General features: G+C 70.0%; 37 protein-coding genes (1 of these 37 cut by a window edge). 25 read left to right on the forward strand and 12 right to left on the reverse strand.

The annotated features are described in order from the left end of the window. The 3 genes in view from NR792_RS06855 to NR792_RS06865 are tightly spaced (at most 57 nt apart) and all read left to right on the forward strand, a layout consistent with a single transcriptional unit that may run on beyond the window. On the forward strand, positions 1 to 85 hold the 3' portion of the coding sequence (locus NR792_RS06855) for a DNA polymerase Y family protein (RefSeq protein ID WP_375759258.1). It extends 1460 nt beyond the left edge of the window; only the last 85 of its 1545 coding nucleotides appear in the window; its start codon lies off the left edge, out of view; the stop codon is at positions 83 to 85. A 57-nt stretch (positions 86 to 142) separates the two neighbouring features. After that, positions 143 to 676: a hypothetical protein gene (locus tag NR792_RS06860; RefSeq protein ID WP_375759259.1), complete on the forward strand. Its 534-nt coding sequence runs from the start codon at positions 143 to 145 to the stop codon at positions 674 to 676. 34 nt (positions 677 to 710) lie between these two features. Next, the gene (locus NR792_RS06865; RefSeq protein WP_375759260.1) at positions 711 to 1691 is read left to right on the forward strand and encodes an NAD-dependent epimerase/dehydratase family protein; all 981 of its coding nucleotides are present in this window, start codon (positions 711 to 713) and stop codon (positions 1689 to 1691) included. Positions 1692 to 1737: 46 nt separating this feature from the next. Here NR792_RS06865 and NR792_RS06870 read toward each other — a convergent pair whose 3' ends face one another. The 6 genes from NR792_RS06870 to NR792_RS06895 form a co-directional block, all read right to left on the reverse strand. Beyond that, positions 1738 to 5877: a CARDB domain-containing protein gene (locus NR792_RS06870; protein ID WP_375759261.1), complete on the reverse strand. Its 4140-nt coding sequence runs from the start codon at positions 5875 to 5877 to the stop codon at positions 1738 to 1740. A gap of 223 nt (positions 5878 to 6100) precedes the next feature. Next, positions 6101 to 9793, reverse strand: a complete 3693-nt coding sequence (locus NR792_RS06875; protein ID WP_375759262.1) for a CARDB domain-containing protein — start codon at positions 9791 to 9793, stop codon at positions 6101 to 6103. Positions 9794 to 10032: 239 nt separating this feature from the next. Next, positions 10033 to 12921 carry a CARDB domain-containing protein gene (locus tag NR792_RS06880; RefSeq protein WP_375759263.1) on the reverse strand — a complete coding sequence of 963 codons (2889 nt, stop codon included), beginning with the start codon at positions 12919 to 12921 and terminating at the stop codon, positions 10033 to 10035. 160 nt (positions 12922 to 13081) lie between these two features. Next, positions 13082 to 14587 (reverse strand): ATP-binding cassette domain-containing protein, encoded by a 1506-nt coding sequence (locus NR792_RS06885; RefSeq protein WP_375759264.1) that lies wholly within the window; start codon positions 14585 to 14587, stop codon positions 13082 to 13084. A 281-nt stretch (positions 14588 to 14868) separates the two neighbouring features. Then, positions 14869 to 15957 carry an SPFH domain-containing protein gene (locus NR792_RS06890; RefSeq protein WP_375759265.1) on the reverse strand — a complete coding sequence of 363 codons (1089 nt, stop codon included), beginning with the start codon at positions 15955 to 15957 and terminating at the stop codon, positions 14869 to 14871. After that, a complete protein-coding gene (locus NR792_RS06895; protein ID WP_375759266.1) occupies positions 15948 to 16445 on the reverse strand; it encodes an NfeD family protein in 498 nt (165 codons plus the stop codon). Before NR792_RS06895 ends, NR792_RS06890 begins: the two co-directional genes overlap by 10 nt. A gap of 126 nt (positions 16446 to 16571) precedes the next feature. Here NR792_RS06895 and NR792_RS06900 point away from each other — a divergent pair, with 126 nt between their 5' ends. Beyond that, complete coding sequence (locus NR792_RS06900) at positions 16572 to 17414, forward strand: alpha/beta fold hydrolase (RefSeq protein ID WP_375759267.1); 843 nt, start codon at positions 16572 to 16574, stop codon at positions 17412 to 17414. On the opposite strand, the gene NR792_RS06905 is transcribed toward NR792_RS06900, so the two are convergent. Both NR792_RS06905 and NR792_RS06910 read right to left on the reverse strand, forming a co-directional pair. Next, positions 17411 to 17692: a hypothetical protein gene (locus NR792_RS06905; RefSeq protein ID WP_375759268.1), complete on the reverse strand. Its 282-nt coding sequence runs from the start codon at positions 17690 to 17692 to the stop codon at positions 17411 to 17413. The genes NR792_RS06900 and NR792_RS06905 overlap by 4 nt on opposite strands. Before the next feature lie 159 nt (positions 17693 to 17851). Next, positions 17852 to 18154 (reverse strand): hypothetical protein, encoded by a 303-nt coding sequence (locus NR792_RS06910; protein WP_375759269.1) that lies wholly within the window; start codon positions 18152 to 18154, stop codon positions 17852 to 17854. Between the two features lie 290 nt (positions 18155 to 18444). Between NR792_RS06910 and NR792_RS06915 the strand changes: the two genes are divergently transcribed. Together NR792_RS06915 and NR792_RS06920 are read left to right on the forward strand one after the other, a co-directional pair. After that, the gene (locus tag NR792_RS06915; protein WP_375759270.1) at positions 18445 to 21459 is read left to right on the forward strand and encodes an error-prone DNA polymerase; all 3015 of its coding nucleotides are present in this window, start codon (positions 18445 to 18447) and stop codon (positions 21457 to 21459) included. Positions 21460 to 21620: 161 nt separating this feature from the next. Continuing rightward, entirely contained in the window at positions 21621 to 22379 is a 759-nt protein-coding gene (locus tag NR792_RS06920) for a hypothetical protein (RefSeq protein ID WP_375759271.1), read from the forward strand. A 75-nt stretch (positions 22380 to 22454) separates the two neighbouring features. On the opposite strand, the gene NR792_RS06925 is transcribed toward NR792_RS06920, so the two are convergent. Then, entirely contained in the window at positions 22455 to 23198 is a 744-nt protein-coding gene (locus tag NR792_RS06925) for a phytanoyl-CoA dioxygenase family protein (protein WP_375759272.1), read from the reverse strand. A 50-nt stretch (positions 23199 to 23248) separates the two neighbouring features. Next, positions 23249 to 24910, reverse strand: a complete 1662-nt coding sequence (locus tag NR792_RS06930) for an acyl-CoA dehydrogenase family protein (protein ID WP_375759273.1) — start codon at positions 24908 to 24910, stop codon at positions 23249 to 23251. 67 nt (positions 24911 to 24977) lie between these two features. On the opposite strand from NR792_RS06930, the gene NR792_RS06935 reads away from it, so the two are divergent. Continuing rightward, positions 24978 to 26870: an ATPase gene (locus NR792_RS06935; protein WP_375759274.1), complete on the forward strand. Its 1893-nt coding sequence runs from the start codon at positions 24978 to 24980 to the stop codon at positions 26868 to 26870. Here NR792_RS06935 and NR792_RS06940 read toward each other — a convergent pair. Together NR792_RS06940 and NR792_RS06945 are read right to left on the reverse strand one after the other, a co-directional pair. After that, positions 26810 to 27658: a WbqC family protein gene (locus tag NR792_RS06940; RefSeq protein ID WP_375759275.1), complete on the reverse strand. Its 849-nt coding sequence runs from the start codon at positions 27656 to 27658 to the stop codon at positions 26810 to 26812. The two genes, NR792_RS06935 and NR792_RS06940, sit on opposite strands and share 61 nt — an antisense overlap. A gap of 20 nt (positions 27659 to 27678) precedes the next feature. After that, the gene (locus NR792_RS06945) at positions 27679 to 28476 is read right to left on the reverse strand and encodes a phytanoyl-CoA dioxygenase family protein (protein ID WP_375759276.1); all 798 of its coding nucleotides are present in this window, start codon (positions 28474 to 28476) and stop codon (positions 27679 to 27681) included. A 125-nt stretch (positions 28477 to 28601) separates the two neighbouring features. Here NR792_RS06945 and NR792_RS06950 point away from each other — a divergent pair, with 125 nt between their 5' ends. The 18 genes from NR792_RS06950 (at position 28602) to NR792_RS07035 (ending at position 57662) form a co-directional block, all read left to right on the forward strand. Continuing rightward, entirely contained in the window at positions 28602 to 29564 is a 963-nt protein-coding gene (locus NR792_RS06950) for an alpha/beta fold hydrolase (protein ID WP_375759277.1), read from the forward strand. A 160-nt stretch (positions 29565 to 29724) separates the two neighbouring features. Further along, positions 29725 to 31470: a lamin tail domain-containing protein gene (locus tag NR792_RS06955; RefSeq protein ID WP_375759278.1), complete on the forward strand. Its 1746-nt coding sequence runs from the start codon at positions 29725 to 29727 to the stop codon at positions 31468 to 31470. A gap of 86 nt (positions 31471 to 31556) precedes the next feature. Further along, complete coding sequence (locus NR792_RS06960; RefSeq protein ID WP_375759279.1) at positions 31557 to 32342, forward strand: exodeoxyribonuclease III; 786 nt, start codon at positions 31557 to 31559, stop codon at positions 32340 to 32342. 28 nt (positions 32343 to 32370) lie between these two features. Continuing rightward, complete coding sequence (locus NR792_RS06965; RefSeq protein ID WP_375759280.1) at positions 32371 to 33150, forward strand: lysophospholipid acyltransferase family protein; 780 nt, start codon at positions 32371 to 32373, stop codon at positions 33148 to 33150. Between the two features lie 145 nt (positions 33151 to 33295). Next, entirely contained in the window at positions 33296 to 34864 is a 1569-nt protein-coding gene (locus tag NR792_RS06970) for an RAD55 family ATPase (RefSeq protein WP_375759281.1), read from the forward strand. Positions 34865 to 34866: 2 nt separating this feature from the next. Continuing rightward, the gene (locus NR792_RS06975) at positions 34867 to 35235 is read left to right on the forward strand and encodes a response regulator (protein ID WP_375759282.1); all 369 of its coding nucleotides are present in this window, start codon (positions 34867 to 34869) and stop codon (positions 35233 to 35235) included. Between the two features lie 1680 nt (positions 35236 to 36915). Continuing rightward, positions 36916 to 42234: an RHS repeat-associated core domain-containing protein gene (locus NR792_RS06980; protein WP_375759283.1), complete on the forward strand. Its 5319-nt coding sequence runs from the start codon at positions 36916 to 36918 to the stop codon at positions 42232 to 42234. A gap of 1261 nt (positions 42235 to 43495) precedes the next feature. Next, positions 43496 to 44260, forward strand: a complete 765-nt coding sequence (locus NR792_RS06985; RefSeq protein ID WP_375759284.1) for a hypothetical protein — start codon at positions 43496 to 43498, stop codon at positions 44258 to 44260. Between the two features lie 92 nt (positions 44261 to 44352). Continuing rightward, positions 44353 to 45537: an ROK family transcriptional regulator gene (locus NR792_RS06990; RefSeq protein WP_253895264.1), complete on the forward strand. Its 1185-nt coding sequence runs from the start codon at positions 44353 to 44355 to the stop codon at positions 45535 to 45537. Then, positions 45534 to 46397, forward strand: a complete 864-nt coding sequence (locus NR792_RS06995; protein ID WP_375759285.1) for a family 16 glycosylhydrolase — start codon at positions 45534 to 45536, stop codon at positions 46395 to 46397. Before NR792_RS06990 ends, NR792_RS06995 begins: the two co-directional genes overlap by 4 nt. After that, a complete protein-coding gene (locus NR792_RS07000; RefSeq protein ID WP_375759286.1) occupies positions 46394 to 48037 on the forward strand; it encodes an ABC transporter substrate-binding protein in 1644 nt (547 codons plus the stop codon). Before NR792_RS06995 ends, NR792_RS07000 begins: the two co-directional genes overlap by 4 nt. Before the next feature lie 4 nt (positions 48038 to 48041). Next, the gene (locus NR792_RS07005; RefSeq protein WP_375759287.1) at positions 48042 to 49025 is read left to right on the forward strand and encodes an ABC transporter permease; all 984 of its coding nucleotides are present in this window, start codon (positions 48042 to 48044) and stop codon (positions 49023 to 49025) included. Beyond that, complete coding sequence (locus NR792_RS07010) at positions 49018 to 50784, forward strand: dipeptide/oligopeptide/nickel ABC transporter permease/ATP-binding protein (RefSeq protein WP_375759288.1); 1767 nt, start codon at positions 49018 to 49020, stop codon at positions 50782 to 50784. The genes NR792_RS07005 and NR792_RS07010 overlap by 8 nt, the downstream gene beginning before the upstream one ends. Next, positions 50781 to 51776 carry an ABC transporter ATP-binding protein gene (locus NR792_RS07015; RefSeq protein WP_375759289.1) on the forward strand — a complete coding sequence of 332 codons (996 nt, stop codon included), beginning with the start codon at positions 50781 to 50783 and terminating at the stop codon, positions 51774 to 51776. The genes NR792_RS07010 and NR792_RS07015 overlap by 4 nt, the downstream gene beginning before the upstream one ends. Continuing rightward, a complete protein-coding gene (locus NR792_RS07020; protein WP_375759290.1) occupies positions 51757 to 53127 on the forward strand; it encodes a GH1 family beta-glucosidase in 1371 nt (456 codons plus the stop codon). The genes NR792_RS07015 and NR792_RS07020 overlap by 20 nt, the downstream gene beginning before the upstream one ends. Further along, positions 53124 to 56429, forward strand: coding sequence for a glycoside hydrolase family 2 TIM barrel-domain containing protein (locus tag NR792_RS07025; RefSeq protein WP_375759291.1), 3306 nt, complete (start codon positions 53124 to 53126; stop codon positions 56427 to 56429). Before NR792_RS07020 ends, NR792_RS07025 begins: the two co-directional genes overlap by 4 nt. Positions 56430 to 56442: 13 nt before the next feature. Then, positions 56443 to 56997 (forward strand): hypothetical protein, encoded by a 555-nt coding sequence (locus tag NR792_RS07030; protein WP_375759292.1) that lies wholly within the window; start codon positions 56443 to 56445, stop codon positions 56995 to 56997. Continuing rightward, complete coding sequence (locus NR792_RS07035) at positions 56994 to 57662, forward strand: hypothetical protein (RefSeq protein ID WP_375759293.1); 669 nt, start codon at positions 56994 to 56996, stop codon at positions 57660 to 57662. Before NR792_RS07030 ends, NR792_RS07035 begins: the two co-directional genes overlap by 4 nt. Positions 57663 to 57671 lie beyond the last annotated feature (9 nt).

A 57671-nucleotide genomic window follows, 5' to 3' on the forward strand; every position in this document is an offset into this window, starting at 1 on the left:
CGTGCACTTCGAGGGGCTGGGGCCCGCCTGGGTGTACCGGGACGGGCGGGACGGGGGCTTCTACCTGCAGGGGTTGTTTGATTGACGGGCGGGCGGTGCGGTCGGGGTGGAGGCCCCGCCGCTTGTGGCCTAGCGTGACGGCATGCGCCCCGCACGACTCCTCCCGCTCCTCCTCGTGTCCCTCGTCCTTCCGGCCTGCGCCGCCCGGCAGGTGCGCCCGGAGGGCAGCATCCGCAAGGTGGTGGTGGTGGCGGGCTCGCGCGTGGACGTGCTGCCGACAGGCACGTTCCGCCAGGACATCATCGGTGAGAGCAACCCGCGCACGGTGCTGGCCCGCCAGACGGAGGCGGAGCTGCTCTCGCGCGGCTTCGAGGTCGTGGCCACGCGCCAGTCCGCGGCCCCGGTGCCGCTCACGGACGAGGTGTCGTCCTTCGTCCAGCAGAACAAGGCCGAGGCCGCGGTGGTGGTCATCCTGGACTGGCTGGACGTGTCCGGCGCGACGGTGCTGGGCCGGGTGGACGTGGTGCTGCGGCTGGGCATGGTGGACCCCAACGGCCAGGTCATCTGGACGGACACGTTCCGCTCGCAGCCGGTGGTGAGCGCCTACCAGTCCGCGACGGACTGGAACTCGTTCCTGCGCCGGGCCGTCATCGACGCGGTGAAGGTGGTGCCGTGACGGCCGTCCTCCTTTCGCGCGGGAAGAGGGGGGCATGCGGGTCCTGGTGACGGGCGCGGCGGGCTTCATCGGCGCCCACGTCTGCGAGCGGCTCCTCGCCCGGGGTGACTCGGTGGTGGGCCTGGACGCGCTGGACGCGGCCCCCGGGGACGTGGCGCTGCGGCGCTCCCGCCTCCAGCGGCTGTCCGGCGCGCGCGGCTTCACCTTCCTCTCCGGCGACATCACCGACGCAGCCCGGCTGGGCGAGGCGTTCTCGGCCGCGCGTCCGGAGGGCGTGGTGCACCTGGCCGCGCGCGTGGGCGTGCGGGCTCCGGACGCGGAGGCCCCGGTGTACGCGGACACCAACGTGACGGGCTTCGTGCGGGTGCTGGAGGCCTGCCGCGAGGCGCGCGTCCAGCACCTGGTCTACGCGTCCTCCAGCTCCGTCTACGGCGCGGCCACGCCGGTGCCGTTCCGCGAGGACGCGCCGGTGGATCAGCCGCTCAACCTCTATGGCGCCACCAAGCGCGCCAACGAGCTGATGGCGCACGCGTACAGCCACCTGCACCGGCTGCCCGCCAGCGGCCTGCGCTTCTTCACGGTGTACGGGCCGTGGGGCCGTCCGGACATGGCGCCGCTCTTGTTCCTGCGCGCGCTGGCGAAGGGCGAGTCCCTGCGGCTGCACGGCGACGGGCGGATGCGGCGCGACTTCACCTTCGTGGACGACGTGGCGGAGGCCGTGCTGCGCGTGCTGGACCGGCCGCCTTCGGGAAGCCCGCCGCACCGGCTGCTCAACGTGGGGCACGGCGAGCCGGTGGCGCTGGGGGACTTCGTGGGCCTGCTGGAGCGGCACTGGGGCGCGAAGGCCCGCGTGGCGTCCGTGCCCGCGCAGCCCGCGGAGATGGTCTCCACGTGGGCGGACGCCTCGCGGCTGGAGGCGGAGACGGGCTTCCGGCCGCGCGTGTCCGTGGACGCGGGCGTGGCGCGGCTGGTGGCGTGGTACCGCGATTGGACGGGCGCCGCCCGGGGCTCGTGAAGGCCCCGGCCGACGCCCGCGCGTCCTCAAGTGCCGCGTGGAAGGGCTACTGCAGCACCGCGAGGAAGCCCTCGACGAAGGCGTTGTTGTCCTCGCGCAGCTCCATCACCGTCTGCCGCGAGTCCACCAGCGCGCCCAGGTAGAACAGCCCGGAGCCCGGGGCCGAGGGCGGCGGGTACGCGGAGGTGTAGAGCTGGCGCGTCGTGCACTGCCCCGCGGGCAGCTCGCCCAGGTCCAGGTGGCCCAGGGTCACCTGGGTGGGGGAGGGAGCCGGCGTCGGGCTCGTGAACGCGAGGGTGGGCTGGGTGGAGAGGATGAGCTCCAGCCGGCCGCCGCTCCCCGTCGTGGAGGTGGTGCCCTGGTTGCAGACCGTCAGGGAGGTGGTGAACATCTCGCCTCCACGCACGGCGAACGGCGCGGTGAGCTCCGTGACGACCAGGTCCGGCGCGAACCCCATGCCCATGCGGCCCCGCATGAAGGCGTTGTTGTCCGTGCGCAGCTCGGCGTTGGCGTCCCAGGCACGCACCATGGCCCCCACGAAGAGGGGCGCGTTCGGGTACGGCGTGGGCAGCGGGTAGGCGTAGAGGGTGCCTTCCCGCGTGGCGCAGGCGTTCTCGGGCAGGGACGGAATCTCCACCGTGCCCGCCATCGACACCTCGGAGCTCGGAGGGATGCCCCCGCCGGGGAAGGTCGGCTCCGGCAGGGTGGACGTCGTGGAGAGGAAGAACTCCACGGTCCCGGTGGGGGAGGGCCGCGTGCCCTGGTTGCAGACGGTGACGGGGACCTGCAGGTTCGCGCCGGGCTCGGCGTTCGCGGGCCCGCCCATGGCGGTGATGACGAGGTCCGGCGCGAAGCCCACGCCGACGCGCGGTCCGACGAAGGTGTTGTTGTCCTCGCGCACCTCCCAGATGTTCCAGCGCCGGTCCACGCTGGCGCCCACGTAGTACGTCCGCGGCTGCGGCTCCAGGTTCCCGTGGAAGCTCCCGGTCACCGGCGTGGTGACGCAGGCGTGCGCTCCCAGCGGGGGCAGGGAGAGCTCACCCAGCAGCTCCCCGGGAGCCGGCGGGGGGGCGCCCTGCGCGGGCAGGGACAGGGACGGATGGGTCAGCAGGTGCAGTGACACCTGCACGTCGTTCGGCGTGGCCTGGGCGCCCTGGTTGCAGACGGTGACGGTGGTGGTGAAGGGCTGGCCCGGCAGGATGTTGGCGGGCGGCGTCACCCCGGTGATGACCAGGTCGGGCTCGTGGCCCACGCCCAGGCGTCCGCGCACGAAGAGGTTGTTGTCCTCGCGCAGCTCCACCCGGTTCTGGAACGGATCCACGGCGGCGCTCAGGTACACGGGCTGCCCCGGCTGGGTGTTGGGGGGCATGCCGACGGACACCATCCCCATGGCGTTCACGCACTGCCCGGCCTGGAGCGGCGCGACGTTCAGGAACCCCGCCAGGAACTGGCTGGGACCGGGGAACGGCGTCATCGAGCCCGGCGCGGGCAGGGTCCACGTCTCCTCCGAGGACACGACGAGCGCCACCTCGGTGGAGCTCGCCGGATCGGTGCCCACGTTGCAGACGCGCACGCTGGCGGCGAACGGCTCCCACGGCGCGACGGTGCCGGGGGCCTCCAGCGAGGTGACCACCAGGTCCGCCCCGTTGCCCACGCTCAGGCGGCCCGCCATGCGGGTGTTGTTGTCCCAGCGCAGCTCCTGCGCCATCCCGTCCGGGGTGACGACGGCCCCCAGGTACAGCGGGCGGGACGGGTGCGCGAGGGGCGGCGGGATCGCCGGCCCGACGATCTCCTGCGTGTGGCAGGCGCCCGCGTTCAGCGGCGGCGGGAAGGCCTCGCCCACGAGCGCCTGGCTGCCCCACGAGGGCGGCGGGGCCTGGGGGCCCGGGGCCGACAGGGTCTCATCCGCGCTCACGTAGACGGTCACGCGAGAGGAGCCGGACGTCGGCGCCGTGCCCACGTTGCAGACCTTCACGGTGGTGGTGAAGGAGTCCCCGGGCCGCGCGCTGGCGGGCCCCCGGACCTCGGTGAGGGTGAGGTCCGACCCGTTGCCCAGGCCCACGATGCCCGCGGCGAAGGCGTTGTTGTCCACGCGGGGCTCCAGCCCCTGCAGGTCCACGACCGCGCTCAGGTTCAGGGGCCGCTCGAACGGCGAGGGCATCGCGTCAAGCGGCCGCAGGGCGTTGAACGTGGAGCGCTGGGTCGTGCACTGCCCGGCCCCCAGCAGCGTGGACAGCTCGGCCCGGCCCTGGAAGGCGTAGGCCCGCGGGAGCTCCGTGAACACGGGCGGGGCCGGCGGCGGCCGCGACACCGGGGGCGTCGTCTCCGTGGAGAGGAACAGCGAGACGCCGTACGAGGACGCGGAGGCGGTGCCCTGGTTGCAGACCGTATAGGTCGCCGTGAAGGACTGGCCGTCGCGGAGGTTCGCGGGGGCCTGCACGTCGGTGATCACCAGGTCCGCTTCCAGTCCCGTGCCCACCAGCCCCTGGGTGAACGTGTTGTTGTCCTCGTTCAGCTCCTGGACGTTCCGGAACGCGTCGATGGCCGCGCCCAGGTACAGGGGCTGACCCGGCTGCGCTTCATAGGGCAGCGCGCGGTGGGCGTTCACCTGCACGTTCTGGCACTGGCCGGCGGAGAGATAGGACACGTCCGCCCCGCCCGCCGGAGCCTGGATCTCCGAGGGGATCGACCCGAGCTGCGTCGGGAGCGCCACCGTGTTCACGGTGGAGAGGAACAGCTCCAGGTGCGCGGAGCCCTGCAGGTCGCGGGTGCCCACGTTGCAGACCCGCGCCTCGACGGGGAACGAATAGGACTGCGGGATGTTGGGGGGCGCCTTCAGCGACCGCACCACCAGGTCCGGGCCGGGGCCCATGCGCACGGAGCCCTTCGTGAAGGTGTTGTTGTCCTCACGCAGCTCCTGGACGGACAGCATCCCGTCCACGCGCGCGCCCAGGTACAGCGGCGCGCCCGGCAGGAAGGCCGGGGGCGGGTGCGAGGTGCCGGACACCGGCAGCGTGACGCACCGTCCGGCCACCAGCCCTGGCGCCTGCGCCTGGCCGACGAAGGACTCCGTCTGGGAGCCGGGCCCCTGCGAGGCGGACAGCGTGGCCTCGGTGGACAGCAGCACGTCCGCGCGCACGTCCCAGGCCTCGGTCGTGCCCACGTTGCACACCGTCACGGAGGCGGAGACGGGCATCCCCGGCTCGAAGTTCGAGGGCCCCGTCACGTCGGTGATCACCAGGTCGGCGTCGTGCCCCAGGCCCAGCCGGCCCGCGACGCGCGTGTTGTTGTCCTCGCGCAGCTCGGGGAGCTGCTGCTCCGGGTCGATGATGGCGCCCACGTACAGCGGCTGCCCGGGCTGGGAGGCCGCCGGGGGGACGTAGGCGAACCCCTGCGTCCGGACCGTGAAGCAGCTGCCCGCCTCCAGCGGAGGCACGGGGACGGAGCCCACCGGCTCCTGCGTCGCCACCGGCGAGCCCGGCGTGGGAAGGCTCAGGGTGTCCAGCGTGGAGGTGAAGAGCTTCGCCTCGGAGGAGGGCGAGGACTCCGTGCCCACGTTGCAGACCCGCACGTCGGCGAGGAAGCCCGCGCCCGGCAGGGAGCTCGCGGGCGCACGCACCTCGGAGATCCTGAGGTCCGGGCCGCGGCCCACGCCCATCAGGCCCTTCACGAAGCCGTTGTTGGCCTCATCCAGTTCCTGCACCCGCTGCTGGGTGTCGACGCTGGCGCCCAGGTAGAAGGCGGTGCCGGGCTGCCCCGGGGGCGGCAGCGCGTAGGCGTTCACGGGGCGCGTGACGCACCGGTGGGGATCCAGCGGGCCCACGTCCACCTCGCCCACGGTGATCTGCTGGGTCGTGGGCGGAGGATTGGGGCCGGGCACCTGCTGGGTGGCGGTCGTGGACAGGTACACCTGCACCAGCGTCCCGCCGACGCCGCCCTGGGGATAGGCGCCCGCGGAGCCCTGATTGCAGACCGTCACGGTGGCGGTGAAGGGGCTCCCGTCGCGGACGCTGTCGGGGGCGCGCAGCTCGGTGATGACCAGGTCCGAGCCGTGGTCCAGTGAATGGCTTTGACTCCGGGCGAGGTTCGCGTCGGACGACGCGCCTTCGCTTCCGCAGCCGGTGATGACGAGCGTGCCTGCGATGAGCAGACACGTGTGTCTCCATGACGGCGACAGCCGTGGCATGTGTTCTCCTTGGGGTATGGGTGGTCTACGAGAGGCGCCGGCGGGGCCGGTCCGGCGCAGTGCGGGGCTTTAAACAACGCCTTCGAAGGCGAAAAGCCAGACCCCAAGAATCCTGTCGGAATCCGGGGTCTGGGAAAGGCAAGCGCCGGCCGGGCCAGGCGGGCAGCCCGGCCGGCGAACTCCAGATGAGACGCGCTACCGTGGCGCGGCTACGGCGTGGTGCTTACGGGCGCATCAGGCCGTTGTTGTCCTTGCGCAGCTCCGGGGCGTTCAGCCGCGCGACCGCACCCAGGTAGAGGGGCGCTCCTGGCTGCGCCGCCTGCGGCGGGGTGGCGGTGACGGTGCCCTCCACGGTGGTGCACTCCGCCACGTCCAGCTGCGGGACCTGCAACACGGCCAGCCGCGACAGGGTGTTCGACTCGACGGGGTCCCCCTGGACGGCGGACTCCGGCAGCGTGGCCAGCGTGGAGAGGAGCAGCTCCACCCCATGGGACTGCGCGGGCACCGTGCCCTGGTTGCAGACGGTGACGGGCACCTGCAGCTGCGCCCACGGCTGGACCTGGGCCGGCCCGCCCACGGCGGTGATGACGACGTCCGGAGCCAGCCCCACGCCGATGCGCGGACCGACGAACGTGTTGTTGTCCTCGCGCACCTCCGTCACCTGCTGGAGGCGATCCACGCCGGCGCCCAGGTAGAACGTCTGGGTGCCCACGGGCCCGACGCCAGCGCCGGAGATGAACGCGTTCACCGTCAACGTGACGCAGGCATGCGCCTCCAGGGACGGAAGGGCGATCTCCCCCAGCAGGTTCTCCGGCGGGATGGGCGTGTTCGGGGCCGGCTGCGACAGCGTGGGCTGCGTCAGCAGGTACGCGTTCACCCACGGCCCGCTCGTCGTGGACTGGTTGCCCGGGTTGCAGACGGTGACGCCCAGCTCCAGCGGACCGGGCTGCGCGCTCGCGGGCCCCGTCACCGACGTGATGACCAGGTCCGGCCCGGTGCCAATGCCCAGCCGGCGCCCCGGGGAGACGTTGTTGTCACGGCGCAGGTCCATCTGGCCCTGGAACGGATCCACGACGGCGCTCAGGTACAGCGGCGCGTCCGGGGCCACGCTCCAGGGGCGGTCCGCGCGCAGCGTCACCGGCAGGTCCTGGCACTGGCCGGCCTGGAGCGGCGGCGCGTCCAGCGGGCCCGCGAGGTACTGGTTCGGCGCGGGGAACGAGGCCCCCGGCGAGCCCTGCGGCGGCAGCGTCCAGTCCGCCTCCGGGGACACGACGAACATCACCGGGAGCATGTACGAGCCTTCGGTGCCCGCGTTGCAGAGGCGCGCGGTGGCGGTGAACGGCACCATCGGCGCGACGGTGTCCGGGAACGTCAGCGAGGTGACCACCAGGTCCGGGGCCTGGCCCACGCCCATCAGGCCCGCGACGAACGTGTTGTTGTCCTCACGCAGCTCCGGCAGGGTCGCCATCGGGTCGACGACGGCGCCCAGGAACAGCGGCTGTTGCGGCAGGGCCCGCTGCGGAGGCATCGCCATTCCGGTGAGGCTCTGCGTGATGCAGGCCCCTGTACCCAGCGCCGGCACGCTCAAGGTGCCCACGAGCGACACGGTGCCATCGTTCGACTGCGAGCCGCTCTGCGCGGTGGGCGCCGGCAGGGTGTTGCCCGTGCCCAGGTAGACGGCCACCTGCGAGGACGTGCCGCTCGGCTGCGTGCCCACGTTGCAGACGCGCACGTTGCTGGTGAACGACGCTCCAGGCCGCACGCTGGTGGGGCCCTGCAGCTCGGTGACGACGAGGTCCGGCCCGTTGCCCAGGCCCACGGGGCCCGCGGCGAAGCCGTTGTTGTCCAGGCGCAGGTCCGACGGGTTGTCCACCACCGCGCTCAGGTTCAGCGTGGAGGACAGGGGCAGGGGCCCCAGCTCCATCGGGCGCAGGGCGTTGAACGTCGCGCTCCGCGTGGAGCACTGGCCCGGCGTCAGCGCCGTGTTCGTGATGGAACGGCCCTGGAACGCGTACCCGGGAATGGCGCTGCCGGGCTGCGCGGGGTTCAGCGAGGGCGGCGCCGCGTCCACGGAGAGGTACAGCGCCACCGCGTGGGAGGACACGGGGCTGAGGCCCACGTTGCAGACCGTGTAGCTCGCGGTGAAGGGCTGGCCGTCGCGCAGGTTCGCGGGCGCCTTCACGTCGGTGACGACGAGGTCCGCGTCGAAGCCCAGGCCCACCAGGCCCTGGGTGAAGGTGTTGTTGTCCTCACGCAGCTCCGCGACGCTCCGGTTCGAGTCGATGGTCGCGCCCAGGTACAGGGGCTGGCGCGGCTGCGCCTCCTGGGGCTGGTTGGCGAAGGCCTCCACCGTCACCGCCTTGCACTGGCCGGCGGAGAGGAACGGCACGTCCACGTCCGCCACGGGGACCTGGGTGCGCGAGTTGGACGGCGCGGGCTGTGCCGGGAAGACCACCGCGCGCTCCGTGGAGAGGGACAGCTGCAGGCGGGCGGAGCCGCCCTGGGGCGCCGTGCCCACGTTGCAGACCGTCGCCTCCACGGGGAAGCGCAGCCCCGGCGCGACGTTGGCCGGCGCCTTCAGCGACCGGACCACCAGGTCGGCGCCGTTGCCCAGGCCCACCAGGCCCTTCACGAAGGTGTTGTTGTCCGTCCGCAGCTCCGGGACGAACCGAGGCTGCTCCACGCGCGCGCCCAGGGACAGCGGCGTATTGGGCTGCCAGGAGGTGGGCGCGATCGCGTTGCCCTGCGCGGACAGCGTGACGCACCGTCCGGCGTCCAGCTCCGGCGCGTCGAAGTGGGCGAGGGGGATTTCGGTCGCCGGGTCCGGGGTCTGCGGCGACGGCGTCAGCGAGGGCAGGGTGGACAGGAGCGCATCCGCGCGCACCTCCGGAGCCCGGGCCGTGCCCACGTTGCACACCGTCACGGACACGGGCACCGCGGCGCCCTGCGGGAAGGTGGCGGGGCCCGTCACGTCGGTGACGACCAGGTCGGGGCCGTCACCCACGCCCAGCCGTCCCGCGACGCGCGTGTTGTTGTCCTCGCGCAGCTCCGCGGTGGACGCGGAGGGGTCCACGATGGCGCCCACGTACAGCGGCTGTCCGGGCGGGAGGGGGACGGAGGGCAGCTGGGCGGAGGCCTGCGTGCGGACCAGGACGCACCGGCCCGCGTCGAGCGCCGGCACCTGCGCCTCGCCTACCCGCGCCTGCGTGGGCGGCGTCGTTCCGGGCGCGGGCGCGTCCAGGGTGGCCTGCGAGGAGAGGACGACCGCGGCCTGCGTCGGGGGCGAGGAGGCCGTCCCCGTGTTGCAGACGCGCACGTCCGCGATGAAGGACGCGTCCTGCCGCACGTCCGGCGGCGTCTTCACCTCGGTGACCACGAGGTCGGGAGCCTGGCCCAGGCCCATCAGGCCGCGGACGAAGCCGTTGTTCGTCTCCACCGACTCCGGCACCGACTGCCGGGTGTCGATGCTGGCGCCCAGGTAGTAGGCGCCGGGAAGCGTTCCTCCTGGGGGGGCCATCGGGTACGCGTTGAAGGTGCGCGTGACGCACTGCTGGGCGTCCACCAGCCCCACGTCCAGCTCGCCCACGGTCATCTGCTGCGGCAAGGGAGGTGCTCCGGGCATGGGCACCTCCTGCGTGGAGGTGGTGGACAGGTACAGCTGCAGGAGGTTGGGCCCCTGCTGGGGGTATGCGGGCTGCGCGCCCGTGTTGCAGACCGTCGCGGTGACGGAGAACGGCGCCCCGTCGCGGACGGCGTCGGGCGCGCGCAGCTCGGTGATGATCAGATCCGAGCCCTGCGCCAACGCGCGGCCTTGGCTTTGGACGGAAACCGCGCCGGACGACGCGCCTTCACTTCCGCAGCCGGTAACGACGAGCGTGCCCGCGATGAGCAGACACGCGTGTCTCCATGTCGGCATGAGCCGTGACATGTGCTTCTCCTGATTTGGGTGAGGTTCAACGTCCCCAGGCGCGCTGGCCGCCGGGCCCGGTTCAACGTCGAGGAGACATCCAAAGGAATCCCTCAACGGCGCGAAGCCGGTGAAATTCAAACCCCTCGCGTGGAATCTCCAGACATGAAAGACAATCGCCGGCCGGGTGTGGGTGCATCCCGGCCGGCAATCACAAATCAAGAAAACGGAAATTCCATGCGGGAGGCCTACTGCGCCTGGCTGATGGGCGTGGCCACCATCAGCGCGTTGTTGTCCTCACGGACCTCCAGCAGCGCGTTCGGCGCGTCGACGAGGGCCCCCAGGTAGAGCAGCTGTCCGGTCATGGCCGCCGGGGGCCGGGCCACGAAGCCCTGCACCGGCAGCGTGGTGCACTGGCCCACGGCCAGCGAGGACACCATGACGCCGCCCACGGGGCTCTGGACCTGGGTGTACGGAGGCTGGCCCTGGCCCGGCGTGTAGAGGGACGTCTCCGTGGAGAGGACCAGGTCCAGCGGTACGGAGCCGCCGTACATGGACGCGTTGCCCTCGTTGCAGACCTGTACCTGCGCGGTGAAGTAGCTGTACTGCGGCATGCCCGTGGGCGCCGCCACCGAGCGCACCACCAGGTCCGGGCCATGGGCCACGGCGATCCGCGACGTCACGCGGGTGTTGTTGTCCTCGCGCAGCTCCATCAGCTGGTTGGAGGGATCCACCCGGGCTCCCAGGAAGCGGAGCGTGCCGGGGTCCGCGCTGGGCGCGAGGGTCGCGGGGCCGCTCACGGGCGTCGTCACGCACTGTCCCGGGGCGAGCGGAGGGATGGACGCGCCCCCGACGAGGGACTCCGCATACGGCGGAGGCGGGAACGACGTGGACAGCGTCTCCTCCTGGGACAGGACGCCCACCACCTGCGAGGGCCCCGCTGGCTCGGTCCCCTCGTTGCAGACCGAGACGTTGAGGGTGAGGGGACCGCCGGGGATGGCGCTGTCGGGGCCGGTGACGCCCGTCACCATCAGGTCCGGGCCATGGCCCACGGTGATGGGGCCGGCGACGCGCGGGTTGTTGTCCTCGCGCACCTCCACCTGCTGCTGGTTCACGTCCGCCAGGGCCGCCAGGTACAGCGGCTGCAGCGGCATGGCCTCCGGCGGGGGGACGGCGTACACCGTCTTCGGGTACAGCGCGCAGGCGCCCGGCGGGAGCGACGACACCTCCACCGTGCCCACCTGCACCTGGGACGACGGCGGCGGGGTCTGGGAGGGCGGCACCACCGTGGCCGTGGTGGACAGGAAGAGGCCCACCGTCGACTGCGGCGCGAGCTGGTCGCCTTCGTTGCAGACCTTCACGTCCGTCCAGAACGAGCTGCCGGGCTTGATGCTCGGGGGCGGCTTCAGCGTGTGCACGACGAGGTCCGGGCCGGACCCCAGGCCGATGCGGGACAGGGCGGACACGTTGTTGTCCTCGCGCAGCTCCAGGAGCGACACCCGCGGATCCACGATGGCGCCCACGTACAGCGTCGGGTTCGGCATGGGCGTCCCGGGCGGCACGCCAGCGCCGCCGTTCACCAGGCGGGTGACGCACTCGCGCGGCTCCAGCGGTGGCACCTGGGCCATGCCCATCATCAGGGCGGACATGGACGGCGGGCCCGCCGGGATGCTCAGCGAGGGCTCATTCGTGATGTACACCTCCACGGGCACGTCGGAGGACCGCACCGTGCCCACGTTGCAGACCTTCGCGGACACCGCGAACGGCCCATAGGGAGGCGCGTGGGTGGGGGCCTCCAGCGAGGCGACGATCAGATCGGGCCGCGTCCCCACGCCCACGAGCGTGTCCGCGCGGGTGTTGTTGTCCTCCCGCAGCTCCATCAGCTGGTTCGGCAGGTCCACGATGGCGCCCAGGTACAGGGGCTGCTCCGGGGTGCCCGAGAACGGGCGGTTGGCGGGGCCCTGCGCCGTGCCGGTGGTGCACTGGCCGCTCGCCAGCGGGGGGACGCTGAAGTTCCCCACCGGCGTCTCCGTGATGGGGCGGGGGCCCGGCCCCGGCGCCGCCAGCGAAGGCACCGACGAGAGGAGCACCATCACGTCGGCCTGGATGGAGGCCGCGATGCCCGTGTTGCACACCGTCACCTTCGCCTGGAGCGGGTCTCCCTGCCGCACGCTCGCGGGCCCCGTCACGGCGCGGACGGTCAGGTCCGGCCCGTTGCCCACGCCCACCCGGCCCTGCATGAACGTGTTGTTGTCCTCGCGCAGCTCCGCCACGCTCTTCCCTCCGTCCGCGAGGGCGCCCAGGTACAGCGGCGTGGTCGGCGTCGAGGCGGGAGGCGGCACGCCGTAGCCGTTGACCGGAACCGTGCGGCACTGGCCCACCGCCAGGCTGCTCACGGGCGCGCTGCCCAGCAGGGACTGCGTGGTGGGGGGCGGGCCGGACTGCGGCGGTACCGTCAACCCGTCCACCGTGGAGAGGTACAGCTGCACGGTGCCGCCGGGGCCGGACTCCGTGCCCACGTTGCACACCGTCGCGGAGGCGCTGAAGGTCTGCCCCAGCGCCAGGCTGGGCGGCGCGTCCACCCGGGTGACCACCAGGTCCAGCCGGTTGCCCACGCCCATCAGGCCCTTCACGAAGCCGTTGTTGGTCTCATCCGACTCCGGCACCACCTGCTGCGTGTCGATGCTGGCCCCCAGGTAGTAGGCGCCGCTGCCCGTGAAGCCCCCGGGAGGGGTGACCTGGATGTTCAGCGAACGGGGGAGGCACTGGCCCGGGTACACGGTGCCCACGGTCGTCTGACCCTGGATGAGCTGGCCGGCGGGCTGCGGCCCCGTCCCCGTCCAGGGCACCTGCGTGGGCGTGGTGGACAGGTACACCTGGAGCATCGTGGTGGAGTACACGGGCTGGTCGCCGGTGTTGCAGACCTTCACGGTGACGGGGACGGACTGTCCCGGCTTCGCGCTGCCCGGGGCCTGCAGCTCCGTGATGCGCAGGTCCGGCCCGGGCACGAGCGCGCCGGCCTGCTGCTGGAGCGCGGGCGCTTCCTCCTGCACGGAGCCGTCCGTGCAACCGGTGAGCGCGAGCGCCCCCGTGATGAAGAGACACGAATGCCGCCATGGCGGCGTACGCCGAGACATACGGACTCCTGGGGTGGGGTGAGAAGGAGACGATACAGGCCCGGTGTGACATCCACCGGGCCCGCACCTCTCTTCTAGGAGCGGAACCCTGGCAGGGAAAACATGTATCAGCCCCTCCCCAACAGACTCTGTCTTGAGTCCGCCCCTGGGGCCCGGTGATTCACTCCACCTCCACGCGTCCGTTCGCGACCAGCCACCGCGTGGTGGTGCACGCGCGGGCGAAGGGCGCGTCGTGGGTGACGAGCAGCAGCGCGCCCGGGTAGTCGCGCAGCGCCGCCTCCAGCCGCTCGATGGACGGCAGGTCCAGGTGGTTGGTGGGCTCGTCCAGCACCAGGGCCCAGGCGTGCTGGCCCAGGCCGCGCGCGATGGCCAGCTTGCGCGCCTCGCCCGGCGACGGCTGTCCGGACGCGAGCAGCCGGTGCGGGTCCACGCCCAGCGCGGCCACCAGGGACATCACCCGGCCGCGCTCCTCCGGAGGCAGCTCCCGCACCGCGTGCAGCATGGCGCGCGTCTCCTCCTCGCCCAGGTCCTGCGGCAGGTACAGGAGCTTCTCGCGGGGCACGCGGGGCTGCTCCAGCAGGGCCTTCAGGAGCGTCGTCTTGCCGGCGCCGTTGGGGCCCTCGATGCGGATGCGCGCCTCGCGGTCCACATCCAGGCGCGTGGGGCCCAGCACCTCCACGTCGCCGGCCTTCAGGCCCGGCGTGTCGAACGTGAAGAGGAACGGGTTGGGGGAGCGCACGTAGTCCACGAACACGGAGCGGCCCACCGTCTTGTCCACGGTGAAGGTGCCCACCGCGGCCTCGGCGCGCTCCAGCTCCCGGCGCTTCACGGTGACCTGGTGGCCCAGCCGGGACTCGGCCCAGCTCGCGAGTGTGGAGGGGCCCAGGCCGCGCGCGTCGCTGTCGTACTTGTTGCGCATCCGCCGGCTGGTGCTGCGCGACAGGGTGGCGCCCTGGTGCTCGCGCCGGGCCCGGTCCAACAGCTGCGCGGCCCGGTCCCGCTCCGCCTTGGACTGCTGGTGGGCGGCGACCTCGGACTCGCGCTCCGCCTCCCAGTGGCCCTTCGCGGCGGAGTAGGCGCCGGGGTACAGGTGCGCCTCGCCGCCGTGCACGCGCAGCGTGGCCTGGGTGAGCGTCTCCAGCAGCTCCCGGTCGTGGGACACGACGACGCCCACGCCCCGGAAGCGGCGCAGCGCGGCCACCAGCCACGTACGTGCCTCCGCGTCCAGGTGGTTGGTGGGCTCATCCAGCAGCAGCACGTCCGGCTCGCGGGCGAGCGCCGCGCCCACCTGCCAGCGCTTGCGCTCTCCCGGGGACAGCGTGGACCAGCGCTCCAGCGCGGTGACGTCCAGGCCCAGCTGGCCCTGGAGCCTGCGCGCCAGCGCGTCCCAGGCGTCCGCGAACGCGGTGATGTCGGGCGTGAGCACCTCCACGCCCTGCGGACACAGGCACACGAGCGGCGACTCCGGCTCGAACTGGAGCTGCCCCGACGTGGGCGTCAGCTCCCCGGACAACAGGCGCAGGAGGGTGGACTTGCCGGCGCCGTTGGGGCCGACGAGGCCCGTCCAGCCTGGAGCGAGGTGGAACTCCACGTCGGTGAGGACGGGAACGGCATCGGTAAAGGAAAAGCAGACGCGGTGCGCGCGCACGGAGGAGGACGAGGGCATGGTGAAGCGACTCCTGAAACCGGAAGCCAGCGCACACGCCCGTCAGGGCCGCGTGGCGGCGGGGTACAGCCAGGGACCGGGGTTTCAGGCGTACAGCTTCAAGGGGCAGCGAACCTCGTTCAGGGGAAGACCTCTGACATCTCCCCGCGTGGACAGCCGGTGCGACAGGTGGAGCATGCGGCGCGGCCCGGGCGGAAGCAAGGCCCGGCGCGCGCCGTGACACGGGCACCGACGGGACAACGTCGGTGCCCTGACAACGATTCCCCCGAAAGGGAGGCGGGCTACTCGTCCGACGGCGGCGGCTGCACCCGGCGGGTGGCCGGGAGGGTGGCGTTCGCGGCGGCGTTGCGGGCCAGGGCCTGGGCGCTCATCGCGGCGGCGGACGGCGCGCGGGCGGGGAGCCGGGGCGCTTCCGGCGCGGCGGCCGGGGCCTCGTTGGCGAAGACCTCCTTGAGCATGGCGATGGAGCCCAGCGCGGTGGTGGCCTCGTAGGGGACGAACATCTTGTTGTCGCCCTTGCCCAGCTCCTGGAGGGTCTCCAGGTAGCGCAGCGCGAGCACCTCCGGCGTGGCGCGGCCGGTGTGGATGGCCTCGAAGGTGAGGCGGGTGGCCTCGGCCTTGCCCTCGGCCTCCAGCATGACGGCGCGCTTGTGGCCCTCCGCGCGGGCGATCTCCGCGTCGCGCTCGGCCTCCGCGCGCAGGATGCGGGAGATCTTCTCGCCTTCCGCCTGGAGGATGGCGGCGGCCTTGTCGCCCTCCGCCTTGGTGACCTCCGCGCGGCGCTCGCGCTCGGCGGTCATCTGCTTGGCCATGGCGGACTTGATGGCCTGGGGCGGCTCAATCTCGCGCAGCTCCACGCGCGTCACCTTCACGCCCCACTTCTCCGTGGCCTCGTCCAGCACCATGCGCAGCTTGGTGTTGACCGTCTCGCGGCTGGTGAGCGTCTGATCCAGCGTGAGGCCGCCCATGACGTTGCGCAGGTTCGTCATGGTGAGCTGCTCGATGGCGAGCGCCAGGTTCTCCACCTGGTAGAGCGCCCGGCTGGGGTCGACGATCTGGTAGTAGATGACCGAGCCGACCTCCATGTTGACGTTGTCATGGGTGATGACCTGGACGGTCTCGAAGCCCATGACCTGCTCGCGCAGGTCCACCAGCGTGTTGCGCGTGAAGCGGTTGCCGGCGCGCATCTCCATGGCGCGCGGGCTGTCCATGAAGGGGATGAGGATGTTGAGGCCGCTGGAGGCCACGCGGTGGAACTTCCCCAGCCGCTCCACGACCATCACCTTGGCCTGGGGAACGATGCGCACCCCGGTGACCATCGCGAACACGACGGCGGCGGCCAGGAACAGCAGAACAATGGTCAGTCCCATCCTACGTTCTCCTTCTTCTGCCGCGCCGGTTGCAGCGCGACTTCGTGGGACGCCGACGGGCGTCGCACCCACAACTTGAGGCCTTCAATCTGCTCCACGGTGACGCGCTCGCCCTCGGGCAGGGGCCCGGACAGGGAGCGGGCCATCCACAGCTCGCCGTTGATGCGCACGATGCCCCCGTGCCCCTCCGCCAGCGCCTCCGTCACCACGGCCTCCTGGCCGAGCATCGCCTCCGCGCCCGTCTTCAAGTGCACGGCGTCCCGCATGAAAACGCTCTTGAAGAGGGTGCGGGACGCGCCGAACAGGGCGGCGGACACCAGGGTGAAGACGAAGAGCTGGCTGTTGAGGCCCAGGCCCGCCCCGGCCATCAGGGACGCCATCAGCGCGCCCACGGCGAACCAGAGCGTCACGAAGCCGGAGAGCTTGATCTCCATCGCCCCCAGGACGATCGCGGCAATCAACCAGAGCTGCCAGGCGGTGGGGTCCATGGGGTCCTTGTTTGGCAGCCGCTTCGGCCGCCTGTCAAACCGGCCGGCCGGGCATCCGGAATCAATCCGGAAGGAGGGTGGGTTCCGGGCAGGGCCCTAAGGGGGCCAGAGCCAGGGGAAAAGCCGATGCCATACCTGTCCATCCGTGGTGCTCGACTGTACTACGAGGACACCGGGGGGAGCGGAGAGCCGATCCTCTTCAGCCACGGGCTGCTCTGGGACTCCCGCCTGTTCCACCGGCAGGTGGAGGCCCTGAGGGGCCACTACCGCTGCATCGTGTACGACCACCGGGGCCAGGGACTGAGCGAGGCCCCGCCTGGTGACTCGGTCATCGACCTGCGCACGGTGTACGAGGACGCGGTGGCGGTCATCCAGGCTCTCGGCCTGGCGCCCTGTCACTTCGTGGGCCAGTCCATGGGGGGCTTCGTGGGCCTGCGGGTGGCCGCGCGGCACCCGGAGCTCTTGCGCTCGCTGTCGCTGCTGGACTCGTCCGCCGCGGCGGAGCTGCCGCTGACGCTGGCGCGCTACCGGCTGCTGACGACGCTCACGCACTGGCTGGGGTTGAGGCCGGTGGTGGACCGGATCATGTCGCTCTACTTCGGGCGCACGTTCATGCGCGATCCGGAGCGGGCCGCGGAGCGGGCGTTGTTGCGCCGGCAGCTGGTGGCGAACCCGCGCGCGGTGTGGCGCGCGATGCAGGGGGTCATCCACCGCCACAGCGTGGAGGGGGAGCTGCACCGCATCGTGACGCCCACGCTGGTGCTGGTGGGGGACGAGGACGCGGTGACGGTGCCGGAGGTGGCGGAGCGGCTGCACCAGCGCATCCGGGGCGCGCGGCTCAAGCGGCTGCCCTGCGGCGGGCACATGTGCATCCTGGAACAGCCCCAGGCGGTCAACGTCGCGCTGGGAGACTTCCTGGAGGAGGTGGAGCGCACCTCGCTCCAGGAAGAGGTGCTGGCGGTGGGTTAGCCCCGGGCCTCGGGCTCGCGGCAGACGGCCTCGGACGCGTCCGCATCGGCCTGCGAGGACTGCACGGAGGCCTGCGGCTCGGACGGGGCGACCGGCGAGGCGCCAACGCAGACGCCGTAGTCACCGCAGGTGATGATGTGGCCGGCCTCCAGACAGAGGGTGGCGCACTGCTGCGTTTCACACCAGGCGTTGGTGCAGTCCGGCGGCCGCGCGCTGGCGGACAGCGGCGTGAGGAGGAGGGCGGGGGCCAGGAGCAGGGAGCGGCGGAGCAGGTTCATGATGGACCTCGGGAGCGAGTAGCACCACTGCGGCTCGAAGGCGGTCCGGACACAGGGACCGCCGGGCGCATGTTCTCCTGGAACCCAATGACAGATCAAAACCTCATTCCTGGAGTCGGTGAAGACACCGCTCCAGGAATGAGTGACCGCGATGGGTGATCAGCCCTGGACCTGCTCGACGGGAGCGCGGCAGACGAGCTCCGCGTCATCGGTCTCGAGCTGGGCGGGCGCGGGCTGCACGGAGGACTGCGGCTCGGACGGCTTCGCCATCAGGCCGTTGCAGTAGCCGGCCTCTCCGCACGTGATGATGCTCCTGTCGAAGTCCCAGCACGGGGTGTTGCACTCCGTCTGGCCGGTGCACTTGTATTCACAGTACGGGTAATAGGGAGCCGCCGCGCTGGCGGACAGCGGCGCGAGGAGCAGGGCGGGGATCAGGAGCAGGGAGCGGCGGAGCAGGTTCATGACGTCTCTCGGGTTGGAGTGGCACCACTGCGGCTCAAAGGCTGTCCGGACGACGAGGACAGCCCGGCGCATGCTCGCCCGGAATCCAATGACTGATCAAACCCCAATCCTGGAGTCGGTGGGGACACCGCTCCACGCGGCGATCCGAATGAATGACAACTCAAGTCCGTGGCGCTGGGAGGACGTGTTTGTCTTCACTCCGCGCAGCTGGAACAACCCATGAAGTCGCCCTCTCGCTGAACGTCGATCCAATCTAGCGCCTGAACGCCCGCTCAGTATCTTGATCCGGCGTGAGCTACGCCGAGCTGGTGTGCCGGTCCCACTTCTCCTTCCTGCACGGCGCCTCCCACCCGGAGGAGCTGGTGGCCACCGCGGCGCGGCTGGGGCTGTCCGCGCTGGCGCTGACGGATCGGGACGGGCTCTACGGGGTCGTGAAGGCGCACCTCGCGGCGAAGGAGCACGGCGTGAAGCTGCTCCTGGGCGCCGAGCTGACGCTGGAGGACGGCCCCCCGGTGGTCGTGTACGCGAAGGACGCGGGCGGGTACGCCAACCTGTGCCGGCTGGTGTCCCACGGCCGGATGACACACCCCAAGGGTGAGGCGGGCCTGCCCTGGCGCAAGGTGGCGGAGCACGCGTCGGGGCTGCTCGCGCTGTTGCCGGGCCCCGCGCCGCTGGAGGCGGTGGCCCCGCTGGCGGAGGCGTTTCCCGGCGGCTTCCACGTGGGCCTGAGCCGTTCCCTGTCGGCGGGGGACGCGGCGCGGGAGGCGCGAGCGGAGGCCCTGGCCCGCGCGCTGGGCGTGCCGCTGGTGGTGCACAACGACGTGCACACGCACCACCGGGACCGGCAGCCCTTGCAGGACGTGCTCACGTCCATCCGCCACGGGGTGCCGGTGGATCAGGCGGGCACGCGGCTGTTCCCGAACGCGGAGCGGACGCTGAAGTCCCCCGGGGACATGGCGCGGCTGTTCGCGGACCGGCCGGAGGCGCTGGCGCGCACGGTGGAGCTGGCGTCGCGCTGCGAGGCCACCCTGGACGCGCTGCACTACCGCTTCCCGGAGGAGGACCTGCCGGAAGGACGCACGGCGGACGAACACCTGCGGGTGCTCACGGAGGCGGGCCTGCGCACGCGCTATCCGGGGGGCGTGCCGCCGGAGGTGACGAAGCAGATCGACCACGAGCTGCGGCTCATCGCGGCGCTGGACTTCGCGGGGTACTTCCTGTCGCTCTGGGACATCGTGATGTTCGCGCGGGGGCGGGGCATCCTGTGCCAGGGGCGGGGCAGCGCGGCGAACTCGGCGGTCTGCTACGCGCTGGGCATCACCGCCATTGATCCGGTGCGCATGGGGCTCTTGTTCGAGCGCTTCCTCAGCATGGAGCGCAAGGAGCCGCCGGACATCGACGTGGACTTCGAGCACGAGCGGCGCGAGGAGGTGCTCCAGTACGTCTACGAGAAGCACGGCCGGCGCCACGCGGGCATGGTGTGCGAGGTCATCTGCTACCGGGGGCGGCTCGCGCTGCGCGAGGCGGGCAAGACGCTGGGGTTGTCGTTGGATCAGGTGGACCGGCTGTCGCGGGTCGCGTCATCGCACGGCTTCCAGGTGACGCCGGACGTGCTCCAGGAGGCGGGGCTGTCCCCGACGGACGGGCGCGTGCTGCGGACGCTGTCGGTGGCGAAGGAGCTGGAGGGCGTGCCCCGGCACCTGTCCATCCACGTGGGCGGCTTCGTGATGACGCGCGAGCCGCTGGTGGACCTGGTGCCGGTGGAGAACGCGGCGATGCCCGGGCGCACGGTCATCCAGTGGGAGAAGGACGACATCAACGCGGTGGGGCTCCTGAAGGTGGACCTGCTGGCGCTGGGCATGTTGACGGCGCTGTCGCGGTGCTTCGCGTTGATCCACCAGCACTACGGCCGCGAGCTGTCCCTGGCCACGGTGCCGCCGGAGGACCCCAGGGTCTACGACATGCTGTGCGAGGCGGACACGGTGGGCGTGTTCCAGATCGAGAGCCGCGCGCAGATGAACATGCTGCCCCGGCTGCGGCCCCGGGAGTTCTACGACCTGGTGGTGCAGATCGCCCTCATCCGGCCGGGGCCCATCGTGGGCAACATGGTGCACCCCTACCTGCGCCGGCGGCACGGCCAGGAGCCGGTGACGTACCCGAGCGAGGACGTGCGCGGCATCCTCCAGAAGACGCTGGGCGTCCCGCTCTTCCAGGAGCAGGCGATGCGGCTCGCGATGGTGGCGGCGGGCTTCAGCGCGGGGGAGGCGGACGGCCTGCGGCGGGCGCTGAGCCACAAGCATGCGGAGGAGCGGATCCTCCCGTACCGGGGCCGCTTCGTGGAGGGCTGCGAGGCGCGTGGCTACTCGCGCAAGCAGGCGGAGGAGTGGTTCGACCACTTCCGGGGGTTCGCGCACTACGGCTTCCCGGAGAGCCACTCCGCGAGCTTCGCGTTGATTGCCTATGCGTCCAGCTGGCTGAAGTGCCACTACCCGGCGGCCTTCACCGCGGCGCTGCTCAACTCGCAGCCCATGGGCTTCTACGCGCCGCACACGCTGGTGGCGGACGTGCAGCGGCACGGCGTGGAGGTGCGGCCGGTGGACGTGCGCCGCTCGAACTGGGACTGCACCCTGGAGGACGGGGCGGTGCGGCTGGGCTTGCGGATGGTGCGGGGGCTGGGCGAGTCCTCGGGCCGGGCGGTGGAGGCCGCGAGGCGGGGGGACTACGCGAGCGTGGGAGACCTGGCGCGGCGGGCGCGCATCCCCCGGCATGAGCTGACGCGGCTGGCGCTGTCGGGCGCGCTGGCGTCGCTGTGTGGGGCGCGGAGGCAGGCGCTGTGGGAGATCCAGGCGCTGGGGCCGCTGGACGCGGACGACCTGTTCTTCGGCATGCCCATGGACGGCACGGCGGTGGAATTGCCACCCATGGGCGTCCAGGAGCGGGTGGTGGCGGACTACGACACGGTGGGGCTGTCGCTGGAGAAGCACCCGCTGGAGCTCTTGCGGCCCACGTTGAAGCGGATGGGGGCGGTGACGGCGGAGGGGTTGAAGCGGGTGTCGGCGGGGCGGCGGGTGAAGGTGGGGGGGATGATGATCTGCCGGCAGATGCCGCCCACGGCGAAGGGGATCTGCTTCATCTCGCTGGAGGACGAGACGGGGATCGCGAACCTGGTGGTGCCTTCGGAGGTGTACGCGCGGTGCAGGCAGGAGATCCACGGCGCGCTGTTCCTCGTGGGGGAGGGGATGCTGGAGCGCTCGGGGAAGGTGACGAACGTGAAGACGCGCAGCGTGGTGTCCGTGCGTCAGTGAAGCGGAGGAACACGGCGCTACATCTGCACGTCTGTTCCCGTGAGCCGCTGTTAGGGTGACGGGGAGACCCGGGGGGGCATGGAACAACCCGTATTGCTGGCGATATAGGTTGCGTCCGTCCGGAGTGTAGTAGCGTGGATCAGAACGGGAGGGTTCTCCAAGTGCGCAACAGTCTTCGGTGGTTGGGGTCGCTGCTCGATCGCGTTGGCCTGACGGAAGTGGTGGAGGAGGCAAGCGATTGGGTGCGGTACTACGCGCAGGGGAAGCCGCCCGTGAGCGAGCCCGCGCCGACCCGTGTCTCCCGCCCGGTGCACTCCGAGCCTCCGCGCGCGTCCGTGCACGAGGTGGTGGAGTCCCTGCGCAACGCGATGCCGGAGCGGCAGGTGGACGCGACGGTGGTGGAGATCCCCTTCGAGGGCCGCATGGAGCTGGCGCAGGCGGCCCGCCGCAAGACGGCGCCCAAGGCGAAGAAGGCCGCGGGCAAGAAGAGCGCGGCGGCGAAGAAGGCCCCGGCCGCGAAGAAGGCGGCGCCCGCGAGGAAGAAGAGCGCGGCGAAGAAGGCGCCCGCCGCGAAGAAGGCGGCCGCGTCCGGAGCCGCGAGCGAGGACGCGGTGTCGGTGCTGGAGAGTGCGCTGCGCAGCCACGCGCGTCAGAAGGACCTGGTCTCCGCCGGCAAGGAGAAGGACCAGCTCCTGCGCTCGCTGATCCCGCTCTACCTGGCGAAGGCGCTGGACGTGGAGGTGACGTCCGGAACGACGTCGCGCTTCTGGAGCGGGCTGGGCGTGACGTACGCCGCCCCCAACGCCGCCAAGGCCCTGCGCCTGCACGCCGGCTACGCCCAGGACACCAAGAAGGGCAAGGCCATCACCGCCAAGGGCATCCGCTACGTGGAAGACGCCCTCGCGCAGGCCGCGAAGTAAAGCCTGCCGGGCCAGATGCCGCGTCGTCGCTGTCTGCCCAAGCGCGGCATCACCACTCGGCCTGAAGCACAGTCCTCAATCCCTCGCGGAACGTGAGCCAGGGACGGGCAGGTTGTCCGTCCTGCGGTACGTGGCGACCACGGAGTACTTCGTGTCCTTCGTGTGGTTCCGGCTCGCCGCGTGGAACAGCCGCGCGTGGAAGAGCAGCACGTCCCCGGGGGACAGCCTCACGTACTGCGCACCCGCCATGAGCGCCGCGTTCTCCGGCAGCTCCGGCCGCAGGAACAGCTTCGCGTCGTAGCGCTCCGGCGCGAACTGCATCCGGTGCGTGCCGGGCAATACCTTGAGACCGCCGTTCTCCGGCGTCTCCGTGCCCAGCGCCAACCAGGTGGAGATCAGCTCCGGCCGCGTGAAGGCCCAATACCTCACGTCCTGGTGCCAGCCCGTGTCCGACGAGAAGCGCGGCTGCTTCGTCATCACGCAGTTGTGATGCGCCCGCGCCTGCACCACCGGCCCGTCCAGCAGCTGCCCCAGCGCCTCCACCATCCGCGCGTCGTCGAACCACGCCGCGAACAGGGCAGAGCGCCCGTGGGCCCTCAACAACCGCCGCACCGTCCGGCCGCCTTCGTCCGTCAGGCTCGCCGGAGCGCCCGGATAGGCCACGTCGGCCTCGTACTCCACCGGGCCGTCACCGGACGCGAGCTGCTCCTGGATGACGGCCCGCATCCGCTCACACGTCCCGCTGTCCACGAAGGATGGCAGGACGAGGTACCCATCGGTGGCGAAGCGCTGGCTCTGCTCGGGACTCAGGACGGACATGGCGCCCGCTTCTTAACGGGGGCGCCCGCCGCGTGCACCTGTCGCGATGCTCAGCCCAGCAGCCGCGAATCATCCAGGTCGATCTCATCCTGGATGAGGTCCACGCCGTTCTGCCGGAACCGGCGCGCCGCGGCGCGGCTGCGCGGCCCGTGCCCGTGCTCCAGGCACCACTGCGCGTGCTCGCTCAGGAGCGCCAGCTCCAGCGTGCGCCCCAGCGTCAGGGAGAAGCGCCGCGCCCCGGCCTCCATCGTGGTGGGGTTCGCCATCGCGCCGGACACCCAGGCCCGCGCGTGCTCCATCGCGTCGTGCGCCGTCTGCACGCACGGCCGCAGGCCCGCGTCCGTCACCTTCGACAGCCGGCCCTCCACCTCGTGGAAGAACGCCTCCAGCGTGCCTTCCTTCGCCAGCGCGCGCAGCGAGTCCAGCGACAGCACGTTCGTCGTGCCCTCCCAGATGGACAGCACCTGCGCGTCCGCCTGGATGCGCGGCAGGCCCGTGTCCTCCACGTAGCCCGCACCGCCGAAGGACTCCGTCGCCTCCGACGTGATGTGCACCACCTGCCGGCCCGTCGTCAGCTTCGCCAGCGGCGTCACCAGCCGCTGCAGCAGCTGCTCCTGCTCCGTCGCCGTGCGCGTCTCCAGCTTGCCCAGCAGCTCCACCCCGCGGAACGCCAGCAGGAAGCCCGCCTGGAACTCCGCCTCCAGCCCCGCCAGCGTGTCCACGTGCAGCGGCTTCTCCGACAGCGGCGCGCCGAACTGCACCCGGCGCTTCGCATAGTCGTGCGCCAGCGCCATCGCTCGGCGCATGGCCCACGTCGCGCCCACCGCGTTCCAGGTGCGCGTCACGTTCAGCATCATCGCCATGTTGCGGATGCCGTCCGTCAGCCCCGCCACCGGCACCGCCAGCGTCCCGTCCAGCGTCAGCTCCGCCGTGGGCACCTTGCGCGTCCCGAACTTGTCCTTCAGCCGGTTGATCTGGATGTTGTTGAGCCGGCCCTGTGCGTCCCGCGTCTCCACGAAGAAGAGCGCCAGGCCCTTGCCGCCGGGGCCGTTGCCCGTGGGCCGCGCCAGCGTCAGCGCCATCTGCGCCGTCGTCGCGGACGTGAACCACTTCGTGCCGTACAGCCGCCAGCCCTCCGCGGACTGCCGCGCCTCCGTCAGCGTGAGCCCCACGTCCGAGCCGCCCGTGCGCTCCGTCATCCACTGGCCCGACGTCCAGAACGTCGCAGGGTCGCGCGACGTCAGGTGGGGCAGGGCGTGGTCGATGAGGGCCTGGTTGCCCAAGGACAGCAGCGACCGCGCCGCGCCGTCCGTCATCGCCAGCGGACACGAATAGACATCCAGCGACGGCTGCACCAGGTAGTTCAGCGCGAACTGGTGCACGCGGCTGAGCGCGCCGTGCTTCTGCTCATAGGCCACCGCGACCAGGCCCTTCCTCGCGGTCAGCGCCTCCGCCTCCTTCCACAGCGGCGTCACCTCGATGTGGTCGATGCGCTTCCCCCACGGATCCCACTGCGTGAGGACGGGCTCGTTCAGCCGGTCGCGCTGCTGGAACTCGTAGAAGTACTTGCCTCCCAGCTCCCCCAGCTCGCGGAAGTCGTCCTGGAGCGAGCGGAGCATGTCCTCCGGAAGGGTGCGGGCGAGGTAGCCCTGCAGGAACGCGTCGTCGTCGTACTGATTGCCAAGAACGGGGGGCGCCTGGAAGAAGCTCATGCCCCGAAGTTAACACCCCCGGCACGGACGGTGGGGTAGAGTGGCCTCCCCCTCCGCCGGAGCCGTGATGACCGACTTCTCCCGCAGGCCCCCACCTGGCCCAGGTCCGTCTTCCTTCGACGCCGAGCAGGACCCCAATCGCAGCATCACTCCCCTGGAGACGCCCGCCGCCGCGGCGAGCCCCATCCTGGCGACGCCTCCCCGTCCGCGCTCGCCCACCATGGCCGGGGTGCCCCTGGGCGGAGACAAGCCGCCGGAGCCCACCCGCTCCAGGCCGGCGCAGTCCGCGCCGCTGCCGTCCGTCATCTTCGATCCGATGCCGCGTCCCCGCGTGCCGCCCGCCCAGTCCGCGGGAGTGGCCCCGCCGGGAGCACCGCCGCCCTTCAACGAGGAGATGCTGGACGTGCAGACGGAGCGGCGCACCGCGCCCCCCGGGCCTCCCCCCGCGCCCGTGGACCCCGAACGCCGCGCGGGCCCCGGGCCGGAGCGCCGTGGTCCGGACGCGGAGCGCAGGGGGCCCCCTCCGGAGGCGGACCGTCGCGGCCCGAGCAGCCCCGTCAGCTCCGACCGTCGCACCGCGGCCACGGCGCCCCCGCAGGGCTACGTGGGCCCGGAGCGGCGCGGCTTCCGGCGCGGTGAGGCGTCGGATGCCCCGGTGACGAACCGCTTCTGGCCCGCGCAGCCGAAGACGCTGCAGGAGGCCGGCCTCAACACCACGTTCGTGGAGGAGCTGGTCCTCAAGGCCATCTTCTTCGCGGGCGAGATGCGCGGCATGGACGTGGCCACGCGCCTGCAACTGCCCACCGCGCTGGTGGACGAGGTCATCGAGGGCCTGCGCCGGCAGAAGTACATCGACATCCGCGGCGGTGGCGGATCCGGCGTGGGCCGCTCCACGATGATCTACCAGCTCACGACCTTCGTGACGGACGTGCTGCGGCAGATCCTCGACCGCAACCGCTACAACGGTCCCGCGCCCGTGCCGTTCAACGAGTGGGTCGCCGCCGTGAAGCAGCAGACCGTGCGCGGCAACCGCATCACCCGCCAGCGCATGGAGGACAAGTTCGGCGACCTGATCATCCGCGACTACATCTTCGACGGCATCGGCCCGGCGATGAACTCCGGACGCGCCATCTTCTTCTACGGTCCCCCGGGCAACGGCAAGACGGCCATCTGCCAGGGCATGGTCAACTGCTACGACGGGGACATCTTCGTCCCGCACGCGCTGCTCATCGACGACTTCGTGGTGAAGATGTTCGACGCGAACATCCACCGCGCCGTGGAGGACGAGCCCGGCATGCCGTCATATGACCGCCGCTGGGTGCGCTGCCGTCGGCCGCTCGTGGTGGTGGGCGGTGAGCTCACGCTGGAGATGCTCGACCTCGTCTACACCCCGGAGGTGAAGTACTACGAGGCGCCGTTCCAGATGAAGGCGTCCAACGGGATGCTCCTCATCGACGACTTCGGCCGGCAGAAGGTGTCCCCCAAGGACCTGCTCAACCGGTGGATCGTCCCGCTGGAGAGCGACGTGGACATCCTCACGCTCCACACCGGCAAGAAGATCCAGGTGCCCTTCGACGTGTTCGCGGCCTTCTCCACCAACCTGGACCCGAGCGACCTCGTGGATGACGCCTTCCTGCGCCGCGTCCGCTACAAGCTGGAGGTGCAGCGCCCGGACGAGGAGCAGTTCCACGAGATCTTCCAGATGATGTGCAAGAAGCGCGGCGTGCCCTACGACGCGCGCGCCGTGGACTACCTCATCGACGAGCACTACCGCCCGCTGCACCGGCCGTTCGCCGCGTGCCAGCCTCGCGACCTGTTGGATCAGGTCATCGACATGGCGAACTACCAGGGCATGACGCCGCGCCTGGACCCCACGCTGCTGGACGCCGCCGTGCGCAGCTACTTCGTGCGCTTCGACAAGCCCGAGGCGTCCGCGCCCACCTCCGCGTCCGCCCGCTGAAGCGGCTGGGGGCCGTCCCCCGCGAACGGCCCCCACGGCGACGGCTGGAGCCACGTGCGCACCGTCTCCACGGGCACGTTGGCCAGCACGTCCACGATGGACAGCCCCGTCACGAAGCGCCCCTCGCGCCCCTGCGCGTAGTCCGGGTGGCGGAAGCGCTGCCACAGCAGGCGCACGTCCACCGCGCGGAAGCGCTCGGGCTTCAGGTACACCGTGGAGCCCGTCCCCGAGTAGTACGTGTGCGCGCCCGTCTGGAGGCAGTACTCCACCAGCCGCTGCGTCTTGTCCTCGCCCCGGCGCTCCAGCGTGGAGGAACACACCAGGTTCGGCTCCAGGCCCAGCGGCTTGTAGAACAGCGCCATGCTGGACAGCAGCACGCGGAGCAGCGACCCCGGCCCGGACTCGCGCGCGGCGGCGTCGTAGAAGGGCTCCAGGAGCGGCAGCACCTGCGCGCGGAAGTGGGGCCGGCCTCCGTAGAGCGTCACCAGCGCTTGCAGGTGCTTGCGCGTCCAGGGCTGGCTTGAGTCCACCGCCAGGTCGCGGATGCGCGTGTCGCGGTGCGGATCCTCCAGCGGGATGGACAGCCACTGGAAGCCGGGCTCGGACGGAGGCGGCGTGGGCACGCCATGGGGCAGGGCGACGCGCGTGCGGCGCTGCCAGCCGCGGCGGAGCCATTGCACGTCGTCCAGCACCACCAGTGTGCCTGCGCGCGCCACCTGCTCGTAGAAGTCCACCCACGGCAGGTAGTGGGGCTGCTCGGCGACGAGGACTCCAGGGTGTCCGGACACGCCCCGGATGATAGGGCCTTTCAGCCGCCGCGCACCGGGTGGCGGAACACCGGCGGGAACACGCGCGGGGCCTTCTTCTTGCGCACGCAGGTGGTGTCCGCGCTCATGTAGCAGGCGGAGAACGCGCGCCGCCGCTGTCCGGGCCGGCCGCGCCCGGAGCGGTGCCAGACGTGGTTGTGCACGAGCAGCGCTTCTCCGGCCCGTACCGGCAGGGGCACCACATGTCCTTCCGCGTCCGCCGAGGCCACGCGGTCCGGCGGAATCACGCCGCCCAGCGCCGTCACCAGTCCCGCGCGGTGGCTGCCGGGGATGACCTCCAGGCAGCCGCCGCCCTCCGGCGCGTCGTCCAATGCGGTCCAGATTTGCAGGTCCGGCTCGCGCGTGAGGCCCCACAGCTTTCCGCCGTCCTGGTGGAAGGGCAGGTTGCTGCCACCCGCGGGGCCCTTGTGGAAGAGGATGGCGCGGTACAGGACGATGTCGCCGGGGATGCGCGCGCGGGCGATCCGCTCGAACAGCGGGTTCTCCAGCCACGCGAGGAAGCGTGGATCCTTCTCCAGCTTCTCCAGCTTGCGGTACTCCAGGGACGGGCCCTGCCAGCCCAGCCCCAGCGGCGCGTCCTCGTAGCGGCCGGTGGTGGCGTCCGGCTGGAAGAACATCCCCGGGTACACCACGCGGCCGAGCATCAGGTCGTCCGCCCGCTCGCGCAGGGCCTCCACGCCCGCGTCGTCCAGCACGCGGCCCAGGCGCGCGAAGCCGTGCGCCTCGTAGTGGGCGAGCACGGCCGCCACGTCCAATCCTTCCGCCTCCACGCTGAGCATCCGCTGCACCATTGCCTCAAGGCCCGTGCGCGTCCAGCCTGGTCGCGCGGGCAGGGGAGGGCGCGCTCGTGGGCGGGGCCTTCCGCCCTTGCACCCGCGCCTGCCCGGCCGCATGGTGGGCATGGATGCCCTACCGTCGCGCCACGCACCTCGTCTCCGCCCCGGATGGCACCCGGGTGGCGGTCCACACCCACAGCTCGGGCATGCCGGAGGAGGGGCGCGACGCGCTGCTCGCGGACCGGCCCACGGTGCTGCTGACCAACGGCATCGGCACGTCGGAGAACTTCTGGCGTCACATTGTCGCCGACCTGGAGCAGGACCACCGCGTGGTGCACTGGGACTACCGCGGCCACGGCAGGAGCGAGGAGTCGCGCGACGGGGACTACCGCGTGCAGGTACACGTGGACGACTTGGAGCGCGTCACCGAGGCGGCCATGGCGCGCGGCGACGGCCGGCCGCCGCACCACATCGCCTTCTCCATGGGCGTGCGCATCCTGCTGGAGCTGTACCGTCGGCGCCCGGACCTGGTGCCGTCCATGACGCTCATCGCGGGGACACCGGGCGTGCCGGGCTCGGCGGATCCGCGCTGGGGTTCCCGCTTCGCGCTGTCCGCCGCGAAGGGCGCCCTGGCCGCCAGCACGCCATGGGTGCCGGTGGTGGCGCCCGCGGTGAAGGCCTTCATCGCCAGCCCGCTGGCGGATCCGTTCGCCCGCGCCGTGGGGGCGCTGCGGCCCCGGGCCCCGCGCGAGGACATCGCCGAGTTCCTGGACGCGCTCTACCACATGAGCGCGCAGGCCTATTGGCGCACGCTGCGCGGCCTCACGGAGGGCCACGCCTGGGACGTCCTCCCGTCCATCCGGGTACCCGTGCTGATCATCGCCGCGAGCGATGACGTCCTCGTGCCGCTGTCGGAAGTGCAGCGGCTGCACCGCGCGCTGCCCCAGGCCGGCTGGCTCCAGGTGGATGACGCTGGCCACGCGGGCCTCCTGGAGGCCGGGACGGAGATCGCCCAGGCGGTTCGGGGCTTCCTGGACGCGCATGGATTGGAGGTTTCAACCTCCGCGCAAACCCCCGTCACTCCAGGCTGAAGCCGAGACGGTCCGGACGACCCATTCGGGCTGCCAGATCCTGAGAAAATGGTGACCCGGACGGCGCCTACGGCGTGAGCCAGAAGTCACCGAGCCTGGTTTGCGTCGGCCTGTAATTTTGTGGTTTGGAGGGAGGCTCAGTACTCAACACGGAGTCTCCATGTCCTGGTCTTCCCGGCACCTGCTGGTCCCTTTGTCAGCGGTGCTGTTGGTGTTGTCGGCGTGCGGTGGTGATGACGACGACAAGAACCCTGTCTGCGGCAACGGCATCATCGAGAGCGGCGAAGCGTGCGACGACGGCAACCGCAACGAAGGCGACCGCTGCAACAACAGCTGTCAGGTCATCACGCCCACGATTGACGCGGGCACCGACGCGGGCACGGAGACTGACGCGGGCACGGAGACTGACGCAGGCACGGAGACCGACGCGGGCACGGAGACTGACGCGGGCACGGAGACTGACGCGGGCACGACGACGGACGCGGGCACGGAGACGGATGCCGGTACGACGACGGACGCGGGCACGGAGACGGACGCGGGCACGGAGACGGACGCGGGCACGGAGACGGACGCCGGTACGGAGACCGACGCGGGCACGGAGACGGATGCCGGTACGGAGATGGACGCGGGCACGGATGGCGGCGCCATCGACGCCGGCCCGGCTCCGGATGCGGGCACCGACGCGGGCACGGAGACGGACGCGGGCACGAGCACCGACGCGGGCACCACGGCGACGCTGAGCGCGCTGGAGCCGGCCGCGGTCTTCGCTCGCACGGGCACCACGGGTGAGACGATCCCGGAGCCGCTCGAGGTCACGCTGAGCGCCGAGGCCACCACGGACGTCGTGGTCCAGGTCTCCTCGTCCAGCCCCTCGGTGGTCGTGGCCAACAACGGCCAGGTGACGGTGCCGGCGGGTTCGCGCTCGGCGCCGGTGGTCGTGACGGCGGATGAGGCGGCGGGCTCCACCAAGGCGACCCTGACGGCGACGCTGGGTTCTGCCTCCCGCACCGCCACGGTGCGCGTGCTCGGTGCGACCGAGGCGGCCTCGCTGGCGTACCTGTCGCCGGAGACGGTGTCCCTGTCCTCCGGTGAGACGGCGAACGTCACCGTGACGCTCGACATCCCGGCCGCGGCGGCCACGTCCATCGCGCTGTCCACGACGGGCAACGTGGGCTCCGTGCCGGCCACCGTGACGGTGCCGGCCAACGAGATCTCCGCGAAGTTCACCTTCACCGCGGGCGCGTCCGGTTCGACGGGCACCATCGTGGCCACGCTCAACAACCAGTCCGTGTCCGCCCAGGCGAAGGTCTCCTCCGCTCCGACGACGAACCACGTCGTCATCAGCGAGGTCGCCGCCGCTAGCTCGACCAATACGGATGATGAGTTCGTCGAGCTCTACAACCCGACGAACGAAGAGGTGAACATCGGCGGCTGGAAGGTCCAGTACAAGAAGGACAAGGGTGGCACCTACACCAGCAGCTACAAGCTGCCGGATTCCGCCCGCATCGCGCCCCATGGCTTCTTCCTGATTGCCCGTGACACCTTCGAGGGCCCCGGGACGCCCGACGCGAAGTGGGGCACGGCCCTCACCATGGGCGCCGGTGGTGGCCACGTGCGCATTGGCCCCGGCAGCCTCACGGACAAGCTCGCGGATCCCAACGTCGTGGACAAGCTGGGCTGGGGCACGGGTGACGACGGGGAAGGCGGGGCCATCAAGACCACGCCTGGCAAGGACGGCAGCTACGAGCGCAAGGCCAACGCCGCCTCGTCGGGCTCCACCATGGAGACCGGCGTCGACAAGACGGCGGGCAACAGCGAGGACACCAACGTGAACACCGCGGACTTCATCATCCGCATCACGCGCGACCCGCAGACGAGAGCGAGCGGCGTCACCGAGGTGCCGTGACGCACTGAGCAGTGACCGGCCCCCACCGTCCCTCCAGGACCGGTGGGGGCTGGAAATACCCGCGCGCTTTCGCCATAAGCGGGGGCGTGCGAGTCGTCTCCTGGAACGTCAACGGTCTGCGCTCCATCCACCGCAAGGGCTTCCTCCCGTGGCTGTCCAGGGCCCGGGCGGACATCGTGGGGCTGCAGGAGGTGCGCGCCCGCGTGGAGCAGCTCCCCGCGGAGGTTCGCGCTCCCCGCCGTTGGAAGACCCACTTCGTGGCCGCCGAGCGCCCCGGCTACAGCGGCGTGGGCCTCTTCAGCCGCCACGAACCCGAAGAGCTCACCACCACCCTGGACGCCCCGGAGATGGACGCGGAGGGCCGCCTCCAGTTCGCCCGCTTCGGCAAGCTCACCGTGGTCAACGGCTACTTCCCCAACGGCAACGGGAAGGACCGGGACCTCTCCCGCATCCCCTTCAAGCTGGACTTCTACCGCCGCCTCTTCGCGCGCCTGGAGAAGCCCCTGCGCGACAACCAGCGCGTGCTGGTGATGGGCGACTTCAACACCGCCCACCAGGACATCGACCTGGCGCGCCCGCGTGAGAACCGCGAGACGAGCGGCTTCCGCCCGGAGGAGCGCGAGGAGTTCGACCGGTGGATCCGCTCAGGCTGGGTGGACACCTTCCGCCACTTCAACCCAAAGGGCGGCCACTACTCCTGGTGGAGCCAGCGCGCCGGCGTGCGCGAGAAGAACATCGGCTGGCGCATCGACTACGTGCTGGCCACCCCCGCGGCGCTCGGCTACGTGAAGAAGGCCGCCGTGCATCCGGATGTCCACGGGTCGGATCACTGCCCCGTGAGCGTGGACCTGGACCCCTCGGTCCTCACCTGAACCCCCTCATGCCCAAGGCACCCCCCTCATGAACGCACTGCTCTCCATCTGGACCTGGGTCGAGGTGGGCCTCGTGGCCCTGGTGGGCTTCTTCGTCCAGCTCTTCCTGCTCATCACCACGTTCCTGTTCGACAAGCGCAAGTACGTGGTGGGCCGCTGCTTCCGCCTGGTGGGCGTCACCGCCGCGAAGCTCACGCCCTTCTGGCGCTTCGGCGTGCACGGCCCGGTGCCGGACCACGTGGCGGCCAACACGGTGGTGGTGAGCAACCACGAGTCCAACGCGGATCCGTTCCTCATCTCCCACCTGCCGTGGGAGATGAAGTGGCTGGGCAAGGCGAGCCTCTTCAAGGTGCCCGTGGTGGGCTGGATGATGGGCATCGCCGGCGACATCCCGGTGGAGCGCGGCGACCGCGACTCGGCCACCGGCGCCATGGCGCGCTGCAAGGAGTGGATGCGCAAGGGGATGCCGGTGATGATCTTCCCGGAGGGCACGCGCTCCAAGACGGATGAGCTCTTGCCGTTCAAGGACGGCGCCTTCCGGCTCGCCATCGAGATGCAGGCGGACGTGCTGCCCCTGGCGGTGAGCGGCACGCGGCTCGCGCTGCCCAAGCACTCGTGGCGCTTCGCCACGTCGCGCGGGCTGGTGACGGTGGGCATGCCCATCTCCACGAAGGGGATGACGTTGGATGACGTGGAGACGCTCAAGACCCGGGCGCGTGCCCAGATCGAGGCCCTGCGCGCGACGCTCAAGCCGCTGACCGGGAGCGCGGCCCCCGTCCCTGCGACGGACACCCACGCCGCCCGCTGAGCGGCCTGCGGACCGGGGGCGCGTGTCGTTCAGCAACGCTCGCGCCCCAGATTGTTCAACCCGCCAGGAGGGTCTGGACTAAGGAGTCCCCAGGTCCGTCCTCCACGGCCCGGCTCGGCGCGCGGCGCCCAGGAAGGAAACTGTGATGACCCCGGGCGGTCCACGTGAAGAGCAGCGGGTGTCCACGGGCATCCCCGGCCTGGACACGGTGCTGTGCGGAGGCCTGCGCAAGGGGCGCATGTACATGGTCCTGGGCCTGCCGGGGGCGGGCAAGACCATCCTCGCCAATCAGATCTGCTTCCATCAGGCGGCCCAGGGCCACCAGGTCCTCTACCTCACGCTCCTGGCGGAGTCGCACACGGAGCTGGTGAGCAACCTGCAGACGCTGTCGTTCTTCGACCCGGCCTGCGTGCCGGGGAAGATCAGCTACCTGAGCGCCTTCACCATCCTGGAGCAGGGCGGGCTGGACGCGCTCGCGGAGTTGGTGCGCAGGGAAATCAAGTCGCACAAGGCGTCGCTGCTGGTGCTGGACGGACTGCTGGCGGCGGAGGAGCTGGCGCCGTCGCGGCAGGCGCTCAAGAAGTTCATCCACGGCCTCCAGGTCGTGACGGGCCTCATCGGCTGCACCACGGTCGTGCTCACCACCGGCGGCACCAAGGGCCTGCGCGCGGAGCACACCATGGTGGACGGCCTGCTGGTGCTGCAGCAGCGCACCTTCGGCGTGCGCACCCTGCGCGAGCTGAGCGTGCGCAAGTTCCGGGGCAGCGCGTACAAGCTGGGACAGCACGGCTTTGAAATCACCGGCGACGGGCTCACCGTCTACCCCCGCCTGGAGTCCATGGTGGACGGCAACCTGGTGCCCGGGGCGGGCAAGCGCGAGCGCGACGCCTTCGGCGTGCCGGGCCTGGACACCATGCTCAAGGGCGGCGTGCCCGCGGGCTCCACCACCATCCTCCTGGGGCCTCCGGGCAGCGGCAAGACGCTGCTGGGGCTGGCCTTCCTCGCGGAGGGTGCCCGCCGGGGAGAGCGAGGCCACTACTTCGCCTTCTACGACGCGCCGGAGCGGATGCTCGCCCAGGCGGCGGGCGTGGGCATGCACATGCAGCCCCTGATGGAGCGCGGGGACCTGGAGGTGAGCTTCCGGCCCCCCACGGAGAACATCCTCGACAAGCTGGGGATGGAGCTCTTGACCACCATCCGCAGCGGCCGGGTGCGCCGCATCTTCCTGGACGGCTACGAAGCGCTGCTGCGCTCCTCGACGCGCCAGGCGCGGGTGGCCCGCTTCCTGGCGGCGCTCGTCAACGAGTGCCGCGTGCGCGAGGTGACGCTCGTCTACACCGTCGAGGCCTCCTCCGCCTTCGGGCCGGAGGTGAAGTTCCCGCTCAAGGGCATCTCCATGGTGGCGGAGAACATCCTGTTCCTGCGCATGGTGGAGCTGCACTCCGGGCTGCGCCGCTTCATCGCGGCGCTCAAGGTGCGCAACAGCGCCTATGACCCCGCGCTGCGCGAGCTGGACATCACCAGCGAGGGGCTCGAGGTCGGAGAGCCCTTCGCGGAAGGACAGATGCTGATGACGGGGCTCGCACGCACGCGGACTCCGGAGCCGGCCCCGCTGCCGAAACCGCGCCGCAAGCCGCGCGCGAATACCCCGTCCTCCACCAGGGCCAGCCCGTCCAAACCGCGCCGGAACGTCCGCAAGCGCCGAGGCAGCTGACCATGGGGCCCGTCCTCATCGTCGACGACGAGTTCGGCATCGTGGAGGCCGTGCGGGACCTCCTGTCGGACGAAGGCTACCGCACCGTCACCGCGCTCAACGGCCGCGAGGCCCTGGAGCGAATGGGGCAGGAGCGTCCGGCGATGGTGCTGCTCGACTACATGATGCCGGTGCTCAACGGGCCGGGCGTGCTGGAGTCCATGCAGCAGGACCCGGTCCTGCGCGACGTGCCGGTGGTGATGATGAGCGCCAGCCCGCCGGAGTTCTGGCAGCACCTGCCGTGCGCGGCCTTCCTGCCCAAGCCCTTCGACATTGATCAGCTGCTCGCCGTGGTCCGCCGCATCATCGGCGCACCGCCCCTGACGCACTGAAAACCTGTCTGGAATTGAAGGCGGCAGCCCGTGACCTTGACATGAATGTCATGGGCAAACTATGTCGCCGTGTTGACTGGGTGACAGCTCAAGCGTTGGCGCCCTCGTGTCGGTCATCGACCGGGAAGGCGTCTTGAAATCGCTCTGGTGTGTGTGTCTCCGGTCTTCCTGGCTCCTGGGTGGACTGATGGCAGGCGTATTGGCGTGTTCCGCTGAGCAGCCGGCTCCGGCCGCCGAACCCTCAGGTGTCCTTGCCGAGCACCGCACGGCGCTGGCGGAGACCGCTTCGAATGAAGTTGGCGAGGACTGCACGAAGTTTGGTGCCTCCGGATGCAAGTCCGGCCTCTGCCTCCACGCGGGGGCTTTGCCCGACGAGGGATACTTCTGCAGCCAGACCTGCACCGGCGAAGCCGGGTGCCCGGCGCAGTGGAAGTGCTCGCGGCCGCATCCCGGGGCCCGCACCCGCATCTGCGTTCCCCCCGCGGAGTGGAAGGGTGCCGTGGCGCCTTCCCGCGGCTGATCCCCTCTTTCCTCTTCAAGCATTCTTCTCCGTCGGAGACGGCGATGCCTTTGTCTGTCCGGATGTTGTTGTGTGTCCTTTGCCTGGTTGCCTGGAGAGGGGCGGAAGCCGCGCCCATGTGCTCCTCGGGTCAAACGACCTCATGCACCACCAGCGGGGGGTGTAACGGCGTCAAACAGTGCTCGGCGCCTCCAGGGGGCGTGGGGGAGTGGGGCGACTGCATGGCCGGCACCCAGCCGCAGTCCTGCGGTGCGTGTGGCGCGGGCGGCACCGCGATGTGCTTGGACGGTGAGAACCTGGGACCGTGCCAGCCTCCCACGGCCCAGCCGATGGACTACTGCGGTAACGCCTGTGACGACGACCGGGATGGCACCCTGAACGAAGGCTGCGCTGGCAGCTCCACGTTCGACTACTGCGAACTGCGGTCGGGCCAGTATGTGCGCTGGACCTGCGGTTGTGGGGATGGGTTGAACGTCGGCTACTGCCTGGGCTCGGGGGATTCCCAGACCTCATGCAGCGGCCCGAACGGATGTCTGAAGGCCCCGATGTTCGGGCTTTACGGCAACACCCAGGCCGGAGGGAACTTCCAGTGCTGTGTGTCCAGCAAATCCTGCAGTGAAACAGGTTACATCGCGGGTGAGATGCACTGTGGCACGGGAAGCTCACAAAACTTCCAATGCGCACCCGGCGGAACCTCCTGCGAAGACAGCAACGCGTGTGGCAACACCTGCGCGGCAATCAAGCCACAGATTGATACCTTCACGGGGGCGAGGACCCTCAGCGGCACCTATTGCGCGGCGGGCCCCGTCTGCGCCTACGCCCAAGGAGGCTTTGGCAACCCGGGTGGTGGCCCCAGCGCCAGCGCCGAGCCTACCTGTACGCTGGACGAGACCGGAAATCCAATTGAGTGCAGTGCCGAGGGCACCACCACCGTAATGGGCCCTCGCATTGTCGGCGTCAGGACTCCCCTGCCGGGGAGAGGCCTGACAAACCCACCGCGGGAGCACCTGCCGGGTCCTGATGTCCCACGCGGTGGTGGAGGCCGCGGCGTTGGGACTGGTGGGGGAACTGGCGCGGAGGAAGGGGAGGGGCGTCCGGAACCCGAACCTGAAGTCTGTGGAGTTGGTGGCGAGACGGTCGCGACCTCCGGTGTCTCCTCCATGTCCGCCCCTCGCGTGAACCTGAAGGACTTCACCACGCGCTTTACCGCGACGGATGTGGGCATCCACGGGGAGCAGGGCGGCCTGAACTTCGTCCGCAAGTACGTCTCCACCGACAACTTCTGGTCCTACCAGTCGATGTTGGGCAACAGCACGGAGCCGTTCATCGCGAAGCCCTTTGGCTCCAGTCCGACCCGCCAGAGCTCCATGCGCTGGTGGCACACCCTCTACAGCTTCGTCCACTTCCAGGGGAGTGTTCCCGGGGTCAGCACCTGGGCCGTACGCGATACGGAGGGCGAAATCATCGAGTTCGCGGCCTGCCAGCTCACCGGCTCCGGTTGCTACGCCACGCTCCGCACAAACAGCCGCTGGTCCAACGCCAGCCTCTTCTGGGCCAGCACCGGGACCTTCATCCTCACCAAGCCGGGGGAAGGCCGCTTCGTCTATGGCCACAGGTGGACAGCGACGGCCGGCGGTCTGGTGCGGCGCTTCTTCCTGAGCCGTATCGAGGAGGATCGTCTGACGGGAACTCCGCGTGTACGCCTCACGCTGACGTACGCGGCGCCCCCTCCGTTCAATCAGAACGGCCAGGTGTTCGCCTGCCCGGGTGCGAGCGCCCTGGGCAATGGGGTGCCGTATCTCTCCACGGTCACGACAGAGGAGGGCAGCCGACTACGCCTGTCCTATCGGCCCGTCATCTCCGCACCGGGAGTCACTCCAGGAATGGAGTGCGTCCTGGACACGCTGTATCTGCGCAACAACCCCAACTCAGGCAGTTCCGTCGAAACCGCAGTCGCGGTCTACCACTATCCCCTTGCGTCGGGCCTCAGCTTCGAACAAGCCGGCCTTCTTTCCCGGATTGACTATCCGGAAACCGGGGACAGCGTCTCCTACGAGGACACCACCGCGACGACCGCCACCTCCACGGCGTGGAAGATCTCGGTCAATCAGTCGGTCCTGACGGGACATACGTATCAGTCCGGGAAGGTGGCGTCGGTCAGCACGGGTACGACCACCACCATGGCCATGAACGCGGGTTCCGGTGACTGCGATGGTCCGGCCGCCATGGGAGGCGGATCCAACTGTGTCCCCCCCTCGGCGGAGCCCACGACCGCGACTTCAGGCGACTCCGCCGGCACGTCGGTTCAATATCGCCGCAGGTTCTTCTCCCGGAGTACCGCTTACGCGCCCTACGCCATCCTGGACGGAGTCCAGGACACGTGCGTGTCGGGCAACTGCATGAGCTTCGCGGCCGGAGATGTCAGCTATGGGTATGCGACGCCAGCGGATGGCACGCTCTACATGAGCTCTGCCCGGAACAAGCTCGGGCGCTACGACACCACTCAGATGACCTTCGCTCCGGCGGGCACGGGCTCCATTTCCGGGACTGCCAATCCGGTGAAGCAGGTGTCTCGGGGGTACGGCCAGGACTTCTACGGCAACGGGGGCGTCGTGGGTGGAACGACGACCCAGGAGTTCGCCAGCTTTCCTTCGGGATCAATCCCAAGCCCCTGGAAGCCGGTGGAGTTCTCCACGAACACCCTGCCGTCCGTGTTGCAGCCGAATGGCCAGGTCGTCACGCGGACGACCTACGACACGTCGACACGGTTCGTGAAGTCCGTCATCCGCTCCGGCTTCACCCAGACGTTCAACGCGGTGACTGGTACATGGTCAAGCCCCGTGGCCCGGCATGTCGGCATCTTCTACTACAACCACCTCAAGTGCTCTGGGGAAGCCGATACGGGCGGCACCGTGCTGAAGGAGGTGCGAGGGCCTTGTCTCGTGAGTGACCCAGAGGCGACGGGCTGTACGGGCTCTGATTTCCCCATCACCCAGTATCGATACTACGGACCGCCCTCCGTAGAGCGCAGCAACAACGCGGGGCGCCTCTGGAAGGTGTCGCGTTACACGTATCACGATGCCGAGACATGCGCCTGGTCACCGCTCACGACCGAATACCAGGACTACGACGCGCGCGGCGTTGCAACCAAGGTCATCACTCCTCAAGGCGCCATCATGACGATGACGTACCAGGGAGGGCGTCTCGTAGCGGCATCGGGTGAGGGCCTGTCAACGTTCCTGCGCTACGACGGACCACAGGTGCGCGCGGTACAGAAGCCTGATGGGGTCTGGACTGTCTACTGCTATCGGACCGGCACCGCTGGGGCGGGATGCCAGGGTGGGCAGAAGACAAGCCAGCTCCAGTGGGTGGCCATGGCGGATGATGAGTTTGGAGCGGACTGGAGCGAAAAATCGGTCAGGACCTACTGGCCTGGCGGTGCGTTGAAGACCGAGGAGCGGCGTTCCCGCCGCAATGGCGTCGAGGAACTTCGGACTCAGTCAACGCAACATCCGGACCCACAATTGCGCCCCACCTATGCCAGGCAGGGGCAGGGAGCAGGAAGTTTCGCCTCCGTCAGCGGCTTCGACCTCAATAGCAATCTGATCGCGACCGGCCGGCCCTTCAATGCCGCCCCTGACTTCTGCCGCAATCCGGATGCGACCCTGTCCGCACTCTGCACCCAGATGGGGTACGACTCGGCGGACCGCCTCAACCGCGTCTCTGAGTTCCTGACAGGCGGTGTCGAACAGCACACGACGCTCGCCTACGATGCCCACGGCAACGTGAACGCCGTTCGCGCGGGCTGTGCCAGCGCGGTCGCGGGTTGTGGACTGCTGGCTTCGTACCAGTACGACGACTTCGGAAATCTTGTTCAGGCACAGCTTCCGCATGCCACCGGGCCGGTGCGCCAGTCCTTCGACGCACGTGGCAACCTGCTCGTGAAGCAGACGGAGGCCATGCGGTTGGCCAACGAGTGGCTGGAGTACAGCTACGACATCCTGAGCCGGCCCAGGATCGCGACGCGCAGGAGCAGCGGCTCAACGCCCGTGAGTGAGGTGCTCTACCGCTTCGGCTATGACGCGGACGCGGCGGTGCCTTACCGCTGCGGCAGCACCAATATGCATTCTGCGGGACGGATGCTGTATCGCGACGACTCGCTGGGCCGCACCTGGTACAGCTACGACGTCCTGGGGCGGGTGGAGGCGGAGGCGCGCCAGCGACAGGGCGACTGGGAGTGTACGCCGGAGCTGGAGACGCTGTACATGTACGACAGCCTTGGCCGGTTGTCGGGCGTGCAGTATCCGTATGGCCGCACCGTCACCTATGTCTATGGGATGCAGGCGAATGCGCATCGGGTCTCCGCCATTGATGTGAATCTGTTCACGAGCTCTGGTCCGCAAACCAAACGACTGCTGAGCAAGGTGGCGTGGGAGCCGTTCGGAGGTCTGCGGGGCTATCAGATCAACCCGTTGCCCCCGCAATCAAGCCCGGTGGCCGTGGAGTACGCGCTGGGGGATGATGGCACGCAGGCCCCTACTGGTTGCTCAGTGGCCTTCCCGTCCGCCGCGAATTCGGATCTGACGGGGCGGCTGCGCTCGCTGCGCGTATACCGGGATGACTTCAATCCGGGCAGCACCTTCAACGATGGTGGCATCTACAAGCGCACCTATACGTGGAATGCCGATCAAGTGGCTCGGACGGACACGTGTCTTCTGGGAGCGACGACGCCCAGGACGGAGCTGTTTGCCTATGACCGGCCCCTACGGCTGACGTCCGCGTCTCGGTCCGCAGGCAACTGGGACGCGACAGGCGGAGCCTTCGTGGAGCAGAACTTTGGCTACGACCGCCGGGGCAACCGGTCCCAGTTCAGCCAGTTCTCCAGCGCCTACCCATACACGCTTGCGTATGAGACTGGGACGCGCTCGGACCTGCTGTTGTCCGTGACGCCGCCATCCGGGCAGTACAAGGAGGTGGACTTCACCTATGACGCGGACGGACGCGCCGTGACCAAGGAGATGGGACACTACACCACGGGCCAGCCCGCGAACCTCATGGAGATGGGCTATGGCCCCTTCAACACCCAGGACGGGCAGGGGGCCGCGCGCGAGTCCGTCTTCCGTGCGGTGCGCGTCAACGGCCTGACGTACAACTATTTCTACGATGCCCTGGGGCGCAGGCGCGCGAAGGTCAACCCGTTCAATCGGCGGGATGAGTTCTTCCATGGGACTGGCAACCAGCTCCTGGTTGACCAGGGATGGAATGAGGTCGTTCCGTTCCAGGGAAGCTTCCGCGTGGTGGATGACTACATCTGGCTTGGAGGGCGTCCGGTGATGCTCTTCCGTGGCCGGCTGGATGCGACGCAGAATGTCCGTGAGTCCGACTCGACCGTGGATTGCCGCCGGGATGGCGAGTCCGCGGCCTGCGGTGTCTATTTCCCCGTGACGGACATCGTGGGCAAGCCACTCCTGATGCTGAACGGCGATGGGTTGGTGGCAGGCGCGGCGGACTACCAGCCGTTCGGCCATGTCAACCGGCTCTCCACGCCGGACAGCTCCACGATTCCCTATCCAGATGATGATGGAGAGACCTTCGCGGGCTTCACTCAGGCCGCGGAGAACAGCAGTGTCCAGGTACGTGCGCGGGCCCGGTTCGTGTTCATCGACATCCATGATGGGCAGGACGGCGTGAGGGTCTCGACGAACGACCTTTTGGATCCCCAGGAGGCGACCTACGAGGATTCGGAGATGAACCAGGTGATAACCCCCTGGTTGTCGCTGCCTGCCAACGGAATGTCGGTGCACATCGCAGCGGGCCCGCCCGACAGCACCGGGCCGAATACGTCCGCGGGCGCTGCGATGGAGAGCTTCGAGTATCAGCGCTATCAGACGGGCGCGCAGCCCTTCTGGACGCCCCTGCGCTTCATGGGGCACTATTACGACGCGGAGACGGACCTCTTCGAGAACTGGAACCGCTACTACGACCCGAGTGTGGGGCGGTACCTGCAGCCGGAGCCGTTGCTGGCGGATGCATCCTCGGTTCTGTCCTATCTGGTGGGTGGGCGTTCTCTGGCTGCGTACTCCTATGCCTCGAACAACCCCTTGTTTTTTGTAGACGACAACGGGCTCTGGTTCCGAAATTATGGCCCAACGCCTGTTCCGGTGAAGCCGGAAACAGGCGGATGGTTTGTTGTGCCCTCGGGGATGGAGTATCCAGGACAGATTGATGGTTTCTTTCATGGGGGGAGCTGGGTGAAGATTTATGGAAAGGACAATGTCTGCGCAAGAAGTGATGTGGAGGTCAATCCCAATGACAATGTCGACTGCCGTGGTGGCTTCTGCATGTTGGTTCCGCCCAACCGGCGTCAGCAGGCGCCTGATGATACTTGGCTTCTGCCAGACACGTATGGTCAGCCATCCATACCGTTGACGAATGCTCCGGCCTGGGCTGCTCCGGTCCCAGTCACCCGATTCCCCTGACCCCGTGGGTAAAATGTCCAGAGCGCTGCTGACGGCTCTTACGCTGTTGATTATGAGCAGCCTTGGGGCAGCCGTTGTCACGCGGCTGCGCTGGGGCTATCTCGTGGTACCACCTAGCGGTGAGGGGGTGGTTTCCTCGGCAGATAGGGTCGATTCAGTCGTCCATTATCATGTCGCCCCTGGCGGGATGCTTGAAGTCCGGGCGCCAGCGGCAGTTGCTGCCTCGGACCCAAAGGCATGTCATGTCTTTGAAGTGGAATGTCTGGAGGGACGGCTTCTGAGGACAATAGGATCAAGCCAGAGCGCCCCGGTTTCCGAGGAGTATCTGAGGAGACTCAAGCTTGACGTCGAAGAGGTGTGTGGGGACTGGCCGGGTGAACGGTGGGGGCTGGGAATAACATTGATGCTGTCGGCGGGTCCTGCCCGGCTTGTTGCTTGTCGTTCCTCCGATATTGGTGATGACGTTCATTTGTATCGTGAGATGCTGTTTTCGACCACGGAGACAAGAGAATTAGCTTCGTACAGGTACGAGGTGTCGGGATTAGAGGTCCTCACGATGCCCGTACTTACCGTCCTGTTCTTCGGACTGGGAGGAGTTCTGATTCTGATTGTGCGGAACGTGCGGCGATTGATTCGACGGGGCGGTCCAGAACTCATTTGAGATAGTCGTTGAGGCTCTGACCCTGAGCTATCCCCTCATTTGAGATTCCTCCTCGGAGAAGCCGAGTAGTCGTCCGGCCAATGACGTGCCGGGACGCTTGATGACAGACGCGGACCGTGCTCGGCGAGCGCCGCGAGGAGTGAGCGGGTCAGGGACTGGGCTGGAGGGCGAAACCCTGGAGCCGTGAACGACGGCTCCAGGGGCTTCCAGCCTTGAGGTCGGCCCCGCGCATCCTGGCGCGGTGTGGTCGCTCACTCGGGGCTGGCATTCCACCCATCTCCACTGACGGTGCGCACCCGGGCGCCACGGCGCACTGCATCAACGGATTTACCCCGCGGAGCCCGTGTCCGGCGGCTTGCAAATGGGTAAAGGGGGCTGGTATTTCTTCGCCAATCGAACGAACTCGCATGTTCGCGATGGGCGGGGACGCCGGATGGCTCCAGCTGGCAGGAGCCAGGGCGGCGGGAGAGAGCGGATTCTCCTCTGACGTATGGTGGCGTGGGTGACGCGGCGCGACATGCGGGCGGCGGCTTCCAGCAGCTTTTGATTTCTTCGTCGTAAGAACGAAGTCATCCCAGCAAGACAACCCGGAGGGGATTCATGCTTCGCAACACGCGTTTCAAGTGGACGTTGGCGGCCGTTGGAGTCTTCGCGGTCGCGGGGCTCGTTGGCGCCTGTGACCCTGAGGACGACCCCACCCCCAGCACCCAGAACGACGCCGGCACCACCAAGCCGGACTCGGGCACCACCACGGACGCCGGCACCACGACCGACGCGGGCACGACCACGGACGCGGGCACGGACGCGGGCACGACCACGGACGCGGGCACCACCACGGATGCCGGCGTGGACGCGGGCACGCAGACGACGCTGCCCCTGGCCGTGGACGGCACCTGGGCGGCCAGCGGCTACATGGGTTCGGGCGGAGGCACGCAGGGGGGGCTGGTGGACGAGCCCATCTGTCACACGCCCCGTCCCGGTGCGGGCCTGGGCAACTGCCACAAGTTCACCGCCACCAAGAAGGATGACGCCTGGGCCGGCGTCTACTGGCAGTTCCCGGAAGGCGCCTGGGCGGATGACCCGCGCCCCGGCTTCCTGGTGCCGGACGGCGCGAAGTCCGTGAGCTTCTATGCCTGGAGCGAATCCGGCGGCGAGGTCGTGGACTTCTTCGTGGGCTACGGCGATGCCACCAAGGACGGCTTCGCGAAGAAGATCAACGTCACGCTGACCAACGAGCCCAAGCAGTACACGCTGGACATCAGCAAGGTCCGCTACGCCGAGGTCGGCGCGGGCTTCGGCTGGTCGGCGGGCGGGCTGGACGTCAAGCCGCTTGTGCTCTTCATTGACGACATCCAGTGGCACTGACCACCACACCCTGAGCGCCTGGCGCGCCAACAACGGAACGTGAGCGGACGATGAGAGCGGGAACGGCGGTGTTGACGGTCGATGCAGCGGGCATGCGCGCGCAGAACAGCGGCCTGCTGCTGAACATGATCTGGCGCGAGCGTCAGATCTCCCGGGCGGAGATCGCCCGGCGCACGGAGCTCAGCCCGTCGACCGTCTCCGCCATCGTCGCGGACCTGGAGCAGGCGGGCCTGGTGCGCAGCATTGGCGCCGGGGTCTCCCGCGGGGGCCGCCGTCCCACCCTCATCGGCTTCTGTGACGAGGCCTTCAGCCTGGTGGGCGTCGAGCTGGGCGCCTCCCACGTCACCGTCGTCCTCACGGACCTCCGCGGCCGCGTGCGCACGCAGAGCAAGGCGAGCCACGCGGTGCGCGGCGATCCGGAAGGGTCGCTGCAGAAGGCGAAGGAGCTGGTCCACGAGTGCCTGGACGCCGAGCGCGTCCCGCGCCGCTCCGTGGTCGGCATGGGGGTGGCCGTGCCCAGCCCCGTGCACCCGGCCTCGCCCGGGAAGATGTCCCCGCTCATCCTCCCCGCCTGGAAGCACGTGGACGTGAAGGAGTGGTTCGAGACCACCTTCGACATGCCGGTGTTCGTGGACAACGACGCGAACCTCGGCGCGCTGTCGGAGTGCTTCTGGGGCGCGGGCTCCGGCGGCGAGGACCTGACGTACATCAAGCTGGCCACCGGTATCGGCGCCGGCCACATCATCCACGGCGACGTGTACCGCGGCGCTGGCGGAACGGCCGGTGAGATTGGCCACATCCCGGTGGACTCCAACGGGCCGCTCTGTGTGTGCGGCCTGAGGGGCTGCCTCGTCACGCTCATCGGCTCCACGGCGCTCACGGAGCGCGCGCGAGAGCTGATGGGCACCCGCGGCCGCAAGGGCCCCACCGTGCGCGACCTGGTGGAGGGCGCCCGCGCGGGCGACACCGCCGCGAAGCAGATCATCGACGGCATGGGCGCCTACCTGGGCATCGCCGTGGGCGGCCTGCTCAACCTGCTCAACCCCGCCATCGTCGTGCTGGGCGGGGAGATCTCCTCCGTGGGCGAGATGCTGCTCGACCCCTTGCGCGCGTCCGTGCGGCAGCGCGCCTTGTCCGTCTCCATGGCGGAGACGCGCATCGTCACGTCCACGCTGGGAGAGCGGGCCATCGCCGTGGGCGCGGCCACCCTGGTGCTCCAGGCGGCGCTGCGCGACCGCTCCCTCTTTCCCACGCAGAACGTCGGGAGAACCGCATGACATCGCGCCGTGTTGTCCTCGCCCTGGCCCTCTCGGGCCTGGGGATGGCTTCGTGTGATCCGGCAGCAGGTCTGGATAACAAGCAAAACGAGCAACCCAAGCCCGTCACGGAGCAGCCGGGCACGGGTTGGAAGATCGTCTGGCAGGACGAGTTCGACGGGCCCGCGGGGGCGCTGCCGTCGAAGGAGAACTGGGTCCCGGACGTGGGCGGGGACGGGTGGGGCAACGGCCAGTACGAATACAACACCGCGCGGGCGGAGAACGCGTCGCTGGACGGCGAGGGCCACCTGGCCATCACCGCGCGCAAGGAGCGCTACGGCAACAACGACTACACGTCCGCGCGCCTGACGACGAAGAACCGCTACAGCAAGGCCTACGGCCGCGTCGAGGCGAGCATCCAGCTGCCCACGGGCCGGGGCATCTGGCCGGCGTTCTGGCTGCTGGGCGCGGACGTGGACGCCGTCGGCTGGCCGGAGTGCGGCGAGATCGACATCATGGAGCACAAGGGGCAGATCCCCTCCGTCGTCAGCAGCGCCGTGCACGGGCCGGGCTACTCCGGCGGCGGGAACATCGGCCGCCAGCACGCCGTCTCCGGGGCGCCGCTCGCGGAGGACTTCCACCTCTTCGCGGTGGAGTGGGAGCCGGAGCTCCTGCGCTTCATCGTGGATGACACCGTCTTCTTCGAGGTCACCCCGAAGAGCCTGCCGGCCGGCCGGAAGTGGGTCTACGACCATCCGCACTTCATCATCCTGAACGTCGCGGTGGGCGGCTCGTTCGTGGGGCCGCCGGACGCCAAGACGGTGTTCCCGCAGACGATGAAGGTGGACTACGTGCGGGTCTACGAAAGGGCCGCGCAGTGAGCTTCGCCCGCGTGCTCCTGCCGCTGGCCCTGCTGGTGGCGTGCTCCTCGGAGCCGCGCCCCCGGCCGCCGGGCGTGCTGTTCGTCTCCGTGGAGCAGCAGAGCGCGTGGGTGCGCAACTTCAACCCGCTGTTCGCGGGCGCCGGTGCGCGCTGGCCCACCCGGGCGGGCGTGTACGAGTGCATGGAGATCTTCAGCTCCGCACAGGGCAAGTGGGTGCCGTGGCTCGCCACGGGCCATGCGTGGTCGGAGGACCAGCTCACGCTGCGCTTCACGCTGCGCGACGGCGTCCTCTGGTCCGACGGCAAGCCCTTCAGCGCGGACGACGTCGTCTTCACCTTCGGCCTGCTCAAGCAGCACCCGGCGCTGGACGCGGGCGGCGTGTGGCGCTTCCTCACGGACGTGAAGGCGGAAGGCAAGGGCACCGTCGCCTTCACCTTCTCGCGCGTGTACCTGCCGGGCTTCAGCGACCTGGCGCACCAGATCATCGTGCCCCGGCACGTCTGGAAGGACGTCGCGGATCCGGTGACGTTCACCAACCCGGAGCCCGTGGCCACCGGGCCCTTCACCCAGGTGACGCTGTTCCGCAACCAGGTCTACGAGCTGGGCCGGAACCCGCACTACTGGCAGCCCGGCAAGCCCGCGGTGTCCGCGCTGCGCTTCCTCGCGTTCCCCACCAACGACCAGGCCAACATGGCGCTGGTGGAGGGGGAGGTGGACTGGGCGGGCAACTTCGTGCCGGCGGTGGACCGCACCTTCGTGTCGCGCGACCCCGCGCACCACGCGCGCTGGTTCCCGCTCTACGGCAGCACCGTCTTCCTCTACCCCAACACCACGCGTCCGCCGCTGGACGACGTGCGCGTGCGCAAGGCGCTGAGCATGGCGCTGGACCGCGACCGGCTGGTGGAGGTGGCCATGTACGGCTACACCCGCCCCGCGGACGCCACCGCGCTCAACGACGCGTACACCGGCTGGAAGGACCCGCAGGTCGCGAAGGACGCGTGGACCCGCTACGACCTGGACGCGGCGAACCGGCTCCTGGACGAGGCGGGCCTCACGCGCGGCGTGGACGGCATGCGGCGCCTGAAGGACGGGCAGCCCTTCGCGCTGGACCTGGAGGTCGTGAGCGGGTGGTCGGACTGGGTGCGGGCGGGGCAGGTGGTGGGCCGCGACCTGCGCAAGCTGGGCATCGGCGTGACGCTCAAGACGTACGAGTTCGGCACCTGGTTCACGCGCCTGCAGAAGGGCGAGTTCCAGCTGGCCATCTCCTGGTCGCTGGACGGGCCCACGCCGTACAACTTCTACAAGTGGCTCCTGTCGCCGCGCACGGTGCGCCCGGTGGGCGAGGTGGCCGCGGCCAACTGGCACCGCATGGGCGACGCGCAGGCGGATGAGCTGCTCGTGCGCTTCGAGCGCGCCGGCACGCCGGAGGAGCAGCACGCGCTGATGTCCCAGGTGCAGCAGCGCTTCTCCGCCACCGCGCCCGCGATTCCCCTGTTCCCCAACCCGTCCTGGGGTGAGTCCAACTCCTCGCGCTTCACGGGCTTCCCCACCGAGCAGAACCCCTACGCGAGGCTCGCGCCGCACGCGGAGCCCGACAGCCTGCTGGTGCTGACGCAGCTGTCCCCGAGGGAGCGCTGACACCATGGGCCGCTACATCCTCCGGCGACTGGGCTTCTACCTCATCGCCGCGTGGGCCTCGCTCACGCTCAACTTCATCATCCCGCGCCTGGCGCCCGGCGACCCCGCGGCGGCCATGTTCGCCCGCTTCGAGGGCAAGGTGGCCCCGGAGGCCATGGGTGCGCTGAAGGCCGCGTTCGGCTTCACGGACGCGCCGCTCTACGCCCAGTACTTCACGTACCTGAAGCACCTGGTGCAGGGCGACCTGGGCATGTCCTACGCGTACTTCCCCTCGCGGGTGACGGAGGTGATTGGCACGGGCCTGATGTGGACGGTGGGCCTGGCGGGTGTCGCGGTCATCATCAGCTTCGTGGTGGGGTCCTTCCTGGGCGTGCTCGCCGCGTGGAACCGGGGCGGGTGGCTGGACTCGGGGCTGGCTCCGGCGCTCGCGTTCCTGGGGGCCTTCCCGTACTTCTGGCTGGCCATGCTGGCGCTCTACCTCTTCGGCTTCGTGCTGGGGTGGTTCCCGCTGCGCCACGCGTACGGGCACGACATGGAGCCGGGGCTGTCGTTCGCGTTCGCCGCGGACGTGGCCCGCCACGCGGTGCTGCCCGCGTCCTCCATCGTGGTGGCCACGCTGGGCGGGTGGATGCTGGGGATGCGCAACACGATGGTGGCCACGCTGGGCACGGACTCCATCCGGCTGGCGCACGCGCGCGGCCTGCCGCCCCGGCAGGTGATGCTGCGCTACGCGGCTCGCAACGCGCTCCTGCCCAACGTCACCAGCTTCGGCATGGCGGTGGGCTTCGTGCTGTCCGGTTCGCTGCTCACGGAGATCGTCTTCTCCTATCCGGGCACGGGCTACCTGCTCATCCTCGCCGTGCGCAACCAGGACTACCCGCTGATGCAGGGGCTCTTCCTGGTCATCACCCTGGCGGTGCTCGCGGCGAACTTCGCCGTGGACCTCCTCTGCCTCTGGCTGGACCCGAGGACCCGCGCCCATGCGTGACTTCCTGCGAAGGCTCTCCCGCCACCGGAAGGCGGCGGTGGGCGGCAGCCTGCTCGTTTTCTTCCTGCTGCTGGCGGTGGTGGGGCCCTTCTTCGTGATGGACCCCACGGACCTGGTGGGCCGGCCGCACCAGCCGCCCAGCGCGGCGCACTGGTTCGGCACCACGGGCCAGGGCCAGGACGTGCTCGCGCAGACGGTGGTGGGCTCGCGCCAGACGCTGGCGGTGGGCTTCGCGGTGGGGGCGCTCGTCACGCTGGTGGGCGCGCTGGTGGGCGTCACCGCCGGCTACCTGGGCCGCCGCGTGGACGACGTGCTGTCGCTCACCACCAACGTGTTCCTGGTGATTCCCGGCATGCCGCTGGCCATCGTGCTGGGCGCGTACCTGCCGTCCGGGCCGCTGCGCATGGTGGCGGTGCTGACCGTCGCCGGCTGGGCGTGGAACGCCCGCGTGTTCCGCGCGGAGTCGCTGGCGCTGCGCGGGCGCGACTTCGTGTCCGCGGCGGTGGTGACGGGGGAGAGCCACTCGCGCATCGTGTCGCGGGAGCTCTTGCCCAACATGGCGGCGCTCCTGGGCTCGTCGTTCATCGGGAACACGCTCTATGCCGTGGGCGCGCAGGTGGGCCTGGAGTTCCTGGGCCTGGGCGACGTCAGCACGGTGACGTGGGGCACCAACCTCTACTGGGCCGGCAACGACGCGGCGCTGCTCACGCGCTCCTGGTGGATCTTCGTCCCCACGGGCCTGTGCATCGCGCTCGTGGGCTTCGCGCTCACGCTGATGAGCTCCGCCATCGACGAGCTGGCCAACCCCGCGCTGCGCGTGCACAAGCCCGCGCCGCTGCCCGGGGGCGCCGTCGCCCGTCCGCACCTGGAGCGGCCGGTGCCGGGCGTGCTGCTGCGCGTGCAGGACCTGTGCATCGACTATGCGACGGAGAAGGGCGCCTCCCGCGTGGTGGACGCGGTGTCGTTCGACGTGGCGCCCGGTGAGGTGTTCGGCCTGGCGGGCGAGTCCGGCAGCGGCAAGTCCACCATCGGCTCCGCGCTCCTGGGCCTCCTGCCTGCTTCCGCGCGCGTCACGCAGGGGCGCATCCTCTTCAACGGCATGGACGTCACCGCGCTGGAGGGCCCGGCCCTGCGCGCGTTCCGCTGGCGCCAGGTGTCCATGGTGTTCCAGAGCGCCATGAGCGCGCTCAACCCGGTGCTCACGCTGGGCGAGCAGTTCCACGACACGCTCGCGGCGCACGGCCGCGTGTCGCGCGGCGCGTCCTATGCCCGCGCACGGGAGCTGCTGGGCATGGTGGGCCTGTCGCCGGACCTGGTGACGGCGTGGCCGCACCAGCTCTCCGGCGGCATGCGGCAGCGCGTGGGCATCGCGCTGGCGCTGGCCCTGGAGCCCCGGCTGGTCATCATGGACGAGCCCACCACGGCGCTGGACGTCGTGGTGCAGAAGGAGCTGCTCCAGCGCATGGTGGAGCTCAAGCAGCGGCTGGGCTTCGCCATGCTCTTCATCACGCATGACCTGCCGCTGCTGCTCGCGCTGTCGGACCGCGTGGGCGTGCTCCAGGGCGGCAAGCTGGTGGAGGTGGACACGTCCGCCAACCTGCGCGCCGGGGCCCGCCACCCGTACACGCAGCTGCTCCTGTCCTCGTTCCCGCACCTGTCCGCGAAGGACGCCGCGCCTCAGCCGGTGCAGCAGGCGCCGGAGCTGTCCGTGTCCCGGCCGTCCACGCGCATCGCCGCCATCCCCGGAGGTCACCGATGAGCGCGCCCCTCCTGGAGGCGGAAGGGCTCACCCGCAGCTACCTGGCGGGCGGCTTCTTCTCCCGCGAGCGCAAGCCCATCCTCAAGGGCGTGTCCTTCTCCCTCCAGCCGGGGGAGATCGTCGCGCTGGTGGGCGAGTCCGGCAGCGGCAAGAGCACGCTGGCGCGCCTGCTGGCCCGGCTGGACCTGCCGGACGCGGGGACGCTGCGGCTCGCCGGACGCGACGTGCTGGCGGACGGCAGCGCGCAGGCGTCGCTCGACTACCGGGGCCGCGTGCAGATGGTGTTCCAGGATCCGTTCGCGTCCCTCAACCCCGTGCACACGGTGGCCTATCACCTGGAGCGGCCGTTGGTGCGCCACGGCCGGGTGCCGAAGTCCGGCCTGCGCACGAAGGTGCTGTCGCTCCTGGAGTCCGTGGGCCTGACGCCCGCGGAGGCCTTCGCGAAGCGCTATCCGCATGAGCTGTCCGGCGGCCAGCGCCAGCGCGTGGCGGTGGCGCGCGCGCTGGCGGTGGAGCCGCAGGTCATCATCGCGGACGAGCCCACGTCGATGCTGGACGTGTCCACGCGCAAGGGCGTGCTGCAATTGCTGCGCGGCCTCACGCAGGAGCGCGGCATCGGCATCCTGTTCATCACCCACGACCTGGCGAGCGCGCGCCACCTGGCCGACCGCATCCTCGTGCTCTACGCGGGCACGGTGGTGGAGGCGGGCAGGGCGGACGAGGTGCTGCGCCAGCCGCGCCACCCGTACACGAAGCTGCTCCTGTCCGCGGTGCCGGACGGGGACGACTTCCTCCAGGCCGCGCTGCCGGTGCGCCCCGCCACCGGGTCGCCGCCGCTGACGGGCTGTCCCTTCTCCCCGCGCTGCCCGGTGTCCGAGCCGCGCTGCTCCACCCTCACTCCTCCCGACGTCCTCCCGGCCGCGAATCACCTCGTCCGCTGCCACCTTGAAGTTCCGAAAGGAGTTACCGCCGATGCGTCAGTTTCCTCCTGACTTCCTCTGGGGCGTGGCCACCTCCGCCTACCAGATTGAAGGCGCCACCCGCGCGGACGGCCGTGGCGAGTCCATCTGGGACCGCTTCGCCGCCACCCCGGGGAAGATCCAAGACAAGTCCGACGGCTCGGTGGCCTGTGAGCACTACCGCCGCTGGCCGGAGGACATCGAGCTGATGCGCTGGATGGGGCTGAAGTCCTACCGCTTCTCCATCGCGTGGCCGCGCATCCTCCCGGACGGCCGGGGCCGGGTGAACGCCGCGGGCGTGGACTTCTACTCGCGCCTGGTGGACTCGCTGCTGGGCGCGGGCATCGAGCCCTTCGTCACGCTCTACCACTGGGACCTGCCGCAGGTGCTGGAGGACCAGGGCGGCTGGCCCGCGCGCGCCACCGGCGACGCCTTCGTGGAGTACGCGGACGTCATCAGCCGCGCGCTGGGGGACCGCGTGAAGCGGTGGCTCACCCACAACGAGCCCTGGTGCATCAGCTACCTGGGCTACGGCAATGGCGAGCACGCCCCGGGCCACAAGGACTGGTCCAAGATGCTGGCGGCGGCGCACACGCTGCTGGTGTCGCACGGCAACGCGGTGAAGGTGCTGCGCGCCAACGTGAAGCACGCGGAGGTGGGCATCACGCTCAACCTCACGCCGGGCGAGCCCGCGTCGCCCAGCCCCGAGGACGCGGACGCGACGCGCGACTTCGACGGCGGCTTCAACCGCTGGTTCCTGGATCCGCTCTACGGCCGCGGCTACCCGCAGGACACGATTGAAGACCACGTGAAGGCGGGCCGCATCCCGTCCTCGCACCTGGACTTCATCCAGCCCGGCGACCTGGAGACCATCGCCACGCCCACCGACTTCCTGGGCGTGAACTTCTACTCGCGCGCCGTCCTGCGCAGCAGCCGCATCCCGGAGGAGCAGAACGCGCCGCGCACGGTGTTCGTGCGCCCGGACAAGACGGACATGGACTGGGAGGTGTGCCCGGCCTCCCTCACGCGCCTGCTGGTCCATCTGGAAGCGGAATACAAGCCCGGCCCCATCTACATCACGGAGAACGGCTGCGCGTACTCCACGGCCCCCAGCGCGGATGGCCGCGTGCACGACGTGCAGCGCGTGGAGTACCTGCGCGGGCACCTGGAGGCGTGCGGTGACGCCATCGCGCAGGGCGTGAAGCTGGCCGGTTACTTCGCGTGGTCGCTGCTGGACAACTTCGAGTGGGCCTACGGGTACACCAAGCGCTTCGGCCTGGTGTGGGTGGACTACGCCACCCAGCAGCGCATCCCGAAGGACAGCGCCCACCTCTATCGCGACGTCGTGGCCCAGAACGGCCTGGACGTGGAGCAGGCCGCTTGAAAAGGCTCTTCCTGACGACGTGTCTGGCGCTCTGCGGCACCCAGGCCTGGGCCCAGGTGTCCGGTGCGGGCGCTCCCGTGCAGTCACCGCCCTCCGCGCAGCCGCCCTCGGCCGGTCCCGTGGACGCCGCCGCGCCCACGCCCGTGCCCGCGCCGCCCGAGCAGCCGGCACCGGCGGAGCAGCCGGCTCCTCGGGCTCCGGTGACGCCGGCGGCCTCCGCGCCTTCGGACGCGAAGCGCACGACGGTGACGCGGGTCATCCACGACGAGCGCGGCTTCAAGCTCCAGGTGGACGGCAGGGACTTCCCCATCCACGGCGTGAACTGGGGCTACACGCCCATCGGTGAGAACTACCGGTACTCGCTCTGGACGCAGCCGGAGGACTTCATCAAGCAGGTGCTGGCGAAGGAGATGGGGATGCTCCGCGACGCGGGGTTCAACGCCATCCGCCAGTTCGACGACATCCCGCCCGTCTGGGTCGAGTACATCTACCGCAACTACGGCATCTACACGCTGCTCAACCCGCTGATGGGACGCTATGGCCACCCGGTGAACGGGGTCATGGTCGCCAACATCGACTACTCGAACCCGGAGCACCGCAAGGCCATCCTCGACGCGCTCGCCCAGAAGGTGGAGGTCTACCGGGACGTGCCCGGCGTCCTCATGTGGCTCCTGGGCAACGAGAACAACTACGGCCTGCACTGGACGTCGTTTGAAATCGAAGCCCTGCCGGGCCAGGAGGACGCCGCCCGCGCGGAGTCGCTCTACACGCTCTACGGCGAGGCGGCCCGCACGGTGAAGAAGCGCGACACGAGCCACCCTGTGTCCATCGCCAACGGCGACCTGCAGTACATCGACCTCATCGCCAAGCACTGCCAGGACCTGGACGTGCTGGGCACGAACGTCTACCGCGGCCCCACCGCGCGCGACCTGTTCGCGGAGGTGAAGGCCAAGCTCAACAAGCCGGTGTTCTTCTCCGAGTTCGGCGCGGACGCCTACGACGCCCGCGCGGGCCGCGAGGACCACGTGGCGCAGGCGGAGTACCTGCGCACGCAGTGGGAGCAGATCTACCTGGAGGGCTACGGCCAGGGCCTGTCCGGCACGGCCCTTGGCGGCTTCGTGTTCCAGTGGGTGGACGGCTGGTGGAAGCACGGCCAGGAATCCAACCTGTCCATCCACGACACCACCGCGACGTGGCCCAACGGCGGCTACGCGGCGGACTTCGTCCCCGGCCAGAACAACATGAACGAGGAGTGGTTCGGCATCGCGGCCCTGGGCCCGCCGGACTCCAACGGCATCAGCGGCATCCAGCCGCGCACCGCCTACTACGTCCTCCAGGCCGCGTTCCGGTTGGACCCCTACGCGCCCACCACGACGCCGGACGTCATCCGCGACTTCTTCGCGGGCATCCGTCCGTCCGCGCTCACCAGCGGCTACACGTCGTCGGTGGCGCTGGCGCGCACGGACGAGCTGAGCGCGGTGCGGGTGTCCAACCTGCGGCTGCTCCTGGACAGCTCGCTGTCGCGCGGCAGCATCGCGACGGTGCGGCCCAACCAGGGCTCCGCGGACCACACCGAGTCCATCTTCTTCGACCTGGCGTTGCAGCCGGCCAGCGGCGTGTACGGCCGCGCGTCGTTCAACGTCGTGGGCAACGTGGCGCAGAACCGGCTCAACAACCTGTTCTACGAGAACCGCGGCACGCCCTCCGCGCCCACCACGGGGCAGGTTCCCGTGGGCCCCGGCGCGCCGGCGCGCGAGCAGTCCCCGCTGGATCGCTTCGCCCTGTACCAGGCGGAGTTCAAGGTGGACCGCTCGGACTTCGCGCTGGAAGGCTACTACCGCACCGGCCACTACCACTGGGGCGAGGAGGGTGACTTCTTCAACCTCTACCGCGAGGCGAACTACGGGCCGAACCTGGACATCTACCACGGCAACGCGCCCTTCGGCGTGGTGTTCAGCGGCAAGAAGGCCATCGACGGCCTGAAGATCGCCGTGGGCCCGGAGCTGTACTGGGGCGCCAACCCCTCCGTGGTGGCGAAGTACCGCAACAACGTGGGCCCGGTGAACGTGACGCTCGTGCACCAGGAAGACCTGGCGCAGGGCGCGTCGTCCGCCACGGCCTCCGTGGTGCGCGAGCGCATCGCGCGCAGGACGGCGCTCAACTTCCAGTACGCCACCGGCAAGCTGGTGCTGGACGTGGGCGGCCTGCTCTCCGCGCCCCAGCGCATCGGCGAGACGTTCACGTACACGCGCTCCGTCGACCCGGGCGCCCCCAGCTACCGCAACAGCGGCTACGACGTGCTCCAGGACAAGGTGCAGTTCCTGGACACGCTGGGCGCCAAGGCGCGGCTCACCTACGACATGGGAGCGGTGCGCTGGCTGGTGCAGTCCTCCTTCCGCGGGCTCGTCGCGGACAGCGGGCCGGAGCAGGGCAACATCATCACCGGCTGGAGCCTGCGCGAGAGCGGCCGCGGCAACCACTACGCGGGTCAGGTGGGCGCGGCGGTGCAGCTGGGCGCCATCCAGATATCGCCCAACATCCTGTACCAGCGGCCCCTCATCGGGCCGAACCCCACCATCCCGGACGCGTACGACCCGGCCTCCGGCCAGTACTACGCGGGCGTGCGGCCGCGCAGCGTGCTGTCGGACGCGTTCAGCGTGCTGGACAACCGCGAGACGCTGGGCGGCGAGCTGCTCATCACCTTCGACCCGACGCCAGGCACCTGGTTCTGGTCTTGGGACCGCGACATGCGCGAGGACGCGCCGTTCGCGGCGGGCCTGGACATCGTCTACCGCCACCAGCCCACGTCGCGTGACGCGGGCATCGCCATCCTCGCGGACGGCAGCACCATCGCCTTCGGCAGCGCGCCGGTGGCCCGCGATGAGTGGGAGACGTCCCTGCGCCTGGTGGGCAATCCCACCCAGCGCCTGCGGCTGTACGGCACGGCGTACGTAGGCAGCCAGCAGTCCTCCGGCGAGGACAGCCGGCAGATCCACCGCTTCGGCCTGGACGGCTCGGCGCTCTACGACACGCTGCTCCTGGCGGCCCAGCTGCGCTTCAACGACTGGGGCCCGTACGACTACCACCGCGTCTTCAACCTCACCTACCCGGTGCAGCTGGGCGGGGACCTGTCCTACGGGTTGAAGAAGCCGGTGCTGGGCGCGGTGTCCACGCGCTTCGGTCTGCGCGGGCTGGTTCGCATGCTGGATGAGTACTCGGAAGGCCTCAACGACCGGGGCATCACCGAGGGCCTGAAGGGTCGCGAGTACGAGGTGGGCGCGTATGCCATCCTTTCTCTCTGAGGGAACACGCAACATGAGGACTGGTTTCCTGCTGGCCGCCGTGGCCGTGCTGTCCGGCTGCTACGACGACCCGACCATCATCTACGGCAGGCCGCTGGACGGGATGACCCTCACGGTCACTGACCCGGACATGGGCATCTACCCGAACACCTCCGTGCTGGACGACCCGAACAACCCCTTCGCGATGTCGGGGGTGGGCACGGAGACGAAGTGGCAGATCCAGTCCGGCGCGGACCCGGTGGCGGCCTACTACGCGTGGGCCACGGTGCTCGCGAACGGACCGTACGGCGAGGCGCAGTACTACGTGGCCCTCAACCTGGCCGCCATCTACCAGCGGGGCCAGGCGGATCAGGCCAGCCTGCCGCTGGCGCGCGAGATGGCGGTGAAGGCCTACCAGTCCGTGCTCGACAACTTCCCGGACGCGGTGACGTACGACGCGTCCGGCACCGTCGCCTATGAGCTGGTGACGCCCGCGTACAAGGGCGTCGTCGAGCTGGGCGGCACCGTGGCGGGCGGCTGGGTGATGGTGAAGACCTCCAGTGGTGCGGACCGGGCGGTGAAGCCATGAAGAAGCCAGTGTGGGGCCTGTTGCTGCTGCTCGCCGCCTGCCGCCCGGATCCGGGCCCGGCGGACTACTCCGGCCAGGAGCTGCCGGACAACCTGGACCCCGACGGTGGGACGCAGCCTTCGGATCTGCTTCCGGGGCCGTTCCCGTACGAAGCCGGCCAGCGCCGCCTGATGGTGGGCATCTTCTACGAGGCGGGCCGCTCCGAGGAGATCATCCTCGATAACGTCGACTCGAACTTCTACCTCTACGAGAACACCGTCTACGTGGAGTCCGACCCGGACCACGTCGAGGGCAAGTCCGCGGACCGCATCGTCCAGAACGGCAAGCCGTGGATGGGCTTCGGCGTGCACTGGAAGCAGACGCGCAACTTCGACGCCTGGAAGACGCTCCACGTCAGCATGAAGTCGTCCGACGCCGCCTTCGCCAACGTGAAGCTCGGCATGTCCAGCGGTCTGGCTCCCAATGAGAAGGGCGCTCCGCTCGCCGCCACGAAGTACGGCTGGGCGAACGACGGCGAGTGGCACCACCTGGCCATCCCCGTCGCGGACTTCGTCGCGGCGGGCCTGAAGCCCAACGAAGTCTCCTCGCCGTTCACCTTCGCGGCCGAAGGTGGGACGGCCGGTCAGTCACTCCTGCTCGACAACCTGTACTTCACCGCGGACTAGGCAGGAACG

The sequence above is a fragment of the Corallococcus exercitus genome, assembly GCF_042231735.1.
Taxonomy (GTDB): domain Bacteria; phylum Myxococcota; class Myxococcia; order Myxococcales; family Myxococcaceae; genus Corallococcus; species Corallococcus exercitus_B.

Coding starts and splice junctions, on each gene's coding strand:
- NR792_RS06970 (WP_375759281.1), top strand. CDS start 33,296: ATGACCCCGGGCGGTCCACGTGAAGAGCAGCGGGTGTCCACGGGCATC.
- NR792_RS06950 (WP_375759277.1), top strand. CDS start 28,602: ATGCCCTACCGTCGCGCCACGCACCTCGTCTCCGCCCCGGATGGCACC.
- NR792_RS07035 (WP_375759293.1), top strand. CDS start 56,994: ATGAAGAAGCCAGTGTGGGGCCTGTTGCTGCTGCTCGCCGCCTGCCGC.
- NR792_RS06990 (WP_253895264.1), top strand. CDS start 44,353: ATGCGCGCGCAGAACAGCGGCCTGCTGCTGAACATGATCTGGCGCGAG.
- NR792_RS07005 (WP_375759287.1), top strand. CDS start 48,042: ATGGGCCGCTACATCCTCCGGCGACTGGGCTTCTACCTCATCGCCGCG.
- NR792_RS06865 (WP_375759260.1), top strand. CDS start 711: ATGCGGGTCCTGGTGACGGGCGCGGCGGGCTTCATCGGCGCCCACGTC.
- NR792_RS06980 (WP_375759283.1), top strand. CDS start 36,916: ATGTCCGCCCCTCGCGTGAACCTGAAGGACTTCACCACGCGCTTTACC.
- NR792_RS07030 (WP_375759292.1), top strand. CDS start 56,443: ATGAGGACTGGTTTCCTGCTGGCCGCCGTGGCCGTGCTGTCCGGCTGC.
- NR792_RS06895 (WP_375759266.1), bottom strand. CDS start 16,445: ATGGACCCCACCGCCTGGCAGCTCTGGTTGATTGCCGCGATCGTCCTG.
- NR792_RS06930 (WP_375759273.1), bottom strand. CDS start 24,910: ATGAGCTTCTTCCAGGCGCCCCCCGTTCTTGGCAATCAGTACGACGAC.
- NR792_RS06870 (WP_375759261.1), bottom strand. CDS start 5,877: ATGCCACGGCTGTCGCCGTCATGGAGACACACGTGTCTGCTCATCGCA.
- NR792_RS06900 (WP_375759267.1), top strand. CDS start 16,572: ATGCCATACCTGTCCATCCGTGGTGCTCGACTGTACTACGAGGACACC.
- NR792_RS06935 (WP_375759274.1), top strand. CDS start 24,978: ATGACCGACTTCTCCCGCAGGCCCCCACCTGGCCCAGGTCCGTCTTCC.
- NR792_RS06905 (WP_375759268.1), bottom strand. CDS start 17,692: ATGAACCTGCTCCGCCGCTCCCTGCTCCTGGCCCCCGCCCTCCTCCTC.
- NR792_RS06880 (WP_375759263.1), bottom strand. CDS start 12,921: ATGTCTCGGCGTACGCCGCCATGGCGGCATTCGTGTCTCTTCATCACG.
- NR792_RS06860 (WP_375759259.1), top strand. CDS start 143: ATGCGCCCCGCACGACTCCTCCCGCTCCTCCTCGTGTCCCTCGTCCTT.
- NR792_RS06910 (WP_375759269.1), bottom strand. CDS start 18,154: ATGAACCTGCTCCGCCGCTCCCTGCTCCTGATCCCCGCCCTGCTCCTC.
- NR792_RS06995 (WP_375759285.1), top strand. CDS start 45,534: ATGACATCGCGCCGTGTTGTCCTCGCCCTGGCCCTCTCGGGCCTGGGG.
- NR792_RS06955 (WP_375759278.1), top strand. CDS start 29,725: ATGTCCTGGTCTTCCCGGCACCTGCTGGTCCCTTTGTCAGCGGTGCTG.
- NR792_RS07015 (WP_375759289.1), top strand. CDS start 50,781: ATGAGCGCGCCCCTCCTGGAGGCGGAAGGGCTCACCCGCAGCTACCTG.
- NR792_RS07010 (WP_375759288.1), top strand. CDS start 49,018: ATGCGTGACTTCCTGCGAAGGCTCTCCCGCCACCGGAAGGCGGCGGTG.
- NR792_RS06945 (WP_375759276.1), bottom strand. CDS start 28,476: ATGCTCAGCGTGGAGGCGGAAGGATTGGACGTGGCGGCCGTGCTCGCC.
- NR792_RS06975 (WP_375759282.1), top strand. CDS start 34,867: ATGGGGCCCGTCCTCATCGTCGACGACGAGTTCGGCATCGTGGAGGCC.
- NR792_RS06965 (WP_375759280.1), top strand. CDS start 32,371: ATGAACGCACTGCTCTCCATCTGGACCTGGGTCGAGGTGGGCCTCGTG.
- NR792_RS06985 (WP_375759284.1), top strand. CDS start 43,496: ATGCTTCGCAACACGCGTTTCAAGTGGACGTTGGCGGCCGTTGGAGTC.
- NR792_RS06890 (WP_375759265.1), bottom strand. CDS start 15,957: ATGGGACTGACCATTGTTCTGCTGTTCCTGGCCGCCGCCGTCGTGTTC.
- NR792_RS07020 (WP_375759290.1), top strand. CDS start 51,757: ATGCGTCAGTTTCCTCCTGACTTCCTCTGGGGCGTGGCCACCTCCGCC.
- NR792_RS06925 (WP_375759272.1), bottom strand. CDS start 23,198: ATGTCCGTCCTGAGTCCCGAGCAGAGCCAGCGCTTCGCCACCGATGGG.
- NR792_RS06875 (WP_375759262.1), bottom strand. CDS start 9,793: ATGCCGACATGGAGACACGCGTGTCTGCTCATCGCGGGCACGCTCGTC.
- NR792_RS06885 (WP_375759264.1), bottom strand. CDS start 14,587: ATGCCCTCGTCCTCCTCCGTGCGCGCGCACCGCGTCTGCTTTTCCTTT.